Annotated in this window: 26 protein-coding genes; 5 read left to right on the top strand and 21 right to left on the bottom strand. The window is 33.9% G+C overall.

Annotated features, from left to right (window positions below):
• Positions 1 to 482, bottom strand: a 482-nt coding sequence (locus GBO31_RS17440) for a PmbA/TldA family metallopeptidase (protein ID WP_281422470.1), incomplete at its 3' end; no start/stop codon positions are given.
• A gap of 29 nt (positions 483 to 511) precedes the next feature.
• Positions 512 to 2152: a TldD/PmbA family protein gene (locus GBO31_RS17445; protein WP_219009709.1), complete on the bottom strand. Its 1641-nt coding sequence runs from the start codon at positions 2150 to 2152 to the stop codon at positions 512 to 514.
• 553 nt (positions 2153 to 2705) lie between these two features.
• Here GBO31_RS17445 and GBO31_RS17450 point away from each other — a divergent pair.
• Positions 2706 to 3281 (top strand): uracil-DNA glycosylase family protein, encoded by a 576-nt coding sequence (locus tag GBO31_RS17450; protein WP_219009710.1) that lies wholly within the window; start codon positions 2706 to 2708, stop codon positions 3279 to 3281.
• An 11-nt stretch (positions 3282 to 3292) separates the two neighbouring features.
• On the opposite strand, the gene GBO31_RS17455 is transcribed toward GBO31_RS17450, so the two are convergent.
• The gene (locus GBO31_RS17455) at positions 3293 to 3811 is read right to left on the bottom strand and encodes a DinB family protein (RefSeq protein WP_219009711.1); all 519 of its coding nucleotides are present in this window, start codon (positions 3809 to 3811) and stop codon (positions 3293 to 3295) included.
• Positions 3812 to 4252: 441 nt separating this feature from the next.
• Here GBO31_RS17455 and GBO31_RS17460 point away from each other — a divergent pair, with 441 nt between their 5' ends.
• Entirely contained in the window at positions 4253 to 4474 is a 222-nt protein-coding gene (locus GBO31_RS17460) for a hypothetical protein (protein WP_219009713.1), read from the top strand.
• Between the two features lie 10 nt (positions 4475 to 4484).
• Here GBO31_RS17460 and GBO31_RS17465 read toward each other — a convergent pair whose 3' ends face one another.
• The 6 genes from GBO31_RS17465 to GBO31_RS17490 all read right to left on the bottom strand — a co-directional run bounded on the left by GBO31_RS17465 (position 4485) and on the right by GBO31_RS17490 (position 11155).
• Positions 4485 to 6368, bottom strand: a complete 1884-nt coding sequence (locus GBO31_RS17465; RefSeq protein ID WP_219009717.1) for a YfiR/HmsC family protein — start codon at positions 6366 to 6368, stop codon at positions 4485 to 4487.
• On the bottom strand, positions 6368 to 9073 hold the full coding sequence (locus GBO31_RS17470; protein ID WP_219009719.1) for a TonB-dependent receptor: 2706 nt from the start codon (positions 9071 to 9073) through the stop codon (positions 6368 to 6370). The genes GBO31_RS17465 and GBO31_RS17470 overlap by 1 nt, the downstream gene beginning before the upstream one ends.
• 123 nt (positions 9074 to 9196) lie before the next feature.
• On the bottom strand, positions 9197 to 9607 hold the full coding sequence (locus tag GBO31_RS17475) for a response regulator (RefSeq protein ID WP_219009721.1): 411 nt from the start codon (positions 9605 to 9607) through the stop codon (positions 9197 to 9199).
• Positions 9573 to 10025, bottom strand: a complete 453-nt coding sequence (locus GBO31_RS17480; protein WP_219009722.1) for a response regulator — start codon at positions 10023 to 10025, stop codon at positions 9573 to 9575. Before GBO31_RS17480 ends, GBO31_RS17475 begins: the two co-directional genes overlap by 35 nt.
• A 170-nt stretch (positions 10026 to 10195) precedes the next feature.
• Positions 10196 to 10600: a response regulator gene (locus GBO31_RS17485; RefSeq protein ID WP_219009724.1), complete on the bottom strand. Its 405-nt coding sequence runs from the start codon at positions 10598 to 10600 to the stop codon at positions 10196 to 10198.
• A gap of 48 nt (positions 10601 to 10648) precedes the next feature.
• Positions 10649 to 11155: a response regulator gene (locus tag GBO31_RS17490; RefSeq protein WP_219009726.1), complete on the bottom strand. Its 507-nt coding sequence runs from the start codon at positions 11153 to 11155 to the stop codon at positions 10649 to 10651.
• Positions 11156 to 11334: 179 nt separating this feature from the next.
• Between GBO31_RS17490 and GBO31_RS17495 the strand changes: the two genes are divergently transcribed.
• Positions 11335 to 12522 carry a hypothetical protein gene (locus tag GBO31_RS17495; protein WP_219009727.1) on the top strand — a complete coding sequence of 396 codons (1188 nt, stop codon included), beginning with the start codon at positions 11335 to 11337 and terminating at the stop codon, positions 12520 to 12522.
• Positions 12523 to 12525: 3 nt separating this feature from the next.
• A complete protein-coding gene (locus GBO31_RS17500) occupies positions 12526 to 13539 on the top strand; it encodes a metal-dependent hydrolase (protein ID WP_219009728.1) in 1014 nt (337 codons plus the stop codon).
• 56 nt (positions 13540 to 13595) lie between these two features.
• On the opposite strand, the gene GBO31_RS17505 is transcribed toward GBO31_RS17500, so the two are convergent.
• The 4 genes from GBO31_RS17505 to GBO31_RS17520 form a co-directional block, all read right to left on the bottom strand.
• On the bottom strand, positions 13596 to 14096 hold the full coding sequence (locus tag GBO31_RS17505) for a DUF1761 domain-containing protein (protein ID WP_219009730.1): 501 nt from the start codon (positions 14094 to 14096) through the stop codon (positions 13596 to 13598).
• A 57-nt stretch (positions 14097 to 14153) separates the two neighbouring features.
• Complete coding sequence (locus GBO31_RS17510) at positions 14154 to 14753, bottom strand: LysE family translocator (protein WP_219009731.1); 600 nt, start codon at positions 14751 to 14753, stop codon at positions 14154 to 14156.
• A gap of 136 nt (positions 14754 to 14889) precedes the next feature.
• A complete protein-coding gene (locus GBO31_RS17515; RefSeq protein ID WP_219009732.1) occupies positions 14890 to 16074 on the bottom strand; it encodes a cytochrome-c peroxidase in 1185 nt (394 codons plus the stop codon).
• Between the two features lie 333 nt (positions 16075 to 16407).
• Positions 16408 to 24540, bottom strand: a complete 8133-nt coding sequence (locus tag GBO31_RS17520) for an immunoglobulin-like domain-containing protein (protein ID WP_219009734.1) — start codon at positions 24538 to 24540, stop codon at positions 16408 to 16410.
• Between the two features lie 205 nt (positions 24541 to 24745).
• Here GBO31_RS17520 and GBO31_RS17525 point away from each other — a divergent pair, with 205 nt between their 5' ends.
• Positions 24746 to 26407 (top strand): tetratricopeptide repeat protein, encoded by a 1662-nt coding sequence (locus GBO31_RS17525; protein WP_219009735.1) that lies wholly within the window; start codon positions 24746 to 24748, stop codon positions 26405 to 26407.
• Positions 26408 to 26516: 109 nt separating this feature from the next.
• On the opposite strand, the gene GBO31_RS17530 is transcribed toward GBO31_RS17525, so the two are convergent.
• From GBO31_RS17530 to GBO31_RS17565, 8 genes are all read right to left on the bottom strand, one after another.
• Complete coding sequence (locus GBO31_RS17530; RefSeq protein WP_219009737.1) at positions 26517 to 30737, bottom strand: immunoglobulin-like domain-containing protein; 4221 nt, start codon at positions 30735 to 30737, stop codon at positions 26517 to 26519.
• Positions 30738 to 30931: 194 nt separating this feature from the next.
• Entirely contained in the window at positions 30932 to 31150 is a 219-nt protein-coding gene (locus GBO31_RS17535) for a hypothetical protein (RefSeq protein WP_219009739.1), read from the bottom strand.
• A 251-nt stretch (positions 31151 to 31401) separates the two neighbouring features.
• On the bottom strand, positions 31402 to 33069 hold the full coding sequence (locus GBO31_RS17540; protein WP_219009741.1) for a tetratricopeptide repeat protein: 1668 nt from the start codon (positions 33067 to 33069) through the stop codon (positions 31402 to 31404).
• Positions 33070 to 33215: 146 nt separating this feature from the next.
• Positions 33216 to 35237, bottom strand: coding sequence for a T9SS type A sorting domain-containing protein (locus GBO31_RS17545; RefSeq protein WP_219009743.1), 2022 nt, complete (start codon positions 35235 to 35237; stop codon positions 33216 to 33218).
• A gap of 130 nt (positions 35238 to 35367) precedes the next feature.
• Positions 35368 to 35511 carry a hypothetical protein gene (locus tag GBO31_RS17550; protein ID WP_219009744.1) on the bottom strand — a complete coding sequence of 48 codons (144 nt, stop codon included), beginning with the start codon at positions 35509 to 35511 and terminating at the stop codon, positions 35368 to 35370.
• A gap of 193 nt (positions 35512 to 35704) precedes the next feature.
• The gene (locus GBO31_RS17555) at positions 35705 to 37378 is read right to left on the bottom strand and encodes a tetratricopeptide repeat protein (protein ID WP_219009746.1); all 1674 of its coding nucleotides are present in this window, start codon (positions 37376 to 37378) and stop codon (positions 35705 to 35707) included.
• 169 nt (positions 37379 to 37547) lie between these two features.
• Positions 37548 to 44543, bottom strand: coding sequence for a BspA family leucine-rich repeat surface protein (locus GBO31_RS17560; protein ID WP_219009748.1), 6996 nt, complete (start codon positions 44541 to 44543; stop codon positions 37548 to 37550).
• 223 nt (positions 44544 to 44766) lie between these two features.
• Positions 44767 to 49290: a BspA family leucine-rich repeat surface protein gene (locus GBO31_RS17565; protein ID WP_219009750.1), complete on the bottom strand. Its 4524-nt coding sequence runs from the start codon at positions 49288 to 49290 to the stop codon at positions 44767 to 44769.
• Positions 49291 to 49336 lie beyond the last annotated feature (46 nt).

Below are 49336 nucleotides of genomic sequence, written 5' to 3' on the forward strand. Positions count from 1 at the left end.
CCATTAGAATTCATCATGGCACTAAAGCCAGAAGAATCATTAAAAAAACCAGCTGCTGTTACATTTTTAGCTGCTGCAGGTCCGATACTATTATTTGCTACTTCTGCACGGTAATCTGGAGTTATATCTGCTGTAGATTTTTTAAATGTAATTGATTTATCATATTCTTGAGGCCCTAAAGGTGGCATGAATTCAGGGTTCTCTGGAGAAAGTTTTGCTAGTTCTTCAGCCCGTTTCACAACTTTTTTCAAAGATTCATCATCAAATTCATCAATAGTTGCTGTACCTGATTTCTTTCCAAAATTAGATTGTACCACCAAAGTTTGATTAGATCGGTGCCCTGCTGTGGAAACTGTATTTCTAGCATAGCGGATATTACCACTTTCACTTCCGCTTAAATTTATTTCACAAGCATCTGCAGTAGAAAAGCTCAATGCTTTTTCCATAATCTGCTTTGCTTCTTCTTTTGTATATATAGCCATGATATTTTTATTTGTAGTAAGACAGTGATTTAAATTTTTCTACCTGTGTTAATCACATTGACACCATTAAAACGTGTAGTAGAACTTCCATGAGACACAGCACTTATCTGTGAAGGCTGCCCTTTACCATCAAAGAATGATCCGAACATACGATAATCATCTTTGTCACATATCTTTACACAAGAATTCCAAAATTCCTGTGTATTTGATTGATATGCTACATCATCTAACATACCAACAATTTTACCATTTTTAATTTCAAAGAATACGGTTCCTCCAAATTGGAAATTATATCGCTGTTGATCAATTGAATAAGATCCTCTACCAGCAATATAAATTCCCTTTTCTACATCTTTGATCATATCATCAATAGAATATTTCTCTTTTCCGGGTTCCAGAGAAACATTAGGCATTCTCTGAAATTGAACATCGTTCCAACTTTGAGAATAGCAACATCCATGAGACTCTTTCTGATCAATCATATGTACTTGATCTCTTATTGCCTGATAGTTGGTTAAAATACCTTTTCGTACAAGATCCCATTTTTTAGTTTTCACACCTTCATCATCATAACCTACAGCTCCAAGAGAGCCTATCTGAGTTTTATCAGCAACAAGATTTACGATATCACTTCCATATTTGAAGCTTTTTGTTTTCCACTTATCTAGCGTAGCAAAACTGGTTCCTGCATAATTAGCTTCATATCCTAATACTCTATCCAATTCGAGAGGATGTCCAACAGATTCATGAATCGTTAAACCTAAATGGTTTGGTTCTAATACCAAATCATATTTTCCAGCCTCTACGGATTTAGCAGTCAATCGTTGCTTAGCTTGCTGCGCAGCTAAAGTGGCGTCTTCTACCATATCGTAACTATTGCGATATAGATTAAGACCTTCAGGACCTTTTAATTTTTCTGATGCTAGTCCGTCCATATATTCGTATCCCATTCCCATAGGAGCACTCATGGCTTGTCTTGATTTAAACTTACCTGTGCTCTTGTCAATTGCAGTAACCGTAAATGTAGGCCAGATACGATGTACGTCTTGATCAATATAAGAACCATCTGTAGAAGCAAAATACTTCTGTTCATTAACCATAAAAAGACCTGAATTCACATAATTCGCACCATTTTTTAATGCCGCTGCATTTGCAGATAATAACAAATCTACTTTTTCGGAAACAGGAACATCTTTAAAGTCTTTTTTGATAGGTGTTTTCCAAGTTACTTCTCCATGTGATTGTACAGGAGCCAATTTCACTTCTTCCTTTTGGATTTTGGAATTTGCCTTTGCGATAGCTACTGCTTGTTCTGTTGCTTTTTTTATACCATCTTCGGTAACACTATTTGTGGAAGCAAACCCCCACGTTCCATTTACGATTACTCGTATCCCTATACCAAATGATTCGGTATTTACTACATTTTGTACTTTGTCTTCTCTAGTAAATACATATTGGTTTAAATATCTACCGATTCTAGCATCGGCGTAACGCGCTCCTAATGATTTTGCGGTATTAAGCGCTACATCTACCATTCTTTTCTTAATGGCAATATCCATTCCTGGATTAAGCAATGCCTCTGCTGGAATATCATTTCCCATAAGTAAAGAAGGCATCATTAATGCACCAGCACCTAATCCTGTGTATTGAATAAAATCTCTACGTTTCATAAACCTCTTTTTTTGATTGAGTGAATATTAAAATAAGTTTGATGAATTTTATCTTGTATCTTTTGTACAAAACATCTCTTTTACAAGAAGATATTTCTTTGATTTTGTTACAAGACTAACTTCCGTTAGCTTTAAAAGTAGAAAAATAATATCAAAAAACCATAGCTCTAAAATTGTTATCACCTAATTTAAACTCTTCAAACATCATTATCAAAACGAACAAGAATTATCACCTAAGTGTTTACTAAACAATCTATTAAAACGTTTTTTAACATTGATGATTTTTCAACAAAATACCTTTTGCATTAAGAAAAACGCATTAAAAACACGTTTACTTAAACTTTTGTTAAAATTTATAAATTTTCTTTGACAAATCCACAAAACAACGACTTAGTCCTCATAATTATAGATTTAGTCTTATAAAAACAATCTCTTTTTTAAATGTTTAATCTAAAGATAAAAACCATTTACTCCCTTTACTTATATAACATTTTGATGATCCTCATTAGAATTAAATATTTTGTAATTTCACCTTTCAAACTCAAATAATACTATGCAAAGTTTATTGTCTGATATTTCAAAATGTGATGTTTGTGCTTCTAAATTGGCTTTAGGTCCTAGGCCAGTAGTTTCTGCAAGCGTGAATAGTAAGATTGTAATTATTGGACAAGCACCTGGTAGTGTAGTTCATAAATCTGGTATTCCGTGGGATGATAAGAGTGGTCAGAACTTAAGAAGCTGGATGGGAATAGATAATGGTATTTTTTACGATCCTGAGTTAGTTGCTTTAATTCCAATGGGATTTTGCTATCCTGGAAGAGGTAAATCTGGTGATTTACCTCCCACAAAAGAGTGCGCTCCGCTATGGCACTCAAAACTGTCTGCTAAAATGCCAAAAGTACAGCTCACTTTATTAATAGGTACTTATGCTCAGAATTATTATTTAGGAGATCAACTTAAAAGAACCCTAACCGAGTCTGTAAAAAATTATAAGGAGTATTTACCTAATTATTTCGTATTGCCACATCCATCGCCAAGAAATAATATTTGGCAAGCAAAAAATGAATGGTTCAAAAGTGAGGTCATCCCAGAATTGCAAAGTACTATTCAACAAATTGTCAGATCTTAAAAATATATTAGTTAGAGATATCTTTCTTTTATAATATCGACATGCCAAATTTCATGACCTATGATTACAGAAGCTGCAGCTCTTGCAGACATACTACCACCATTAGCATTTCCAATATTTTGTAAATTACGATCAGAAAGACTTTCCAATAAAGAAATTGAATTTTCTCTACCTATTTTAAATTCATCAAGCAAAGTACTCATCGTTTTATCATTTGCCCCTGAAGGTTCTATATAGATATCTTGGTTAAAACCTGCTAAAGGAGTTTTATCCTCTCGAGCAATTCGAAAACATCGATACATGAAAATTCTTTCAGTGTCTATAAGATGTTGTAAAATCTCCTTGACACTCCATTTACCAGTATCATATCGATATTCTAGCTTATTATCAGGAATTTTTTGAAAAAAATCGACAATCAAGTTTTTTCCAATTTGAAAACCTTGATATATGTCTAATTCTGGTGATAACTTATTCATATATCTTCCATAGTATGGATCAAATTCTATTGAATTAACTTCTTTAATAATCATCTTGTTTCATTTAGTATATCCACAATGATATTACTAATTACAAGATACATTGTAGTCCAGTTTTTGAATACTCAGGATTCCAGTCTTAAAAATTACAACTGAAACTATTCTTTATAGATTCATAAACAATTTAAGGGTCTTTAATGAATATATTTTAGGTATTTCATCAAGTAGATTCATCAAAAAAAGATTAGGAAAGTAAGAAGTTTCTCATTAAATTAGATAAAGAGTTTATAATACTAATGTAATTTTCAATAAAATATGCTGTTTTATCAAAGGCAGTATTACAATCATTTATACTCTTATTAGTTTCTGTTATTTATAAGAAGATATAAATGCCTATTTTTTTTATATATTTGCGCCCAAAATGTAGGGATTAGACATTACATCTAATAAGTATATAAGTCTAAAACATTTTATTTTTATACAAAAAATTGAGTTATGGAATTAATGGAGAAAGCACGTGAGTTTGAGAACAGGAGTATGAGCAATATGTCCACTAGTGATAGAGTTGAAGCATCAAGAGAAGCTAAAGATCTTGTTTTAAGTCTTAATGAAATTTATAAGCAGAATAAAGATCCAGAAATTATGGATATGATGAAAATCATCACTGCTAAAAAACAAAAAATCGAAAAGAGACTTAAAGGAAGACCAGAAATATAGACTTGTTTGCTTACAGGTCAATTTTTATCCCAGATTTATCTAAAAGAACAGTTTTCTCTCTAGGAATAGTGAAGTAAAAGGTTGTTCCCTTTCCTTCTTCGGATTCTAACCAAATGGCTCCACCGTGAGATTCAACAATTTTCTTACAATGAGCTAATCCTATCCCAGTACCTTGATATTGTTCTCTAGAATGTAAGCGTTGAAAAATGGCAAAGATTCTATCTTGATGTTTTTTAGGGATACCAATTCCATTATCTTTTATAGAAAATTCCCAAACGTTTTGTTGTGGGTTATTCCCTTTCTCTGATTTAGAAACGACCATTATCTCAATTTCTGGAATGGTTTCTTTCTCTGTAAACTTTATACCATTACTGATCAAATTTTGGAGTAATAATCGTAATTCTATTGGATTTCCCTTTACCACTGGTAATTTTTGAGAATGAATGTTTGCTTTCGTTCTTTCTATAACATCCCTAAAATCTCCTTTAATCTCCTCCAAAATAGTTCCCATATCTATCTGTACATAATCCTTAGATCTTCCTAATCTAGAATATTCTAACAAAGAATCTATTAATTTTTTCATTCGAGTACTTGCGTCACCAATAAAATGTAAACTTTCCTTTCCTACCTCATCAAAACTATCTCCATAATCCTCTGCAATCAATCCAATAAAACTTGAAATTGTATTTAAAGGTTCTTGTAAATCGTGACTTGCGATGTAAGCGAACTGTTCTAGTTCTTTGTTTTTTGATTCCAAATCCAAAGATTGAGCATAGATTTCCCTATTCTTTTCAGCTAATGTCTTATTGAGTTTCTTTTTATTAAGATAACTTGTATACACAATCAAACTACCTATTAAAATAAGAGAGATCAACGCGATAAGATACCAATTTATAGTCTTCTGATCTTCAATCTCAGTTCGCTGTTTATCTAAAATAGTTTCTTGCTCCTTTATTTGTTCCTTTTGCTGTTCTAAATACTCTTTCTTTTCTTCAATCTCTTTCAGGCTTTTTGTAATTTTTTCTTCCTGTACTTTAATAAAAATAAGTTGCTCCTGAATATTCTTTTCTAATTCTTTTTCAATTAAAAGTTTCTCTTCATATTTTTTCTCTTGAATTTGATTTTGGTCAGCCAACTGTTGAATCCATTGATTCCGTTCTGCTATTTTTTCCTGAATAGTATCAATAGCTTTCGCCTGATTAACAATTTTTTCTTCTTGTCGTTTTATTTCATCCTCTTTGCTTTTTATTCTAGCCTTTTGTTCTTCATTTTCATTCAAAGCATTTACTAGTGACTGCTCTGTAGATTTAAATAAACCTTTCCATTTTTGTGAGGAAGTTACTGCATACTGTTTTAAGGAAGAAGCAATTACAAAACCTTCATTTTCTATTCTATCTTCATTTATTTCATATTCAAATGAGTTCCCTACGTTTACCATGTTGATCATGGAAGCATTATAAAAATAATCTTCTGATACTACGAGAATACGTTTTCCAGAGATTTTACGTAAGATATAGGCAATGTCATAATTGTATTTATTATGAACATACAATAATTGAATATCTTTTATATTTTTCACAAACTGATATCGTACTACTTCTATAGGTTTTCCAAAAATCTTTCTTTTCTGAGCTAATGCTTTCAGATCTATAACCGTGCGATCCGGTCCAAGCACTCCTATTTTAAAAGTATCTAACTGATCTATGTCTGACCATTTTATTTGTTGTGCAAAATTGTAAATAAATATAGTACGCTGAAGTCTTTTTACTTCTTCATCTCCTGAATCTTGTGCCAACAAACCCTTTGTATTTCCCAGCATAAGAAATAACATCCAGGTATAGAGCATATATTGTCTATAAAATTGACTATTTAGAAGATGATACCAGATTTTCATTATAATCGTAACAATAATCGAAGATAATAATTCGATCCATTAACTCCGAATTGTTGTACCCTTCGACTATATATAAAATTACCATCACTTGTATTAGCAGAGTGTGTATGTTCATCAGGATACACATTAAATATATTATTTCCTCCGACAGTACATTTAACATAATCATTGAATTGGTACGAAATGGCAAGATCAGTAATTAGTTTTGGTGAAAAGGTCTGATCTCGTGACTCAACGACACCTGTAAACTCATTTAGCACCCAGTTTGAGGAATCTCCATCATCAGGATGTACAAACTGTACTTCGCCAAATAAAGAATTCATCATTTGGAATCTAAATTTATTGAACTCATAAGAAACCAAAGTATTAACCTTATAATTTGGTTGTGATGATTCCACTCTAGCGATCTCTTCTCTATTGAATAAAACATCTTCTTGTCCTATTAATGATGGAGAAACTTTAATCCCTCCTTTTACTTTAGTATCGGTAACATTAGCTCCAAGAGATGCATTTAAATTTCCATTTCCAAGTGTAGTTTTATAGGTAATTGCCAGATCAGCTCCTGATGTTCTAGAATCGATTGCATTTGTAAAAAACTGTGCTGCTCCAACTCCAAAAGGTTCTAAAATTGTTTCATAACCTTCTGCAAACCTTCCAGACAATACAATTCTATCATCGATATTAATCAAATAATAATCAAAAGTGAAAGTAAATTTATCACTTAATTTCCCACTTATTCCAGCACTAAAATGTGTTGATAATTCAGGCTTTAATCGCCCGATCTGAAATGCTTCATTGGTGACTGCACTTTCATTATTAAAGGTTCCGACTTGTATACTTTCGCCATTTACAAATTGGGTACTTATGTTTTGAAAAAACACCTGATGCAATGATGGTGCTCTAAAACCTGTAGAAAAACCAGTTCTTACACTTATATTATCTTTAATGCGATAGCGTCCTGACAGTTTCCATATTGCCTGCCCTCCAAAATCATTATACGCCTCATAACGTCCTGCCGCTTTTAGTAATAATTTTTCGGATATATTGGTTTCGACGTCTAAATAGGCCGAACTATTCGTTCGGAAACGGTTTAATTCATTTTCAGGGCGAAAACCTGGAAATACTTGTGCCCCAACCGCTCGTGGAAGTTCCTGACCTGAAGTATCAAAATAAGTACTTCCTCCATCAATATAGGAGGCTTCTTCTCCAGCAATTATTTGATAATTTTCTACTCTTAGCTCGGCACCAAAAGCTATATTAACACCGCTTAACCAATCAAAAGATTTAGATAAATCCAGATTAGTTGTATTCTGTTGATATTCAAATCCACCGGCATAAAATGTTCTTGGAGAAGCGACTCCAAGAGATGCATTATTAGAATTATTTACGGTATAATCCAAATGGTTGATTCCTATAGAGTGGCTAAAATCTACATTCCATTCATTTTTAACGCCTCTAATCCCAGCGGCTACCACATCATCCTGGATATCTGTTAATATTTGAGGAGAAAAACCATTCGGAAATAGTTCTGGCACTACCCTATCTTGATCTTTTGGAAAACGATAAAATCCAGCAGACATGCCTTCTCTATAGTTACGGCCTCCTTGTAAATAAAAGGTAGCATTATTAGACATTTTAATCTCTCCATTGACTCCTAAAGCTAAATTTTGCGTTTCCGCACTTCCTATTTGCATTACTCTACGTCCAGAATATCCAGTTTGATCAAAGAAATTATTTTCCAGAATTAATCTTTCATCTTCAACTAAATCATCCGTATATACTGTTCCGGTATAATCACCAGCTCTATTTACAGATTCTCTGTTTCTGTATTCTGCAGTTACGTTTACAAATCCTTCCTTACCAATTTTTAATCCAAAATTAGCAGAAGAATATGTTGTAAAACCATCTCCTTCTGTTGTAATACCAACACGATTATCTACCTGTATTACTTCCGTTTGCTTTTTAAGAATTATATTAATAACTCCGGCAATCGCATCAGAACCGTATTGTGATGTTGCACCATCTCTTAAAATTTCAATACGCTCAATTGCAGCAATCGGTATTGCATTAAAATCTGTTCCTACGGTACCTCTACCCACGGTACCATTCACATTAAGTAATGAACTATTGTGCCTACGTTTTCCATTAATCAATACCAAAACTTGATCAGGACCTAATCCCCTTAATGTTGCAGGATCAATGTGATCTGTACCATCTGCTATTGTTTGATGTGTAGAATGAAAAGATGGTACTAAATAATGTAAAATATGACTTAACTCAATCTGAGAAGCGTTCGTAATCTCTTGCGGTGAAATTATATCTACCGGAGCTGTAGTTTTTAATAATGATCTAGGTTGCGCTCTAGAGCCAACTGCAATTGGTTGATCTATGGAGAATCCAGTTTCTAAGACAAAATTTACTTCAACAGTTTCTCCTACATTGACTACAACAGTTTTTGAAATTGAATTATACATCACAAATGCTGCTGTCAGCACATATTCTCCTTCATCTACATCAAAGGAATAATTACCGTTTACATCTGTAGTGGTTATTTGATTCGTTCCTTCTATACTAACTTTTGCTCCTGGTAAACTACCAAACTGATCCGAAACACTACCAGAGATTTTTGCTCTTGTTTGGGATTGTAGGATTTGAGTGAAACAAAAAAAGAAACAGATACAGGCTACCAACTGTAATCTGACCATAAGGGGTGATTTTAGTTTATTTCCTATTTTAGATTGTATTTGCGCTTATTTATTGGTGAAAGATAACTAATAAAAAATTAAAAGATCCTATATTTTTTTCCTTCAAGGCGCAAAAAAGTTCATTTATTCCACCAAAAATGTCTCTTTATCAAAATGATCTCTCATAATATCATCCATAACTATTCTGGAAAGCATTTTGCCCTGAAATTCTTTAATCTGAGGAATTGATTGCGCATAAGCTTTATCTTTATCAGGTAATGGAGCTCCAATCATCAATATAATTTTAGTGTTTTTAGAGGTCTCATTTAACTTTTGAAACTCTTCTAGAAACTCCCAACCATCCATGACAGGCATATTAATATCCAAAAAAATAAGCTCTGGAATCGTTCCAGATTTTAGAATATCAAGTGCCTCTAAGCCATTTTTAGCTATTATCATTTCATCGACATAACCAGATTTAGAAAGTATTATTTTATTAAAAAAAACTGTAGATTCGCTATCATCTACTAAAAGGACTTTTGTTAAGGTCTTCATATACATGGGGTTTAAAAAAATGTTTTTCTAATACACTATTTAAGGTAGGGAATGATAAAGGCTTATTAACAAGGTCTTTGACTAAAATATTGGTTTTTGAATTTTCAATGTCTTTACTATCAGAAGATGTAGTTAGAATTATAATGGTAATATCATTGGTAATGTCTTGGCTTAATTTGGCATACTCATCTAGAAATTCCCATCCATTCATTGCAGGCATGTTCAGATCTAAAAAAATTAAGGTGGGTTTTAACGCCGTTCCTTTTCCAACTTCTTCTAAATATTCTAAAGCTGCTTTTCCGCTTTGTTTCACATGTATATTAGTAAAACTATGATGTTTGGATAAAATAGTACTATTAAAAAAATTAGTGGGCTTATCATCATCAATTAGTAAAATGCAATCTATTAAAGTATCCATTAATATATTCTTTGTTGGTTCGGTACAAATAAAATATATATGTATACTATAGTAGAATTAGTAGATCCAATTAATTCTCACTTTAAGGATAAAAGGCTATAAATTTCGATAAAATACACCTTACTACTTAAAATTCTTATCCACGTTGAATACTACGAGTTGCTTTGTAGTTATGCAGGCAAGTATTCCTTGAAATATGTAGAGATAATTTCTAGTAAAATTGGTTTGGTTAACATCTTCTCTCTGAATCCTATAACTTGTGAAAAAGATGCAAGTTTTTGTTCATCTTCCTTGTTTAATTTTGCTCCAAGCATTACCATAATTTTTGAATCCTGAAACTGATTTGAAGCTTGATGATACGTTTCTAAAAACTCCCACCCATTCATTACTGGCATATTTAGGTCTAAGAAAATTACTTCAGGTATAACACCTGAATGAATAGTCTCTAATGCCTCTTTTCCATTAGTAACCGCTATAACTTCTTCTACTAAATCAGTCTTTAAAATAACTGTTTTATTAAAAAAGTTTGTTGCTTTACTATCATCAACTAAAAGAAATCGTTTTAACTTCTTCATAATCCCCTAAAAATGTTTCAAAATAGTAATTTATACTATTTTTAATAATCAAACGACGTTTTTAGAAAAATGTTTTTCAATAACATCATCCAACAAATCTAACGATAGTGGTTTATTAATAAAATCATCTACAGAATGATTTTTGATAGATTGATTTACATCATCAGGATTCGATGATGTAGATAATAAGATAACTTTAATACCATCGGTGATGCTTTTCTTTAATTTTGCAAACTCTACTAAAAATTCCCATCCATTCATTGCCGGCATATTAATATCCAGAAAGATTAGATCGGGTTTTATAGCTTGTTTATTTTCCACATTAGCAAGATACTGTAGCGCAGCTTCCCCACTCTGCACTGTGTTCACATTATCAAAACTATTGTGCCTAGTCACTACTCTCTCGTTAAAGAAGTTAATGGCCTTATCATCATCGATTAAGAGCACACAAGTGATTGATTTCCCCATAAGACTTTTCCAATTACATTCAAAAGAAATAAACTTATTTGACATATGCACCATAAAATCAGACTTTTCGAAGCAGTTTTCGTCCAAAAACATCATTTAAACGACAAAATAACTTCAAATGTTTTTCCGTAAGTAATTTACGGTAACAAAGCAGAGAAAAAACATCTTTATTTAAAATTGAGAATGGTTTAACAAACTGCTAATAAAATTAAATGTAACTTTGAATGAGTTTGGGGCTTTATACCAAAAATATTTGTAAGGGATATATGCTTGATAAAATAAAAAATAGGTGCAAAGGCACTTCACTACAGTATTCGATATTTACTAGTACTATAGATATTCCAGTGAATGATTGGAATGCTATCAATACAAAAAACAACCTTTTTCTTACATTAGATTATCTTTACACTTTAGAAAAAACTTTATCCAAAACTATCGGATTTAGATATATCTTATTTTATAGAAAAAACGAACCGGTTGGTATTGCCGTAAATCAATTAATAAAGTTCAATACTCAAGATCTAAAATTCCAAGAGTTTCCTTGTCGAGTAAGTGATACCATTAAAAATACCATAATGAGAAGTATGGATGTCAAGGTATTGATCTGTGGTAATCTATTTTCTTGTGGAGAACATGGATTTATTTATTCTAATAAAATTACAGCTAAGGAAGCTTTTGAAAATTTATCAGACGCTTTGAGAGAAATTCGAAAAACGGAAAAATCTGATAAACCATCATTCATTTTATTGAAAGAATTCTGGCCATCTTCATTTGCTAAAAGTGATTATATCAAAAAACAAGATTTTAGAGAGTTCAGTATTGATGTCAATATGGTGCTAGAAATTCATGATAATTGGGAAACTTTTGATGATTATCTGAGTAGTATGAAAACTAAATTTCGAACAAGAACTAAAAAGTCTTTTAAAAAATCTGAAGAACTAATTATTAAAGATTTGAACGCTGAAGAAATAGATGATTATAAAAACACAATAGATACTTTATATCTTTCTGTAATTGACAAAGCTGATTTTAAAATTGGAAAACTAGACGCAAGAACTTTTAAAAATTTAAAAGAAACGCTTAAAGATTCATTTGTTTTCAAAGGGTATTTCTTAAAAGACATACTCGTTGGTTTTACTAGTGCCTTTGTTCTAAAAGATGCAGTTGAGGCTAATCATATCGGAATTGACTATTCTTTTAATAAATCTCATAGCATTTACCAACGAATGTTGTATGAATATGTTGATCTGGCAATTAGCAGAAGAGTTAGAGAACTAAGATTAGGACGAACCGCTGAAATTATTAAAAGTAGTGTTGGTGCTAAACCTGTAGAAATGAAGTTATATGCACGTCATGGAAATTCTATTTCTAATCAGCTTATTAAACCATTAATAGAATTAATTTCTCCTAGTGAGTATGAAATTCGTAATCCTTTTAAGCTTCAATTAGGCTAATTTATGGATTCTTTAACCCAAATTGTATTAGGGGCAGCTGTTGGTGAAGCTGCTATTGGTAAAAAAGTTGGTAACAAAGCGATGTTATGGGGTGCCATTGCGGGAACAATTCCTGATTTAGATGTAATAGCCAAATGGTTTTTTGATCCTGTAACCGCTAATGAATTACATAGAGGTTTTTCTCATTCTGTGTTATTCAGTATTATAATGTCTCCTATTTTTGGTTGGTTAATCAGTAAAATTTATAAGAATAAAGAAGCGGATTGGAAAGATTGGACAAAACTCATGTTTTTGGGACTTTTTACCCATCCCATTTTAGATGCTTTTACTACTTGGGGAACCCAATTATTCTGGCCATTTGGTAACAGATTAGCTTTTAATAATATTTTTGTAGTTGATCCGCTATATACAGTTCCTTTTCTCATATTTGTAATCATTGCAATGTTTTACAAACGTACGAATCCTACAAGGCGGAAAATTAATAACCTTGGTCTATACATAAGCTCAACCTATCTTATAATAACCGTTTTTCTTCAAAAAGGAGCTAGCTTAAATTTTGTTACTAATTTGGATAATCAACATATTCAATATCAAGATATACAAACTCGTCCTACACCACTTAATAGTATTCTATGGACCGCCAATATAAAAACAGATGATTCCTTTCTTATAGGTTACTATTCTTATCTCGATGAAGCTGATGTAATTGATTTTTTAGAGTTCCCTCAAAACCACCATTTATTAGGTAAAATGAAAGATGATCCTTTGATTCAAAGATTAGTAAATCTTTCTCACGGTTGGTATACTATAGAAAAAAATCAGGATAAAATTTATTTTAACGATCTTCGATTTGGATTATTAGGCTTAGGAAAAAGTGCTAAACGGTTTGTCTTTAGTTATGAGTTGTTTTATGATGAAAATGGAAATTTACAGGCGAAAGAACGGGAACGAAATATGAAAGATGCAGGTCCTATTTTAGACAAATTATTTTCAAGAGTGCTTGGAAACAAATCATAAAAAAAAGAGATCGCTATTTGATCTCTTTTTTTTATGATTTTATTTATACGTTTACATTAAGCAAACTGACAAATTACACCACCCATTAATGCCAAGCAAACTATCCAATAACCTACATTAATTGCAATATATTTAAACCCTTTTCTTTCAAACATCGCATTAGTTCCCATTACTGGCAGTACCACCAATAATCCTATCATAGCACCATGTAATGCACCATGTTTAAATGATCTGAAGTTATCTCCATGTTCTGCCATAAAATCCTGCGCATATTTGTAAGTTTCAGTACCTTCAACCAATACATCTGGATTTTCTAACAATACTTGATAAACACCAAACTGATGGATCACATAAGTCTGTGCAAATGATGCTAAAAGAAAACTGAGCACATAGCTAAGAATAAAAATCATAGCCATATTACCTTCTTTAAGATCCTCTTCTGTAAAACCACAAACATTCATCCAAGCGGTACCAAACACTTTTGGATTGTACCATATAAATCCTAATACCATGGGGATAAGCGCAGCAAGTGCTGAAATCAAAAAATTAAATTCCATATTGGTTTGTTTTTAAAGTTGTTACTCAAATATAGCGAAAATCCCTGGTATGCTATTTTACCATACTAAATACAACAATCGCATTGAAAAGGCTAAAAGAAGAATACCAGTGATCCGGAAAAATACTTTTAACCTATGTATTGTAATAAACTTCTTGAGTTTATCAGAGAGAAATACTTTTAATAAATCTGTTGTTAATATCCCGATAATGACAGCTATTAGAAATATGCTTAATGTAAGAGGTTCTGTATATTTCTGTGTTCCATACTTATAAACTCCGATCCAAACGACAAAAACAAAAGGATTGAAAAAATTAACACTAAACCCTTTTATAAAAAAGGTACTCCATTCTTTTTTATTAATAGTGATGTCTTCAATAATGAGAGGTTTTTTAAAAAGATAGTTGAGTCCTAATACCAAAAGAATACCACTACCAATGATTCCTATCCAAAACTGATTCTGATATACAATCATAAACTTGGATAAACCATAATAGCATAAAACCACACAAGCGATATCGCTTACAATAATACCCAAAGCAACAGATACTCCAGCTCTTATTCCATATTGCAAGCTACTATTTAGTAACAAAAAGAATACAGGGCCAACGAAAATGATCATTCCTAAACCAATAAAAAAGCCTTCTATAAATGACATATCTACGATTGTTGCGTAGCAAATATAGTTTTATAAATATGCTTTTTAATTTAAATGTATAGAATTCCTATTATGAAAAAACCACCTTGTTGGAATAAGATGGTTTTGAGTAACTACTTCATCTGTTTTTATTAGTTTATAAAAAAGGATCGCTCCATTTTGTATCTGTATACATATTTGATCCTGATAATGTTTTTAGAAAAGCTTCTAGTGCTAACATTTCTTCATCAGTAAGGTTTAAATTTTGACCATTTCCTCCTGCTCCTCCTCTTAGACGATTATCTAAATTAGTATTTCCTGTAGCATCGATATCATTATAGTGTAAAATTGCATCCATAATTGTTGGGATACTAGCATCATGCATCAATGCACCATTCATAGTCCCATTTGCATTCATGATATCTCGTAATGAAGGAGATCGTGTAATCGTGAAATCAGAATCATTCATAAGTCCAAAGACACCAGTAACTCCATTATTTAAACTTTCGGGATCAATAGAAAACTCAGGTGCCTGATGACAAGTAATACATCCTGCACCACCTTGATTGGGTGGTTGCATAAAAATATTTTTTCCTAGATTTTCTTGATCTGTGAAGTTTGGAAAGTCGACATTATTATTTGCTACTACTGCCCTACCATCATCATATTTCGAATCAAAAGATTGTATACTACGAATGAATTGCGCCAAACATTCCTGAAGCCTCTCTTCAGTAATAATGGTATTTCCATAAGCGAACTGAAAAAGTTCTTGATAATACGACAACTGTTCTAGTTTGTTTAGGAGATCTGTCATGGATGGGTCTCCATTTTCACCACTAAATCCCATTTCTGCATGGTCTTGAATTGGTTGTGTGGTTTGTTCTTCCAAGGTGCTTGCTCTTTCATCCCAAAAGAAACGAACTTCATCAGAAAACCTAGCATTTACCAATCGCATACTGTGTCTTCCTGTAGTTCCGTTAACTCCTGTACTCACATCTGAACCATCACTAAATGCAAATGCCTGTTGATGACAACTAGAACAAGAAATTGTGTTATCAGAAGATAGATTCTTATCATAGAATAATATCCTTCCTAATGTTGCCTTTTCATCAGTTATAGCATTTCCATTAGTGTTATCTCTTGTTATATAATTGGGAATATTTTGTGCTGCGTAATTTGCAAGATTATTCAAATCTATATTTTGACCAAAAGTGGCTTGAAGGGTTTCAGAAATTTCTTCATTATTTTGATCTTCATCAATTTCCACATAGTTATTTTCTTCATTGGAACATGCTACTAATATGAAAATACATAGTAGCAAAAGTAGGTTTGTTACTTTCATTATTTTGGGATTTGAGGGTTGTTTATAAATTATTAGACTTTCTAAATCTAAAAAGGTTTAATCATATATATCTTTCTATTATAAATGGATTTTAAATTTTCATTCTCAAATATATTTTAATTATCCAAAAATGTAAACTTTTATAGGGGTACAAAAAGGGGTACAACTCCAAAAAAAATCATTCCACCATTGATTTTAAACGAATTACAATCTATTTATAAAGCATGTACATATAAAAACCATCCGCCTAAGACGGATGGTTTTACCTATGGCAAAGAAACTTACGACCCCTTAACTTCGTGAAACTTCTTTTGCGCAAGAATGATTCTTTTATTAATTCTTCATTAATCGCGTAGTTTGTAATGTACCTTCTTGTTCTATGGTGATCAAATACACTCCTTCTGATAAATCTGTGGTTGAAACTGCTTGGTCATTCATAACTTTTATCGTTCGTAATACACGACCATTGATGTCGAACAATGTTAATTGTGCTTCTCCAGATAATCCTGTAATCCAAAACTGATCTATCGCTGGATTTGGATATACGGTGAAGATATTCTCTTCATTTTCTTCTACACTTAGTACATCAGAAACTGTAATTGTAAAACTGATTGTTTCTACATTCGAATGATCATCTGTTGCCGTTAGTGTGATTACATGATCACCTGCTCCTAATAAAGTGCCTGCTACTGGGTTTTGAGTAATCGTTGTTGCTAAAGCACTTCTACTGGTATCACAATTATCTGTAACTACTACTCCACTTGTGAAATCTGGTAATGTATACATATCACCCGTATCGAAAGGAACATTCATATCGGTTGGCACTGTAGCCATATCAAACTCTGGAGCTATGGTATCTTCGACCGTAACGGTAGCCATACACATATCACTATTTCCATCAGTATCGGTTACCGTTAATACAACTATATTGTCTCCAATATTCGTACAATCAAAATCTGTAATATCTAAAGCAAGCGATACCATGCCTGAAAGATCTGAAGAACCGTTATCAATCATTTCCGCTGTAATACTAACATTTCCAGAATCATCTAACTGTACGGTTATATTTTGACACACTGCTATTGGATTCGTGGTGTCCACTACATTTACAGTACGAGTCACTTGAACAGCGGCATTCCCAGAAGCATCTGTAGCATCATAATAAATCGTATAACTACCTATTACATCCATGAATTCTGAAGTATCAATACTTACTGTAGATCCATCATCTGTTGTGGCTCCTAACTCAGAATATCCGTCTCCTAATGCTATGGTTTGCGGATTTGCTCCATTTAAAGTGATTACTGGTGCGGTAGTATCCACTACATTAACCGTACGAGTTACCTGAATTGCAGCATTTCCAGAAGCATCGGTAGCATCATAATAAATCGTATAACTGCCTATCGCATCCATAAATTCTGATGTATTAATACTTACAGAAGACCCATCATCTGTGGTGGCTCCTAACTCAGAATATCCAGAACCTAGTTCTATAGTTTGTGGATTTGCTCCGTTTAAGGTGATTACTGGCGCTGTGGTATCAACTACGTTCACTGTACGAGTTACCTGAACCGCGTCATTACCCGAAGCATCTGTTGCGTCATAATAAATTGTATAACTACCTACTGCATCCATAAATTCTGAAGTATCAATACTCACAGCAGCCCCATCATCTGTCGTTGCTCCTAACTCAGAATATCCAACTCCTAATTCAATGACTTGAGGGTTATCTCCTATTAAAGTAATAACTGGCGCGATGGTATCCACTACATTCACGATACGAGTTACTTGAACCGCAGCATTACCTGCAGCATCTGTAGCATTATAATAAATCGTATAACTACCTACTGCATCCATGAATTCTGAAGTATCAATACTTACCGAGGATCCATCATTTGTGGTTGCTCCTAATTCAGTATATCCAGCTCCTAATTCTATAGTTTGAGGATTTGCTCCGTTTAAAGTGATTATTGGTGCATCGGTATCTACTACATTTACCGTACGAGTCACTTGAATTGCAGCATTTCCAGAAGCATCGGTAGCATCATAATAAATCGTATAACTACCTACTGCATCCATGAATTCTGAAGTATCAATACTAACTGAAGATCCATCATCAGTGGTTGCTCCTAACTCAGTATATCCAGCTCCCAATGCTATAATTTGTGGATTTGATCCGTTTAAAGTGATTACTGGTGCGGTGGTGTCTACTACATTCACCGTACGAGTCACTTGAACCGCAGTATTACCAGAAGCATCTGTAGCATCATAATAAATGGTATAACTACCTATTGTATCCATAAATTCTGATGTATCAATACTCACTGAAGATCCATCATCTGTTGTTGCCCCTAACTCAGTATATCCAGCACCTAATTCTATAGTTTGTGGATTTGCTCCAGTTAATGTGATTACTGGTGCGGTGGTATCTACTACATTCACCGTACGAGTAACTTGAACCGCAGCATTGCCAGAAGCATCGGTAGCATCATAATAAATGGTATAACTACCTATTGCATCCATAAATTCTGAAGTATCAATACTCACTGAAGATCCATCATCAGTAGTAGCTCCTAACTCAGTATATCCAGCGCCTAATTCTATAGTCTGTGGATTATCACCATCCAAAGTAATTACCGGTACAGTAGTATCTACTACATTCACGGTACGAGTTACTTGAACTGCGTCATTGCCAGAAGCATCGGTAGCATCATAATAAACCGTATAACTACCCACCGCATCCATGAATTCTGAAGTATCAATACTCACTGAAGATCCATCATCTGTCGTTGCTCCTAACTCAGTATACCCAGCTCCTAATTCTATAGTCTGTGGATTATCACCATCCAAAGTAATTACTGGTGCCGTAGTATCTACTACATTCACGGTACGAGTTACTTGAACTGCGTCATTACCAGAAGCATCAGTAGCATCATAATAAACCGTATAACTACCCACCGCATCCATGAATTCTGAAGTATCAATATTTACTGAAGTACCGTCATCAGTGGTAGCTCCTAATTCAGTATATCCAGCTCCTAACTCTATAATCTGTGGATTATCACCATCCAAAGTAATTACTGGTGCAGTAGTATCTACTACATTTACCGTACGAGTTACTTGAACTGCGTCATTACCAGCAGCATCGGTAGCATCATAATAAATCGTATAACTACCTACTGCGTCCATAAATTCTGAAGTATCAATACTTATTGAAGATCCATCATCTGTGGTAGCTCCTAATTCAGTATATCCAGCTCCTAATTCTATAGTTTGTGGATTATCACCATCTAAAGTAATTACTGGTGCTGTGGTATCTACTACATTCACCGTACGAGTTACTTGAACTGCGGCATTACCGGAAGTATCTGTTGCATCATAATAGATCGTATAACTTCCTACTGCATCCATGAATTCAGAAGTATCAATACTTATTGAAGATCCATCATCTGTGGTAGCTCCTAATTCAGTATATCCAGCTCCCAATTCTATAGTTTGCGGATTATCACCATCCAAAGTAATTATAGGTGCAGTTATATCTACTACATTAACTGTTCTAATTACCTCAACTGCATTATTTCCTGAAACACCAGTAGCATTATACGTAATACTATAGCTTCCTAAAGCATCTACAAAAGCACTTGTATCAATGGTAACATCAGATCCGTCATTTACTGTAGCTCCTAATTCTGTATATCCGCTTCCTAATTCAATTTCCTGTGGATTATCACCAATTAGCGTAATTACAGGGGTATCACAATTATCAATAATATCTTGAACACTATCCCAATTTGTAGGGTTTGTACCTGTGAAGGTAAGCGTTGAACTTCCGTTACCATTATGTACATAATTGAACAAACCGCATAATCCAGTAGTATTCGCTTGATTCTGAATAATTAAATTATTCGCAACATTTTGTAAACTAAATAAATCAATAGTTAATAATGCATTGTTATTTCTAATTGTAGAATCTGAACTTGTTAATTGTGTAACATTTTGTAATGCACTTATATCGGCAAGACTTCCATTAAAACTAATACTTAATCTTCCTATAGAAGTTAAGGATTCTAAGAAAGAATTATCGAATGATGTGATTAATTCATTTTCAGAAATAGTTAAGGAATTTATAGAAGTAATTGATAGCTTAGGAAATCCTTCTAGGTTAGTAAGTAAATCACAATCATTTAAGCTGAAACTTCCTAAGGTTGTTAATTCATCAACTCCCTGAAGATTACTCAAATTAACCATATCTCTTATTAAAAGCTGACCACCAATACTTGTTACATTTTGTAGGAAACTCAAACTGCTTATTGCTAAATCATCAATACTAAAATTACCACTAACCGTTAACAAAGACGTTATATCTATTGTAGTTAGTTGTGTACAATTATCAATTTCAACATTATTACTAACACTTGTTAATTTTGGAATACTTAATGTAGTTAAAGCATTACAACCAGCAATAGAAAGACGACCTGTAATAGTTAGTAATTCTGGAACATCTATAGATTGTAAACCATTCATATCAGCAATTAGTAAATTCCCAGTACTTTCCAGAAGTGGTAAACTAAGGCTAGTCATTCCTCCTCCATTATTATTTATTCTAAATTCACCACTTATTTGGGTTAATTTTGGAACCAAAATGGAGCTTAGTGAACTATTAAATGTTATAGAAAACTGTGAACTCATTGTTTGTAATTCATCAAAAGCAATAGTAGATAAACTAGCACTATTTGTAATTGTTATTCTAGAAATAGAAGAGATTTGATCGAAAATTGAGATGTCTGTTAATTGATCTAAATTATTTACTTCAAAGCTACCTCCAAGGCTTGTAATATTAGAAAAAGAAGCTATTGAAGTAGTATTTGTCATGTTTTTTAAGGTGAAATCTCCTCCTATAGTTGTTAATGCATTAAACCCGGAAAGATCATCAACAATATTTCCTTCCATATAAAAATCTCCAGAAATAATATGCACATTTGAAAAGCCTGATAAATCAGTTATCGTACCGTTAATAGTAAGATCTCCTTCTATAATTCCGCAAGAACCTAAAGTATTGGTTACATAATTATCAACTTCTGTTTGGTTTGTTAACGTAACATTTCCAGCAACTACACAGTCACAAGAACCAGCTATTCCATTAGCTGTTGCATCAATCCAGTTACTTGTACTTCCATCAAGTGCAAAGTTTGATAGTGTACCATTGGTATTATTTCCAGAACTATCATTTAAAGTCGTTTCGGAGCTATTATTTTGTTCCGTAATTCCTTGATTAAAATTATAACTTAACAGTAAATCAGCCTGTGCCATATCTGCACTACAGCTATTGCGAGCTCCCACTTCAAATGCCGTCAATGTTTTTGTCCAAACACGAAGTTCATCAAGCTGTCCTTGAAAATATCCAGCTGCATCTCCCGTAGGAGTATCTGAAGCAGCATATCCAATTTGTATGTCTTCTGAACTAGACGCAACCGTTGCCGTACCATTCCATCCTGTTGAATGAACACTTGCTCCATCTATATAACATCTTGCATTTCCAGAATCTAGGGTTATAGCTACATGGTGCCAGTTTCCATCGGCTACATAGGTAGCTCCATTTAACAGTCTTGTTGTATAGTTTGATGCGCTAGCATAATAATAAAATTCTATTCTTCCACCATCAAGATTAATACGCCAACCGTTGTTACCATCTGGTGTAAACTTATTAATTATAGCACCATTGCCATCTGTTGTTTTTATCCAAAAGTCTACAGAAAAGTTTAAGTTGTTCTGCGATACGTTATGTGGAACTGTAATAAAATCATCTGTTCCGTCAAAATCAAGTCCAGTACCTGGTCCAGCTCCATATCCTTGAATGGTAAAGGTATAAACCGGTTCATCACAATCATTACTATTCACTGTGACGATTGCTGTTTTCGTTCCACCAGATGTAGGATTAAAAGAGAACCTTAAAGTTGCCCCTTGTCCAGGTAAAATAGGATTATTACTAGGATTTTGTGTTAATGTAAAATCACTTGTATCTCCAGATAAAGTCACACTATCTACTAGTAAATTTCCTGTACCATTGGTATTCACAACAAAAAAGGTCATATCTTTTGCATTTCCAACAACTACAGTCCCTGCATCTGTATTATCACTAGTATTAGGAGTGTCGTCTCCTGAAGGTATATCGATTAATTCTCCTTGAACACTTATTTCCGGGATAGCAACAGAACATGTTCCTGAAATACCATTAGCTGTAGTATCTACCCAGTTAGAAGTACTACCTGTTAATGCAAAATTCATTAAACTTCCATCAAAACTATTAGATGAATCATCACCTGCAGTAATTGCGCTAGCATTGTTAGCATCTACATTTCCTTCGTTTAATTGGTAATAGGCTACCAATCCCGATTCATTTCCTGCCAATTCACAACTTTGTTGGGCTGTAATCTCATCTAAGCATAGTGTTCTAGACCAATAACGGACTTCGTCTATATCTCCATTAAAATAAACGTTATTAAACGTAGAATACCCTATATAAAGTGACTCTGTGTTTGTTGGGGCATCTGGAATATTACTAAAGGTAATTTCATTATCTAGTACTCCATCTATATAAAATATTAGCTTACCATCACCAAATGCTAATGCAACATGATGCCAATTACCATCATTAAGCCCAGAAGTACTAGATGAACTAGTTGTTTCACTATTTGGTACTGCATACTCAAATTGTAGTCTTCCAGAACTATTTAAGTACATACAGAACCCATTAATGTCTGTTGTATCATACTTACATAAAATACCTTGTCCTGCTGCTGCTGCTGCTGCTGTTGCTTTAAAGTATGCTTCTATGGTAAATGTATTTGTATTGAATGTACTATTATGATTAACACTAATATGATCATCCACTCCATCGAAACTTAATCCAGTTGCAGGGATAATACCCGTTCCTTCTATAGCAAATGTAAAAGTAGCATCATCACAATCATCGTTTAAAATTCGTACGGTAGCAGTTTTTGTTCCAATAGAGGATGGAGTAAAAAGAATACGTAAATTTTCTGAAGCTCCAGAAGCAACAGTTGTTGGCGATTCTATAATCGTAAAATCAGATGCTCCATCAATTATAATATTAGAAACGTTTAGTGTGCCATTACCTGTATTACTAATCGTATAATCTGCGGGTTCAGCTTGTCCCAATGGTACGTTTCCAAAAGAAGTATTATTTGGTGTAACTGTATCAGTACTTCCATTTGGTATTGTATTGCTATTAGAAGTAATTCCTATAATAGGTTCTGTGTATGTAGCACAAGTTCCAGTAACACCATTTGCAGTGGCATCTATCCAATTCGATGATGTACCTGTTAAACCAAAATTATTTAGCCTTCCTTCTGGTGGTATACCTGAAGAAATGGTATGATTGTATCTTAAGACATCAAACATGGGGAAATTATTCCCATTTACTTCTCCATTATTAAAATTATAATAAGCAAGTAAATTATCTTCATCTCCAACTAATTCACAACTAAATTGATTTGTAATTCTACAACTAGAAATTTCTGTTTCCCATACTCTTAACTCATCTAAAGCTCCTTTATAATATGCTCCACCGCCACTTGTAGCTCCAATAGTTAAGTTATTACTACTAGTATCTACAATCGTATCAGAAAGCTCTAAAGAAGTATCTAACACGCCATCAATGTACATGATGTAACGAGTACCATTGTAAACAATTACCAAATGACGCCATTGATCATTTACAATTGCAGAGCTCGTTAACGTATTAATTCCACCAGCCGTAAAAAAACTAAAATTTAGCTGCATTGAAGTATCAATACGTAAATTATAACCTGAATTTGCGCTTTGATTATCCAGTATAAAATGTTCTCCAGTTCCTGAAATATCAGGTTTTATCCAAAGTTCAATAGAGAAACTTCCATTTAAACTATAGTTTCCATTATCAAATGTAATATTGTCATCTACACCATCAAAATCTAATCCTGTACCACCTTCAAAAGCTGTTCCTTGTATCGCAAATGTATAAGTTCCGTTAGTAGGATCATCACTAATAATCGTTACTATTGCGTTTTTTACTCCAGCAGATTGTGGCGTAAAACTTATTTCAATAGATTCTGATGTTCCACTTAATACCGTAACTGGCCACATATCGTTAAGTACAAAATCAGAGGCATCAGTTCCAGTAATTGTAATATTTGAAATATTCAAATCACTCGTGCCACCATTCTGGATTGTAAAAGGTGTCATAAAAGAGTTACCTGTTCCGGTTTCAAGATACACCGTTCCATCAAGCATATCAGGAGTCATATCTCCATTAGAAATGACCGTCATCATATCAGGACCAGTAACACTAATCTGTGGAGTGAATAATGCTGAGGAGGATTTAAAAGGTATTTTGGCATATAATTCAAAAGAGGTAAATCCTACAGCATGAATGAGCACAAAAAACAAGGGTAGCATTTTTTTCATAAGGGGTTTATTTAGGTTAAAGTTTTGTTAACGAAATAAAGTGCAATGGTACAACTCTGTTTTTGGATTTTTACTTTTTTTGTGGTTACAAAAAGTTTCATCCCTTTATTTACAGCACTTCCGAAGGAAATCTAATTAATCCATTTAACTGTTTTTTTTTCTAATATTCTTATCTTTGTACTATACTTTTATATCCTTATACCTCATGAGAATCTTGTTTTTTATTGTTGCATTTTGGTCTTTGCTACCTGCATTTAGTCAAGTTCAAAAAGATAGTCTAGAAATTGAATTAAGGCAAAAGGTGAAGGATGCAGCCAATGATTCTCTGAAAGTGCATTATCTCTTCGAACTTACCAGAATAGTTGAAAAATACAGTGTAGATCAAGGAAGGGATTTAATGAACCAAACGATACAAATCATCAACAATATTAATACTCCTTCTGACTATTTTTTAAAGCAAAAAGCAAGCGTACTAGATGTATTGGGTAAATATGAATCCAGACAAACCAATTATAAAAACGCTCTGGAGCTTAAGCTAAAAGCATTAAAAATTAGGGAAAAACTCCAAGATTCTTTTGAAATAGCTAAAAGTTATCATAATATCGGAATGCTCTTCAGGTATCAAAAAGAATACGATAAGTCAAAGTCATATTTTTTAAAATGCATAGCCATACGAGAACGGCATTTAGATAGTACAAAATTAGCAACCAGCTATAATATGTTGGGAGTTGTACATTACTATGATAAACAGAATGATTCTGCCATGCATTATTATAGACTTGCAAAGAATTACTACACTACACTAGAGGAAAAAGCAAAACCCAATGATAATATTGCTGCGATCTATTATACTTCAGGCAATTATAAAGACGCTATTGAAATATATCAAGAAAACTTAAACATTTTTAAATCCTCAAACAATTATAATTTTGTTATTAACAACTTAATGCATCTGGCTAAAATTCATTCTGATTTAGATAAACATCAGAAAGCGATTTACTATATTGATGAAGCCTTCAATTATCATAAAAAATATGGCAATACCTCTAGATTACCTCTTTTGTATCAATTGCGAAGTCAGATTTATGAAAAAATGAAGAACTACAAGTATGCACTTGGCTATTTTAAAAGTCATAAATATTATTACGATTCCATTTTCAATGTTACAAATGCTAAAAAGATTACTGCGCTAGAATTGAACTATCAATTTCAAAAAGAGAAATTAGCAGATAGTCTTCAATTTGCAAATGAAAGAAGTGAACTTAAACTAAAAAATGAGGCGCAGCAGGCAACTAATAAACTCTATATCACATTACTATTACTGATTTTAGCAGGTATTATTACACTACTAATCTTTGTCAATAACAAAAGAAAATTAAACCAGGAACGATTTAAAAAGGAACAACTGGAAAAAGAATTATTAGACGAGAAATTAAAACATACAACCTATCAAGCAAAGCAGTTAGTTGCTGATAATAGAATGCGATTGCAGTTTAAACAGGAATTCTTAACCAAACTTAAAAAGGTAAAACAACATGCAGACGCAGTTGATGTTTCTGATTTTCAATCATTGATCACAGATCTTACCACACAAATTCAAACAGAAGGTAAATTTGATTCTATTGGAGATAATATTGAACAACTCGATGAAGCATTCAATCAAAAACTTAGAAGTTTGTACCCTGACCTTACAAAATCGGAAAGAGAAATATGTGCGTTAATGCGCATGAATCTTAGTCTTAAAGAAATTATGGTAATTCGTAATGTAACCATGGGATCCATTAAAGCTTCTAGGCATCGTATCCGCAGGAAAATGGGATTAACTAGAGCGCAAGAGCTAGAGCAAGCCATTATGGAATTGGTATGATTATAAAAAACCATCCGCCTGAGACGGATGGTTTACTATTGCAAAAGTGAAATCTACGACCCCTTAACTTCGTAATATTCTATTTGCGAATAGCACATAAATATTCGTCTTATTCTTGCTTGATTATTTTTATGGTTTTCATTCGGTTCTCCATAACCACTGTTACAAAGTACATGCCCATTGGCAAACTAGAAATATCTATACGGTCATTTGCCTTTACTGCAGATTGCTTTAACCGCTGTCCATTTATAGTATGGATAGTCAATTTCGCTTCTTTTTCTAATCCTGAAATCTGAAAATAATTATTTGCGGGATTAGGTAATAATATCACTTGGCTTAACTCTTGATCTTCTACATTAAGTAGAGGTACTACATTGACAGTTCTTGTTACCTGTGTAGCTGTATTGCCCGCAATATCCATGGCATCATAATAGATTGTATACGTACCGATAGCATCCATAAACTCTGAAGCATCAATTACCACATTAGATCCATCATCAGTAGTAGCTCCTAATTCTGTATACCCACTACCTAATTCAATAGTTTGCGGATTATCACCTATCAATGTAATTACTGGTGCTGTGGTATCCACTACATTTACTGTTCGAGTAACTTCAACTGCTGCATTATTCGAAGCATCGGTAGCATTATATSTAATKGTATAGATTCCTACTGYATCTACAAAATYSGAAGCATCRATTACCAMATTAGATCCATCATCGGTGGTTGCTCCTAATTCTGTGTAGCCACTACCTAATTCAATARTTTGGGGATTATCWCCTATYAAWGTAATMAYTGGWGCTGTRGTATCYACKACATTTACTGTTCGRRTAACYTCAACTGCWGTATTATTCGAAGCATCGGTAGCATTATATGTAATRGTATARCTTCCTACTGCATCCACAAAATYCGAAGTATCAATTACCAMATTAGATCCATCATCKGTRGTTGCTCCTAATTCTGTGTAGCCATCACCCAATTCAATAGTTTGAGGATTATCACCAATCAACGTAATAATTGGAGCTGTAATATCCACTACATTCACTGTTCGTGTTACTTCTATAGCTGATGCCATTCCTGAGGCATTCGTGGCGTTATATGTTATTGTATATGTACCAACAGCATCCACAAAATCAGTAGCATCAATCACCACATTGCTTCCATCATCGGTAGTAGCTCCCAATTCTGTATAGCCTGATCCTTCCTCTATTATTTGAGGATTATCACCTAAAAGTGTAATTATCGGTGCTACATTTTCGCAATTTAAAATATCTGCTATTGTAAATGTACTTCCTGAAAGGTTCAATGTAGTTTGTCCATTTCCATCAGCAACATAGCTATACAAACCACAGAAATTAGCAACTCCCGTTTCTACAATATTGAGTTGGTTGTTAACTGTTCTTAAACTCGTAAGATTTAATGAGGTAATCGCATTTCCTGATATCGTTGACTGAAGAAAAGGACTCATATCTGTTTCCGTAGTTTCGGTAAGACTTTGTAAACCATCCACATTAGTAAGCATCGGATTGTCTTTTATTCGGATATATCTTGTAGAAGTAACTAATTGTAAGGCATCAATATGAGTTAACATCGCATTTCTTTCAATTACCAAAAAATCTGTTGCGTCCGACATAAAATCAAGCCCATCTAAGTTAACTAAAGCATCATTATCACTAACATTTAAGAAAGCACTAGTTGTCGTGGTAACGTTACTCAATCCTGTTAGTGAAATAAGGTTTGGATTTCTTACAATATTAATACTCGTTCCTATAGAAGTTACTGTACTGAAGGATGACAAATCAGTTAATTGTGTTTCATCAAGGGTAAAACTACCAAAGCTTTGTATACTACTAAAGTCCAAATTGATACTATTTACGTTACTGAAATTAAAACTTCTTCCAGTACTGATTAACTCTGGAAAAGATATCATAGCTGTATCTACATTTCTGAATGTAAAAAAGTTTTCTACCATCGTAAGGTTAGGGACACTAATGGACGAGGTTACTACATCCGAAAAAATTAGAGATCCTGGACCAGCACTATTAAAAGTATTATCTCCCGTAAGTGTCGTAACATTAGGAAAAACTAATGCATGGGTTAATGTCTGATCATCAACTCGTAATAACTCGGTAACCGTTAAGTCAAGTATTGAAGATATATCTGTTAATAGCGGATTATCAGAGATAGAAAAGTTTTCTATAGGATCAGTAATTCCAGAAAGTGCTGTAATATCAGTAAGTACATCATTACGAAAGATAGTGAACCCACCTGTAAGAGTTTGTAAATTTTGTAAACCATTTAAGTTAGGTAAAAGCTCATTATCACCAATTGCTAACCTACCATTAATTACTTCAACACCTACTAATCCAGAAAGATCCGAAATATCATTTGCATTACGTATTGTAAGGCTTCCATTAATAGTTTTACAGCTTCCGAGTTGTGCTAAAAAAGTATCTAATTCTAATTGCGACGCAATTCGTACATCACCATCAATGGCGCAATCCGTACACATTTCTGAATAGGAAGTGGTCATATCTTTATCCCAACCACTATAATTTCCTATGCCTGCATTAGCAGCAGTTTCATCATCCACTTCTGTACAACTAAGATTTGGATTATTTATAATCGATACATAATATAATGTACTAAGATTGTTTCCATTTTTAAGGTTAAGTAGTGTTAGTGAATTATTATTAACTTCTAACTCTTCTAATAAGGTATTTGAGCGTAAATCTAAATTGGTCAACATATTGTTGTTGCCATACAGGTATTCTAGAGCAGTGTTGGCACTTACATTTAGACTAGTAATTTGGTTATCCGAAAAGTATAATTCTTCTAATAATATATTATTACTAGTATCTAGACTGGTTAATTGGTTGTTGGTACACTCCAGATAATCTAATGCAGTATTTGCACTAACATCCAGATTTATGAGGGAGGAATTATTTATAGTAATATCTGTCAGTCCTGTGTTAGCACTTACATCAATATCTGAAAGTGGATTAGTATCTAAAACTAATCTTTTTAATCCGGTATTTGTAGAGATGTCTATACTTGTTAATTGGCTGTTCCTAATGGACAATAGTTCTAACGCAGAATTGGCACTAATATCTAAGGCTGTTAGTGGCCCACTAATAGAAAGGTTTGTTAAAATAGTATTAGCTCCTAGATCTAAAGTCTGTAATTGACTATCTGAAATATTAGCAATTGTTATATTTAGATTAGAGCTCAAATCTAAATTCATTAATTCAGTACCGTTTAGCTCTAAAATCTCCAAATTCGCATTATTGCTTAAATTTAAGACTGTTGCTGGATTTCCGGTACTAGACAGTTGTATTAAAGAAACAAAATCCTCGATACCTGTAAAATCAATAATTCCTTTGTTATATAATTGTCCGCCAGTACCTCCAAAAAATATATCTACGGATGTAATATTTTCTGTTGGAACCGTATTATTTAATGCACCGGTATCATATCCTGCATCAATTAGTGCTTGCTCAAAATTATCATCAGGCACTGCAGTAAGACATTGATCAGCATAACTTGAAGTAGCACTATTAATCATCCAATTTGCATAATTTCCTCCTCCTGCATCTGCGTCGACAGCATTATCCACTTGGATACATCTCAAATTCGCATTGCCCTCTAATCGAAGATCTTCTAATATTGGGTTATTCCCATTTTTTACATTTACAAATCTTAAATCGTTATTAAATCCAATTAGAAATCGCAATCCTGACAATGCAGAAACATCTATCAATTGGATATCATTGTTCTGAAATTCGATTCTATTTAATAATGTATTATTTGTTACATTAAGGCTTGTTAAACTATTATTTCCTACAAATAATTGTTCTAATTGTGTAAAACTACTTACATCAATAGTGGTCATATTATTACCAAACAATTGAAGATATCTTAATGTTGCTGAACTAATCTGTATCGATTCTATATCATTATTATCCGCTATTACCGTATCTAATGCCGATTGATCAGTAAGATCTAAAGTGGTCAGTTGATTTCTGGTGACTCTAAGCGTTATTAAGTTTACAAGATTGCTAAGATCTATAGTTGAAATATTATTATCATTGATTAATAAGGTTTCTAATGACACAAAGTCTTGAATACCGCTTATATCGGAAATGTTACTATTAGAAACATCCAATGAAGTCAATGAGGCGATATTAGCAGTTAAAATCTGATTATCATTAGGAATATCATCATATGGTAATAATGCTGCCTCAAAATTTGAATCTGGTATTGCGGTATATTGTGAATACGTATATACGCTAAGGAATAGACAAAAAGTATAGAGTAATGATTTTTTCATTCTAAGGGGTTTTATAAATTTCTATGCAATTATAAAACACCTAAAATGAGTTACTCCTATTCTCTAAGTGTCAAAAGGTGTCATTCCAATAAAATCAAGGATTCACAAGGTTTCAATAAAATTAAGCGTATGTAATTACATGAAGAATATATACATAAATAGCAACTTATTATCAAAACAAATACAGGTCTTCTCTAACCTACGTTTTTATATACTTGACATCTAAATTGGGTAATCAAAGCATATAATGATTTTTTAACTGAAGTCATATTCTCTTGCGCTACTGCGTTCTGCAAACTACGCAATAGTTCCTTTTTGAGAACCTTTTGTACATCCATGTCTGCATTAAAGTCTTTTATTTCGTCTTCTTTTATTTTCACCTTTTGTTCTAATATCAATGTATCGTACTTCAACTGTTGTATACTTTTAGATTGTTGACGATTTTGGCGAAAAAGAAATAATGATAAAATTAATAATATGATGATAGCGCCAAACAAAATACTATCGAGCAAACTTATAAAGAGTAGGAATGAGTAGAATATTATCATAAAAAGTAGGGATAATTAGGTTAGTATTACAATACTAGTAATTATTCCAACTCATATTATAAAATAGAGGTGTTAAAAAGTGGCATTTTCCCTTTCACATTTTAAAAAACATCTTTTTAAGCTAATTGTTGAATAAATAATTCTAAATCTTCGCCTTCTGGCACCTGTATTTTTTTTCTGATTCTTCTGCGCATAGATTTAACAGAATCTACCGAAACATCTCTTATGGTCATGATTTCTTTAATGGAAAGATTTAAACGAAGTAATGCACAGACTTCCCTTTCACCTTTTGTTAAATCTGGATATAGCGTTTGAAGTTTTTTATCAAAAGTTATATTAACCTGACTAATTTTTTCCTGCAATCCAGATAATTTCTGTTCGGTTGCTATTTGCCGTTTTAATTGTGAAGTTAATGACTGTAATGATTTTGATATATTTTCGGGAGTTTCTGTTAAAACATCCTTCTTTATTTTATCAAGTAATTCTTCCTTAAAAGATATTCGCATTGTATTATCTGCAATTAACTTTTTAATCTCCAACTCTTTTTCTGTAATTTCTTGATGTAAATGCTTCTTTTCTTTTTCATACTCTAGTTGGGCAACACGTACACGTTGTATATGATTCCGTCTAAGCAACCAAGCTACCAATATGGCTCCTAGTAAGCTTATTAATAATAAAATAAAGTATAATTTTTTCTTTGAAGTTTCTGCATTAGCAATGAGTTCTACCTCTCTTTTTTCCTGTACGAATTGTAAACTATCGGCTTGTTTTTCTTTTTCAAATTGATAATTCAGTTCTAATGCTTGGATTTTTTTTTCATTTTCTAAGTTAAAAATCTCATCAGAAGCTCTATTAAACTTACGATAATTTTCATAGGCATTTTCAAAATCACCCATTTGAGCATTTGCATAACTTTTTCTTAGATATGCTACAGAGATCCTTTCTTTAAAACCTTCTTCTTTGGCTACTTGTAATGAAGAATCAGCATACTTCAGACATATATCCCAATCCTTTAATCGTTTATAATCCTGAGAAAGATTATAATATTCCACACAGATAGAAAGACGTTTCCCAATTTTTTTATAGTATGCAAGGTTTGTTTTTTTTAAAGGAATAGAAAGGTTATACTTTTTCTGAACACCATACACAACTGCTAGATTACCATATACACCATGTAAATCTTCTTTACTATTAATCATCATGAAATACTTCTCTGCTTTTTGATAACAAATCAATGCAGAGTCCAATTGCTTATTTTGTCGATATGATACGCCCATCATATTATATCCGGCTCCTAAACCATGCGTATCCTTTACTTTTTCTTTTAAAACAATAGCTTTCTTATAATTCTCTATTGCTCTACGATGTTCTTTCTGATATCGATATACCAAAGCCATATTATGAAAAACATCTCCCATTTTTGAAAGATTTTGTTCTCTTTCATAAAAGCGTAATGCTTGTATGTAATAATTGATGGCTTCGGGATAATTAGCTTCTCTTCTATTTACTACTCCTAATTGAACATATAATGCAGCTCGATACGATTGATAGTAGCTTTCATCCTTGTCTTTAATTTCATCTAATCCTTCTAAAAAATATTGTTCAGCTTTATTAAAATCTCGACCTAATTGATACTCACCTAACGCTAATAATGCCTTGATCTTTACTGTGTCGATTATTGCTTCGTCTACTTTCCTTTCTAAATTTAGGAGTATAGTATCCTGTCCGCGACCTATTAATGCAGAAAAAAGAAGAACTATTACTAAAAAGAATGTATTTTTCATAGGATACAAACTTAGTGTTTATAAAAAAGAAAACCATCCGCCTAAGGTGGATGGTTTCAAAATTCCAAAGAAATTTACGGGCCCATGCCTTCGTGAAATTTCAGTTGAATAGTCTAAAATAATACGGTACAATAACCTATTAAGAATTACTGTATCACCATTTTTTTGGTATCAATCATCCTTCCTTCTGCATACAAACTGTAGAAATAAGTTCCTGATGTAAGTCCATCACTATTGATGTAAACAACACCTTCTCCTCGCTCCTCTAAGTTAATGGTAGAGACCACTTGTCCACTTGTATTACTAAATACTATTGCTCCTTTATTAATACTTAATGGAAGGTAATATTTGATGGAAGATGTTCCGTTAAATGGATTTGGTATATTCTGATAAAGAATTGCTGTTTTTGCTTTTCCTGGATTATTTTCTGGAACACCTAAAGTTTGTTCTAAAGCTTCAAGTCTTGCTGTTAAATCATCTATCTGATCTTGTTGAGTGTCATTTTCATCTTGCAATGCTATAATTTCAGTTTGTGCTATAGCCAGATCTGACTGAATTCCGGAAATTAGAGGTGCCAAATCTACAGATACTGAAGTTCCATTTTCAATAGCAATGGTAAGATCTGTTCCAGACAGCGTGGCAGCAGTTAAATTCTGTGCATCGCTATTAATGTATCCTGAAAAATCTATTGTATTTCCGTTACTAATACTTAACATATTATTGGATAAATCCAAAGTCTGACTATCAGTTCCTGTACCATCTTGAAGAACAGAAAGATCAATTGTATTACTTCCTCCCGAAAGACTAAGCGTAGTATTATTTAGTGATAATTCCTGATTATCCGTATTGTCTAAATATCCTGATAAATCTACTGTAGAGGCATTTCCTGATATACTGAGCGTATTTGYGGACAGTGACAAACTTTGAGCATCCGTATTATCCAAATATCCTGATAGATCAACTGATGTACCATCATTAGTAAGGCTCAAAGTATTATCAGATAAATCCAAATCTTGATTATCAGTATTATCTAAATATCTCGATAAATCCACTGTAGATGCATTTCCTGATATACTGAGCGTATTTGTGGACAGTGACAAACTTTGAGCATCCGTATTATCCAAATATCCTGATAGATCAACTGATGTACCATCATTAGTAAGGCTCAAAGTATTACCAGATAAATCCAAATCTTGATTGTCAGTATTGTCTAAATACTTTGCAAGACTGACATTTTTAGTAGCTTCGGCATCATCTGCTAATGATAATTCTAAGTCATTATCCGTTAATTGGAATACATCAATCGTTTGATCATCTGTATCCGTATTGGTATCTGTAGAAATATCGACCCATTGTGTTCCATCCCATGTGTAGACTACTTTATCTTCAGTATCGTACACCATCATTCCATTTTCTCCGTCATCTAAGTTTGTTGCAAAAGTGGCACGTTGAACATTTGTCATACGATTGATTAACAATCCTTTACTATTAGAAGACATATGTATTGATGCATTGCCATTTGGTCCCCACGTACCAATTCCAACGGCTCCATTTGCACGAAGTGTTAGTGCATTCTGTGGAGTATTAGGCTGAATTCTAAATGGTAACTTACTTCCGTTTGTGGCATCTCGAATAAAAAAGTTAGCATCATTACCTGCAACATCAAAAATTTGAGGGGTATACCCCATTGATCCATTCTGATTTAATCGCAATGCAGGAGTATCACCATCCAATACATGTAACTCAAATTCACCAGGAGAATTTGTTCCGACACCTACATTTCCATTAGCAGAAATTCTAAATGCATTATTAGGCGCTCCAGCGTCTACTCGAAATGGTGAAGTCCCGCCAGTAGCATCATCTACAGAAAAATAACTATCTCCTCCATTACTATTAGAGTTAAAGGTAAAACGCCAATCATTAGAGGGGAACGAAGCTGATGATGATGCATCATCAAAAAACATTCTAAGATTATCCTCTTTAAAAATCATTGTATCAGATCCAAATGCCTGTCCATTAGTAATACCTGTTCCTATTCCTAAAGAACCTTGTACATAAAGGTCTTCGGCTATTAGTTGTTTTGCTAGTGGATTATCAGAATCACTTTGAGCAGCAACTGAGTATGTTGCGCATACAATTATAAAAATGGTACGTATTTTTTTTATCATATGTGTTTATTTTAAAATTCGCGCGAAGCTAAAGTTTTGAATTGTAATAGAATATACTTTGTTTGTTAAATTTTAATCCTCTTTATCGAAAACTGTTTAGAGTCAAGATGTTTATATACAGTTGTTTTTGTTATTCTTTTAATTTTTTTAATTCCTTTTCTATATTTTCTAAATCTCGTAACTGATTCTCAAGTTCTTTTTGTTTAGTTATGATTTCATCCATCTTTATTTTATACTCCCTTTTTTGTTTTTTAATACGATATAATTCTTTCATTAATTTGCACATAACTATCGAATTTTGACTCCGCTAAATAACACATGAAATTTGAAAAAATAAAGATATTAAGGGGTGCAAATGAGGGTACAACAACCGTAAAGCCTTTAATTACAAATACTTTAAGACATTTCATCTAAGTCTTACTATTCAATGTCAAAAAAATTAATCGGTGATGTAAAGAAAGGTTAGTTTAAAGTGAACGAATATATGCATCTAATGAATCTTTTGCAGTAAGACCAAGTTTACTTTTCAAGCGATAACGAGTTGATTTTACCGCATCCAAGCTTGTTTTTCTCAAATTAGAAATCTCTTTTCTAGACAATCCTAATTTAATAAAAGAGCAAATTTCTATATCTGTTTTAGTGAGAGATTGATGCTTAATCTTTAGCTTTTTTAGAAACTCATAATTCAATGTTTCAATGTTTTTCTTAAGTAAAATTAATTTAGCATCTTCCAATTTATCCGCTTTGAGTTCTGCAATGATCCCAGTCAATGAAATCCCTTCTTCTTGGTCTGATAATTTACTTAGGTCATTAGCCAACTTTTCTTTTGTTCTTAGATGAATAAGGGTTTCCTTCATGAGATCAGTTACCTCTTCTTTTTTTAAGGAAACTTCAGTATTTAATTCTTCTATCTTATTAGTTAATTTTATCTCTTTAAGTTGATTTTGTTTCCATACTTTTTTGAAGTATCGGAATCCATAATAAGTAATTCCGGCAATCAGAAACAATGTTATTAACAAGAGAGTTAAGTACCATTTCTTTTTAAGTTCTTGATTTTCGGCAATTGTAGAAATTCGTTTCTTCTCTTCGGCAAATTGAATACTATCTTTTAGTTTTTGTTGTTCAAATTCATATTGAAGTTCTACTTCTCGAATTTCTTTGGCTTTTTGAAGATTAAAAACACTATCATTAACCTTTGCAAATTTTCTATAATAATCCAATGCTTCCTCAAACATTTTCATTTTATAATAGGAAAGGCTCTTTCTTTTGTAAGACACTGCCAATCTTCTTCCCAACTTTTCTTTCTTAGCTATTTGTATCGATTGATCTATATGCTGTATTGCTTTATCAAACTGTTTCAAATCGTTATACGTACGAGCTAAATTATAATGTGCGGTAGCGGTAGATTCTTTTATTTCTTTCTTTTCTACGTATGCCAAGTATTCTAGTTGAAATTTTAATGCTTCAGCGTATTTCTTTTGTACATTTAAAATTTGTGCTTTATTAGCAAGTACTCGATATTTTCCCTCTTCATATCCAGCGAGTTCATATTCTTTGTAGGCTTTTTCAAGAAAATAAGTTGCTGAATCTATTTTTTTAATCATTCGATATGATCCACCTAAGGCATTATAATTATCTCCAATCTTTTTAGGAATTCCTAAGGACTCATTAATAGCAATTGCCTTTTCAAACTCATGAATAGACTTTCTATATTCCTGTTGAAATTTGTATACGTTACCAATATTATGATAATTAGAAGATAGGTTAAGTGAATCATTGTATTGCAAAAAAATCTTTTGCGCATCGATATAATACTTCATGGATTTACCATATTGTGCTCTTTTACGATATAATATTCCTAGCTGTTGGAATACTTCTGCACGTTGTAGATTGGTATCATATCTAAGATTAGGCTTTTTTAAAATACTGTTTATCTCTCTGCTGTAGTTTTCTACTTTATTAAAGTCTCTTCGTAATTGATATACACCCAAACTTAATAAAGCTTCAACTTTTAAAGAATCTGTAGTAGCATCATTTACCCTATTTTGTAATTGTACTAAGGTAGAATCCTGCTCTTGTGCAAAAGCAACATAACTACAAAACGATAGAACGAATATTAATAAATGACACAACCTTATCATAAAACCGAATATACATAAAGGTAATTATTTTCAAAGGAAAATAGGTTTCAATTTTTTAATACAAAAACAAAAAACCATCCGCTTGAGACGGATGGTTTTACTTTGCAAACCTCTATGCTACGACCCCTTACCTTCGTAGTATATCTTTTGCACGAGAATGATTGTTATATTACTTCTTCATCAATCGTGTAGTTTGTAATGTACCATCTTGTTCTATGGTAATCAAATACACTCCTTCTGATAAATCTGTTGTAGAAACAGCTTGGTCATTCWTAACTTTTATTGTTTGTAATACACGACCATTGATATCAAACAAGGTTAATTTTGCTTCACCGTTTAATCCTGTAATCCAAAATTGATCGGTAGCTGGATTTGGATATACCGTAAATATATTTTCTGTGTTTTCTTCTACACTCAATACATCAGATACGGTAATGGTAAAAGAAACTATCTCTACATTTGAATTATCATCAGTCGCAGTAAGGGTAATTACATGATCACCTGCTCCTAATAAAGTACCTGCTATTGGACTTTGAGTAATCGTTGTTGCTAAAGCACTTCTACTCGTATCACAATTATCTGTAACTACTACTCCACTAGTGAAATCAGGCAAGGTATACATATCTCCTGTATCGAAAGCAACATTCATATCGGTTGGCACTGTAGTCATATCAAATTCTGGAGCTATCATATCTTCAACCGTAACGGTAGCCATACACATATCTGTATTTCCATTAGCATCTATAACGGTTAAGACAACAACATTGTCTCCGATAGTAGCACAATCAAAATCTGTAACATCAATGACAAGTGATGCTATTCCTGAAAAATCTGAAGAACCGTTATCAATCATCGCCGCTGTAACACTTACATTTCCAGAATCATCTAACTGTACTGTAATACTTTGACATACTACTGTTGGATTTGTGGTGTCCACTACATTCACTGTACGCGTTACCTGAACTGCAGCATTACCCGAAGCATCCATAGCATCATAATAGATCGTATAACTACCTACTGCATCCATGAATTCTGATGTATCAATACTCACTGAAGATCCATCATCTGTGGTGGCTCCTAACTCAGTATATCCAGCGCCTAATTCTATAGTCTGAGGATTTGCTCCATCTAAAGTAATCACTGGTGCGGTGGTATCTACTACATTCACTGTACGAGTTGCCTGAACTGCAGGATTACCAGCAGCATCGGTAGCATCATAATAGATCGTATAACTACCTACTGCATCCATGAATTCTGAGGTATCAATACTCACAGAAGTACCATCATCTGTGGTGGCTCCTAACTCAGTATATCCAAATCCTAATTCAATAGTCTGTGGATTTGCTCCATTTAAAGTGATTATTGGTGCTATTGTGTCTACTACATTCACTGTACGAGTTAGCTGAACTGCAGTATTACCAGAAGCATCTGTAGCATCATAATATATCGTATAACTACCTACTGCATCAATAAATTCTGAAGTATCAATACTTATGGCAGAACCATCATCGGTTGTAGCTCCTAACTCAGTATATCCAGCTCCTAATTCTATGGTTTGTGGATTTGCTCCATCCAAAGTAATTATTGGTGCTGTGGTATCTATTACATTCACAGTTCGAGTTACTTGTGTGGCGGTTGCACCTGAAACCGCATTAGTAGCATTATAAGTAACCGTATAACTTCCAGCCTGATTCGTATTTWCTGATGTTGCATTGATAGTCAATGTTGCTCCATAGGTTAGTTCAGCTCCTAATTCGTTGTAAGTTTCACCTCTTTCTATAATTTGAGGATTATCTCCCAATAAGGTAATAACAGGATCGATACAAGCTTGTCCTCCATCATTGATGGTCCAATTATACGGAGCAGATGTTAAGGTATTTCGCGGCGTTTCTCCTAAACAATAAGTACTATTTCCAGCATTAAACATAATACCTGTTGGAATTTGTGCTTCTCCTGTGCCGAGAGTAGACCAACCGATTAAGGTCTGATCATAATTTTCTGTAGAGAGTTCTGCATTATTAAACATACTACTCATCGCTCGAACATTAGAGATATCCCAAGCACCCAAATCTTGATCAAAGGCCTGAGAAACAGAAAACATAGATGACATATTTTCAACAGCACTTGTACTCCAGCGATCTAAAGGTTGATTAAAGGACTGCGTTCCAGAAAACATACTCGCCATATTGGTCACCTTGCTCACATCCCAGTTATTAAGTGGTTGGTTAAAATCTTCAGTGAAATTGAACATTCCAGCCATATTTATCTCATCCGATGCATCCACAAACTCTCCGATATTCCAGCCACTAATGTTTTGATTAAAAATAGTACTTCCTCCAAACATATTAGAGAAATCAGTTACACTTCCAACATCCCAAGAAATAATATTCTCGTTAAACATTATTGCGGATTGGAATAATGCATCCATATTAGTCACATTAGAAGTATCCCATGAATTCATTACATCTTTATTATCCACTAAGTTTAGTGCAATTCTAAACATCCTAGACATGTCAGTAACATTAGATAAATCAGGAGTATCATCAGCATTCAATACTAAGTTTCTACAACCTTCAAAAGCAGATGCCATACTAGTCCATTGTTGTGTCCCCCATTGTTCAATCGATAAAATCTTATTAGAGTCTCCATCGTTATCAAAAAAGATTCTTGGAAAATCTCCCGTAATCTTTATGGTATAGGTCGCTGGTGTATCATATTTACGAGTAATATTTCCTGTTACATTAGATATTACGATTCCATCTCCCCAATCTACATTGTAGTTATAACCACCGCCGTTAGTAGGAATGGTAACTGTTCCAAAAGGTACAGTCGTTTCCCAAGTAGTAATAAACGCATCACCACAATCCAATCCTCCATCATCTATAGTCCAATTATAAGGTGCATTCGTGAGGGTGTTTCTTGCTGTTTCTCCCACACAATACGTCAGTCCGTCTGCGCCTAAAACCAGGTCATTAGGAGTATTGGCATTCGAAGCCCAGCCTATTAAGGTAGCATCATAATTACCAACAGAAAGTCCAGAGTTATTCAGGATATCATTGATATCTGTTACCTTCTGTAAATCCCAACTTCCTAAATCCTGATCAAAATTTTCAGTACTCGCTAACATACTCTCCATACTTATTGTACCCGTCACATTTTCTCCGATATTCCAGCTGCTAATATTCTGATTAAAGTTTCTCGCTCCTCCGAGCATCAATACAAAATCAGTAACATTACCAACATTCCAAGTAGTAATATTGCCATTGAAATTTCTAGCACTTAAAAACATCCAGCCCATACCGGTAACATTAGAAGTATCCCAAGCTGAAAAATCAGGAGATTCCAAACTAGTACATCCAAAAAACATTTGTCCCATTTCTGTTACCTGTGATAAATCAGGAGTATCTGTAGCAGTAACATTCATATTAGCACATCTCGAAAATGCCTGAAACATTGTTCTCCATTCCATATCTCCCCACTGTTCAATAGTTTGTAACTTTTCAGCATTACCTATCCCTCCTACTAAGGAAGCAAACTGAGGAAAATCTCCTATAATTTTTACCGTATACGTACCTGGAGTTATATAACGATGTGATGCATTTCCTGTAAATCCATTTTCTACAGTACCATCACCCCAATCTATAGCATAATCATATCCTATTCCTGTTGTAGGAATGGTAATATTTTCATTATCTGAAGTTGTCTGCCAAGTAGTGATAAAAGCATCGCTACAATCCAATCCTCCATCGACAATATTCCAATTATAAGGAGCACTTCTTAATATATTTCTTGCTGTTTCTCCAAAACAATATGAGCTATTACCTCCGCTGAATCTAATTCCTGAAGGAATTTGTGTTTCTCCAACTTCTAAGGTAGCCCAACCATTTAATGTAGCATCATAATTTGAACGCGATAGTTCCGAGTTTTTGAACATATCATTCATATTGATTGCATTACTCAAATCCCAAGTGGCTAAACTTTGATCAAAAGCTTCTGCTTCTTCAAACATACTGATGAATCCTCTCACATCACTAACATCCCAATTTTCCAAAGATTGATTGAATACTTTGGTTCCCAAGAACATACCGCTCATATCAGTTACTTTACTCACATCCCAATCTCCAATGGGTTGATTGAACTTTTCGGTATCTTTGAACATGACTCCCATAGTAATAGCACCTGTCACATGTTCTCCAATGTTCCAACCGCTAATATTTTGATTAAATTCTGTAGCTCCATCAAACATTCTAAAGAAATTCATCACATTCCCTACATCCCAGGAAGTAATATTAAAATCAAAGATAGATTCGGTAAACATAAGAGACATATCCGTAATTGTACTCGTATCCCAGGAATTCATAAGATCCTCATTATCTACAAAACTGGAAGTCCCTCTAAACATGCGTGCTAATGATGTCACCTGACTTAGATCTGGAATATCTAATGCATTTAATTCTAAAGCGGTACATCCATAAAATGCACTTTCCATACTCGTCCATTGTTGGGTTCCCCATTGATCCACAGAAGTAATAAGATCTCTAGATCCTGTATTATTAAAATAGATTCTTGGAAAATCTCCAATTATTTTCACCTGATAAGCTCCAGCAGTAGTATAAGTATGTGAAGTATTTCCAGTAGCTCCAAACTCGATTGTTCCATCTCCCCAATCGATATCATACTCATATCCTGATCCTGTAGTAGGAATGGTAATACTTTGATTTGCTGTAGTTGTTTGCCAAGTGGTTATAAAAAAGTCCGTAGCTGCACATCCTAAACCAGCGTCACCAATACTCCAATTTTTATCAATATCTAAAGTATTTCTTGCATCTTCGGCAAAACAATATTGTAGTCCCACAGCTCCAAAACCTAAGTCATTAGGTGTATTTGGATTCTCTGCCCAACCTGTTAGGGTGGCATCGTAATTAGAAGTACTTAAATTACTACCATCCAACATATTTGCAAGTGTAATAGCGCTACTTAAATCCCAATTTCCCAAATTTTCATCAAATGAATTGGTATTTCGAAACATGCTTACAAAGTTTTCAATAGTACTTACATTCCAATGTTTCATTTGTCCTCCATTATCCACAAGACTGCCACAATCTTTAAAGGCTTCGAACATGGTGGTCACATTAGAAAGATCAGGAATATCTGTGGCATTAATCACTACATTACTAGCACCTTCAAAAGCTCTATCGAATGAAGACCATTGTATGGTTCCCCACTGTTCTACCGAACGCATTTTATTCCCTATACTACCAGAATTGTTGATATATAATCTTRGAAATGCCCCAGAAATTTTCACCGTATACGTACCAGCTGTAGCATAGGTATGAGAAGCATTTCCTATTTCATTGGTAGTGGTGCCATCTCCCCATTCTGCGATGTAGTCAAAACCAGGGCCAGAAGTTCTTATGGTAATACTTTCATTAGCTGTAGTAGTTTGCCAGGTGGTAATAAACTTATCAGTTTCTTCGCAGCTAAGAATATCTCCCGAAATTGACCAACCATAACTATCAATAAGACTTTTTCTTGCGGTTGCTCCTTGGCAATACTCTATATTCCCAGCACTAAATGAAATTCCAGTAGGAATTCTAGTTTCACCAGCTGCTGTATCTAAAGTTGCCCATCCCATCAAAGTCTTATCATAATTCTCTTTGGACATATTACTATCCGTAAAGAGAGCATCGAAAAAAGAGTTATCCGGAAAATAACTTACATCTAACCCACTTAAGTCTTGATCGAAAGCTCTAGCCAAGATAAATACACTACTAAAAGCAAGTGCACCATCTATATTTTCTAATTTCCAGTTACTGATATCTTGATTAAATGCTCTAGAATCAGAAAAAGCTGATACCATTCTTCGAACATTTCTAACATCCCAATTATTTAGCGGCTGATTAAAGTTCCTAGTTGATCTAAACATAAACGTCATATCCTCAACCGAACTTACATTCCAGGTATTGATATTTTCATTAAAGCCAGAAAATTCAAATACCCCATCCATATTTCTTACGTTCCCGGTATTCCAACTTCCTATTCTATCTTTTAAATCTTCTAGATTAGTCGTTCTACTAAACATTTCTTCCATAGAAGTTACGATACTCAAATTGGGTGTATCATCTGCATTTAGTTTCAGGTTATTACATCCTTCAAATGCTGAGTTCATACTTGTCCATTGCTGCGTTCCCCATTGCTCTATAGTCAATAGCTTACTTCTATCTCCTAAATTATCAAAATAGATTCTTGGGAAATCCCCATAAATTTCTATCCTATGAATTCCAGGTGTTTCAAAAACATGAGAGGCACTCGATGTATTATTAGTGGTATTAGAACCGTCTCCCCAAAATACCGTATAATCATAACCTGTTCCTGTTGTTGGTATCGTAATGGTTTGATTAGCAGTTGTTGTTCGCCAGGTAGTAATAAACTTATCTTCTTCGCAAACTTGTCCGCCATCATTGATGGTCCAGTCATAAATACTAGCCACAGGATCTGCAAGATCAGCATGCGCTGATATAGCAGTACAATACGTACTGGCACCAGCATCAAAATTGACATTAAATTGTAAAAGTTGTCCTGCCCAACTAATTAATGTAGCATCATAATTATCTACAGATAGTCTACCTCCTGCTAACATTCCGTTCATGCGTGTAATAGTACTTACATCCCAATTGGCAAGACTGAAATCTACTGACGGGCATTCTCTAAACATATTTTCTAAAGAAGTAGCTTGCGATAAATCGGGAGCATCAGTAGCATTTATTTCTAAATTAGTACACCCATAAAATGCGCTTTCCATACTGATCCATTGGTTATCTCCCCATTGTTCAATAGAAATAACCTTGTCCTTATCTCCTGTATCATTAAAAAAGATTTGAGGAAAAGTACCTCTTATCGTGATCGTATAATCTCGAGCTTCTGAATAAGTATGGGTAGCATCACCGGTAAAACCATTTTCAAAAATAAAGATATTCGTTATTCCGCCTGAAGAAAAATTGTCGCTCCATTTCACATCATAATTATAGGTCTCAGAACTATTGGTTGGGATGGTAAAAGTTTCATTAGGGCTCGTTGTCCTAATTTTCATTCGAAAGGTATCTTGAGCCAATGTAGTGCTAATAAAGGCAACAAATAAAAAAAGTGTTGTGTAAAAGTGTTTCATACTAAGGGGTCTTTTAGAAAAAGAAGTTGATAAACATTTTTTAAATCGAGTGCAAAATTAACAACATATGAGGGTTTACAAAGAAATCAGGGGTTGCAAAGGGGTTGCAAAATATTTTATAGCAAAAACCATCCGCATCAGGCGGATGGTTTTGTTTGGCAAACTTCCATGCTACGACCCCTTAACTTCGTAACACTTCTTTTTACCATGACTAAATAGTATTCTAATTTTTCATCAATCGTGTGGTTTGTACTGTACCATCTTGTTCTATGGTGATCAAATACACTCCTTCTGATAATTCTGTTGTAGAAACAGCTTGGTCATTCATAACTTTTATCGTGCGTAATACACGACCATTGATATCAAACAATGTCAGTTGTGCTTCTCCAGATAATCCAGTAATCCAAAACTGATCTGTAGCTGGATTTGGATATACCGTAAATATATTCTCTGTGTTTTCTTCTACACTTAGTACATCAGATACCGTAATGGTAAAAGAAACTATTTCTACATTCGAATTATCATCTGTTGCTGTTAGCGTGATTACATGATCACCAGCTCCTAATAAAGTACCTGCTACTGGGCTTTGAGTAATCGTCGTTGCGAATGTACTTCTACTCGTATCACAATTATCCGTAAATACTACTCCACTAGTGAAATCTGCCAATGTATACATATCACCAGTATCAAAAGTAACATTCATATCGGTTGGTACTGTAGTCGTATCAAAATCTGGAGCTATGATATCTTCAACYGTAACGGTAGCCATACACATATCACTATTTCCATTAGTATCGGTAACGGTTAAGACAACTACATTATCTCCAATGTTTGTACAATCAAAATCTGTAACATCAATGGCAAGTGATGCTATGCCAGAAAGATCTGAAGAACCGTTATCAATCATCGCTGCTGTAATACTTACATTACCAGAATCATCCAATTGTACGGTAATATTTTGACATACGACTGTTGGATTTGTGGTGTCTACGACATTCACAGTACGAGTGACCTGAACCGCAGAATTATCAAAACCATCCATAGCATCATAATAGATTGTATAACTGCCAACYACATCCATGAATTCTGAGGTATCAATACTCACAGAAGATCCATCATCTGTAGTAGCTCCTAACTCTGTATATCCGGCTCCTAATTCTATGGTTTGCGGATCTGCTCCATTTAAGGTGATTACTGGAGCAGTAGTATCTACCACTTCTACCGTTCTGAATACTGTCGAACTATTACCATTTCCATCTGCTGCAAAATACATTGCAGAGTAAGTGCCTACATTATTAACTAGGAGAGAAATATTAGTATCAAGGGTAACGGGACTACCATCATCAGTTGTTGCTCCCAACTCTACATATGGATCTCCTAATTCTATGATTTGTGGATTTGGCCCATTTAACGTAATGACTGGAGCAGTAGTATCTACCACCTCTACCGTCCTGAATACTGTTGAACTATTACCATAAGCATCCACAGCAAAATACAATGCAGAATAAGTGCCTACATTACTAACTAGGAGAGAAATATTAGTATCAAGGGTAACGGGACTACCATCATCAGTAGTTGCTCCCAACTCTACATACGGATCTCCTAATTCTATAATTTGTGGATTTGCTCCGTTTAAGGTAATTACAGGAGCAGTAGTATCTACCACCTCTACCGTTCTGGTTACTTGTGTTGCGATAGCACCAGAGACCGTATTTGTAGCATTATAAGTAACCGTATAGCTACCTACCACATCTGTATCCACAGAAGTCGCATTGATTGTTAATGTGGCTCCATAGGTAACCTCAGCTCCTAACTCGGTATACGTATCACCCTTTTCTATTACTTGTGGATCATCTCCTATCAAAGTAATCACAGGAGCTATACAGCCCTGTCCGCCATCGATAATTCTCCAATTATACGGAGCAGATGTTAAGATATTTCTAGCAGCTTCTCCTAAACAATAAGTCGCATCTGCTACTAAATCTATACCTGTAGGAATTTGCGTTTCTCCAGCTTCTAAAGTAGCCCAGCCAATCAAGGTATTATCATAGTTCTCTTGAGACATCCCAGCACCAACAAACATTTCATCCATATAAATAACGCTGCTAATATCCCATCTACCAAGATTTTGGTCAAAACTTGAGGCACCTTCAAACATATCTTCTAATTCTTGCACATTACTCATATTCCAACTGCTTAGATCTTGATTAAAAGCAGTAGCATTTTGGAACATACTTATCATATACTCAACTGTTCCAATGGTCCAACTACCAATAGGTTGATCAAATGCAACTGCCCCTTCAAACATCGATTCGAAGTTCTCCACAGTACTCACATCCCAATTAGAAATATTTTGATTAAAAGCAGTAGCATTTTGAAAAACATAGCTACAATCTTTTAGATTATTGAACGTCCATCCACTAATATCCTCATCAAAAAGAGTTGTATTTTTAAACATATCGTCGATACGCTCTATAGTCGACACATCCCAAGTTCCTATTCTATCCTTCACATCTTCAAAATTGGTACATCTTGCAAACATATCTTCTAGGGAAGTTGCTTGAGACAAGTCTGGATTATCATCCGCGTTTAATTTTAAATTAGGGCAATTTTCAAATGCGCTAACCATGGATGTCCATTGTTGAGTTCCCCATTGTTCAATAGTCATTAATCTTGATCTTGCAGCACCGGCATTATCAAAATAAGGATGAGGAAAATCTCCATAAATTTTTACGGTATAGGTTCCTGCAGAAGCATACTCGTGATTTGCGGTTCCAGTTTGGTTAAAAGATTGTGTTCCGTCACCCCAATCTATACTGTAATTGTAACCAGAACTAGTAGGATGCTTTGGTATTCTGATGGATTGATTAACATCTGTAGTTTGCCAAGTGGTAATAAAAGCATCTGTAGGCGTACATCCCAAACCACCATCTGTAATAGTCCAGTTATAAGTTGTACTCGTTAGTGTATTTCTGGCAGCTTCCCCCAAACAGTAAGTAGCACTAGCATCTAATGTAATATCACTAGGTATTTGAGTTTCACCAGAAGCCGCATCTAAAGTTACCCAACCGATTAGAGTAGCATCATAATTTTCTGAAGACATTCCAGCGTCTACCAACATATTGTCCATTGCATTGGCAGCACTGATGTCCCAACTTCCTAAACTTTGATTAAAAGCAGTTGCCAACTGAAACATAGCATTCATGGTTCTTACATTAGCTACATTCCAATTACTAATTACTTCGTTGAATATGCTGCAGTTCTCGAACATTGACCTGGTATCGATAACAGCACTCATATCCCAATCATTCATTTTATCTTGTAGGTCTTCTAAATTAGTACACCCTTGAAACATACCTTGTGTAGAACTTACTGATGATAAATCAGGAACATCATCGGCATTTAATGTAAGGTTAGTACAACCATTAAATGCATCTTCCATAGACGTCCATGAATTCGGTCCCCATTGCTCAATGGTTCGTATTTTTTCACTTGATGGATATCCATCAAAATTCAAACGATTAAAGTTTCCTAAAATACGCATGGTATATGTTCCTGCATTTTCATAGGTATGATACGCTTCTTGGGTTTCAAAAGTAACAGTACCATCACCCCAGTCTACCACAAAATCTAGTCCCGATCCTACAACAGGAAGTGTAATAAATTCAAAATCAGTAGCCATATTCCATGTGGTAATGAAAAGATCTTCATCTGGACACCCTAATCCTTCATCATCAATATTCCAACTATACGGAGCATTTATTAATGTGTTTTTGGCCATTGCTCCCAAACAATAGGTAGCATCAACTTCTAAATCAATATTCGAAGGTATTTGTGTTTCCCCTGAAGCAGTGTCTAAAGTAGCCCAACCGATTAGAGTTTTGTCATAATTTTCTTCAGACATGGAAGTAAATCGTATCATCGACTCCATAGTTTGTGCACTACTAATATCCCATTTGCTTAAATCTTGATCAAAAGCTGTAGCACCTACGAACATAAATTCAAAAGTAGTGGCTYGGCTTACATCCCAATTCCCTATACTACTACTATTAAATGCTATGGCATCAGCAAATGCCCAAGTAAATTCTTGAATATTACTGGTATCCCATCCCGAAAAATCAACGGAAAAATCTTTATCTATGGAACTACATTGGGCAAACATATATCCCATAGAAGTAACATTTGATAAATCAGGATTATCCGTTGCTTTTACTTCTAGATTTGTACATCCTTCAAAAGCACTTTCCATAGAAGTCCACGCTATAGTTCCCCACTGTTCAATAGTTTGAATTTTGTTGCGATCACCAGAATCATTAAAATAGATCCTAGGAAAATCTCCTAAGATTCTTACGGTATACGTTCCAGAAGTAGCATATGCATGCGTAGCATTTCCTGTAAATCCAGTTTCAATAGTTCCATCTCCCCAATCTACTGCATACTCATATCCACTTCCAGTGGTAGGTATGGTAATACTTTCGTTTGCTGCATTGGTTTGCCAAGTAGTGATAAAGAATTCTGATACATCACAAGCAGTACCATTATCGGTGATGTCCCAATTGAATCCAGTAGGATCGGTTAATGTGCTTCTAGCTTCCATTCCTAAACAATAACTACTTGTACCTCCATGAAAAGTTATGTTAGAAGGGATATCATCAATACCATCTGAAGTATTGCCACTTGAATCGGTTGCCCAACCAATTAGGGTAGTATCATAGTTTGCTGTAGAAAGTCCTGATGTAATGAACATGTTAGACATATTTGTTACACTACTTATATCCCAATCCCCCAGATTT

Origin of the sequence: Aquimarina litoralis, from assembly GCF_019295435.1 — a bacterium.
GTDB classification, from domain to species: domain Bacteria; phylum Bacteroidota; class Bacteroidia; order Flavobacteriales; family Flavobacteriaceae; genus Aquimarina; species Aquimarina litoralis_A.

Bases quoted from the DNA above. Each gene is read 5' to 3' on its own strand.
- GBO31_RS17445 (WP_219009709.1), bottom strand. From the start codon at position 2,152: ATGAAACGTAGAGATTTTATTCAATACACAGGATTAGGTGCTGGTGCA.
- GBO31_RS17450 (WP_219009710.1), top strand. From the start codon at position 2,706: ATGCAAAGTTTATTGTCTGATATTTCAAAATGTGATGTTTGTGCTTCT.
- GBO31_RS17455 (WP_219009711.1), bottom strand. From the start codon at position 3,811: ATGATTATTAAAGAAGTTAATTCAATAGAATTTGATCCATACTATGGA.
- GBO31_RS17460 (WP_219009713.1), top strand. From the start codon at position 4,253: ATGGAATTAATGGAGAAAGCACGTGAGTTTGAGAACAGGAGTATGAGC.
- GBO31_RS17465 (WP_219009717.1), bottom strand. From the start codon at position 6,368: ATGAAAATCTGGTATCATCTTCTAAATAGTCAATTTTATAGACAATAT.
- GBO31_RS17470 (WP_219009719.1), bottom strand. From the start codon at position 9,073: ATGGTCAGATTACAGTTGGTAGCCTGTATCTGTTTCTTTTTTTGTTTC.
- GBO31_RS17475 (WP_219009721.1), bottom strand. From the start codon at position 9,607: ATGAAGACCTTAACAAAAGTCCTTTTAGTAGATGATAGCGAATCTACA.
- GBO31_RS17480 (WP_219009722.1), bottom strand. From the start codon at position 10,025: ATGGATACTTTAATAGATTGCATTTTACTAATTGATGATGATAAGCCC.
- GBO31_RS17485 (WP_219009724.1), bottom strand. From the start codon at position 10,600: ATGAAGAAGTTAAAACGATTTCTTTTAGTTGATGATAGTAAAGCAACA.
- GBO31_RS17495 (WP_219009727.1), top strand. From the start codon at position 11,335: ATGCTTGATAAAATAAAAAATAGGTGCAAAGGCACTTCACTACAGTAT.
- GBO31_RS17500 (WP_219009728.1), top strand. From the start codon at position 12,526: ATGGATTCTTTAACCCAAATTGTATTAGGGGCAGCTGTTGGTGAAGCT.
- GBO31_RS17505 (WP_219009730.1), bottom strand. From the start codon at position 14,096: ATGGAATTTAATTTTTTGATTTCAGCACTTGCTGCGCTTATCCCCATG.
- GBO31_RS17510 (WP_219009731.1), bottom strand. From the start codon at position 14,753: ATGTCATTTATAGAAGGCTTTTTTATTGGTTTAGGAATGATCATTTTC.
- GBO31_RS17515 (WP_219009732.1), bottom strand. From the start codon at position 16,074: ATGAAAGTAACAAACCTACTTTTGCTACTATGTATTTTCATATTAGTA.
- GBO31_RS17520 (WP_219009734.1), bottom strand. From the start codon at position 24,540: ATGAAAAAAATGCTACCCTTGTTTTTTGTGCTCATTCATGCTGTAGGA.
- GBO31_RS17525 (WP_219009735.1), top strand. From the start codon at position 24,746: ATGAGAATCTTGTTTTTTATTGTTGCATTTTGGTCTTTGCTACCTGCA.
- GBO31_RS17540 (WP_219009741.1), bottom strand. From the start codon at position 33,069: ATGAAAAATACATTCTTTTTAGTAATAGTTCTTCTTTTTTCTGCATTA.
- GBO31_RS17550 (WP_219009744.1), bottom strand. From the start codon at position 35,511: ATGAAAGAATTATATCGTATTAAAAAACAAAAAAGGGAGTATAAAATA.
- GBO31_RS17555 (WP_219009746.1), bottom strand. From the start codon at position 37,378: ATGATAAGGTTGTGTCATTTATTAATATTCGTTCTATCGTTTTGTAGT.